Source organism: Erythrobacter sp. WG (assembly GCF_026586795.1).
Taxonomy (GTDB): Bacteria; Pseudomonadota; Alphaproteobacteria; order Sphingomonadales; family Sphingomonadaceae; genus Erythrobacter.
This window is the reverse complement of sequence record NZ_JAPFGY010000028.1, coordinates 1-47,821: the sequence shown is the minus strand read 5'-3', so window position 1 is coordinate 47,821 and position 47,821 is coordinate 1. Positions and strand designations below refer to the sequence as shown.

The following is a 47,821-nucleotide window of genomic DNA, read 5'->3' as shown; positions in this document are numbered from 1 at the left end:
ATCGTCCAACTCGGCCGAAACAACCAAGGACAACGATCCATCACCAACATCACTCAAACCAAAAATATCGCGTGAGAGGCCGCCGATCGCGGCCGAGACAGGGCCGATGACATTGGTGTGACAAGCCAGCTTACGTCATTTACACCGCTTGCCCGAGCGAACACATGGGCGCCGTTCAGCCGCGAGCCTTTGCGCGGCGGCAGGCGGAACAGGATAGTATGAGCACGTCACCGACCGGGAACCAGCCCCTCGCGGCCATTGCGGGCGCCACCGCGCTCGCCGAGCTCGGCCCCGACGAGAGCCCCTATTTCAACCGCGAGCTCAGTTGGCTCCAGTTCAACCAGCGCGTCCTCGCCGAGGCCTGCAACGCGGCCTATCCCCTTCTCGAGCGCGTCAGGTTCCTCTCGATCTCGGGAAGCAATCTCGACGAGTTCATGATGATCCGCGTCGCCGGGCTCGTCGGCCAGGTGCAGCGCGGGCTGGAGACGCCCTCGATCGACGGGCGCAGCCCGCAGCAGCAGCTCGCCGCGATCCGCGAGAAGCTCGCCGACCTCGCCCAGCGCCAGCAGGCGATCTGGCGATCCTTGCGCGAGGGGCTCGCGGCGGCCGATATCCACGTCGCCGACGAGGAGCGCGTGAGTCCCGCCGCGCACAAGTGGCTGAAGGCCTACTTCCTCAACGAGATCCTGCCGGTCATCACCCCGCAGGCTCTCGACCCGGCGCATCCCTTCCCCTTCGTCCAGAACGGCGGGATCGGCATCCTCTTTACCCTCACGCGGGACGCGACCCGCGAGCAGCTGATCGAGATGGTGCTCATCCCCGGCGCGCTGCCGCGCTTCGTGCGCGTGCCCGATGACGTGACCGGGGAGAGCGGCGCGCTCTACATCTCGATGGGGCGGCTCATCCAGCGCTATGCCGAGGTGCTGTTCCCCGGTTTCACGATCGAGGGCGACGGGATGTTCCGGGTGCTTCGCGACAGCGACATCGAGATCGAGGAGGAGGCCGAGGACCTGGTGCGCACCTTCCGCAGCGCGCTCCAGCGGCGGCGGCGTGGGCAGGTCATCCAGCTCGAGATCGAGGAGGACTTCGACCCTGACGGGGAAAGCCTGCTGCTCGACCAGCTCGGCGTCAACGAGGCGGCGGTCATCAAGACCGACGGGGTGATCGGCATCGACGGGCTTGCCGAGATCGTCCGCGAGGATCGGCCTGACCTCAAGTTCGACGCCTATTCCCCGCGCTTTCCCGAACGCATCCGCGAGCATGACGGCGACGCCTTTTCGGCGATCCGCGAGAAGGACATCATCGTCCACCACCCTTACGAGAGTTTCGAGGTGGTGGTCGATTTCATCCGTCAGGCCGCCGCCGATCCGGATGTCGTGGCGATCAAGCAGACGCTTTATCGCGCCGGCAGCCAGTCCGCGGTGGTCGGCGCGCTGATCGAGGCGGCCGAGGCCGGCAAGTCGGTCACGGCCGTGGTGGAACTGAAGGCCCGCTTCGACGAGGAGCAGAACCTGCAATGGGCGAGCAAGCTCGAACGCGCGGGCGTGCAGGTGATCTACGGCTTCACCGACTGGAAGACCCACGCCAAAGTCGCAATGGTGGTGCGGCGCGAGGGGAACTCCTTCCGCACCTATTGCCACTTCGGCACGGGCAACTATCACCCCGTCACCGCGCGCATCTACACCGACTTGAGCTTCTTCACCGCCGACCCCAAGCTGGGGCGCGATGCGGCCAAGATGTTCAACTTCGTCACCGGCTATGTCGAGCCCCATGCACTGGAGCGCATCCATATAGCGCCCATCGACCTGCGCGAGGAAATCTACGCCCGGATCGATGCCGAGATCGCCCATGCGCAGGGCGGCAAGCCGGCCGCGATCTGGATGAAGTGCAACCAGCTCACCGACGAAGGCGTGATCGACCGGCTCTATGCGGCAAGCCAGGCCGGGGTGCAGATCGAACTGGTGGTGCGCGGCATCTGCTGCCTCAGGCCGGGTATCGCGGGGCTTTCCGAGAACATCCGCGTCAAATCGGTGATCGGCCGCTTCCTTGAGCACAGCCGCATCTATGCCTTCGCCAACGGTCATGCCATGCCCGGACCGCATAGCGCGGTGTTCATCGCGTCCGCCGACATGATGAGCCGCAACCTCGACCGCCGGGTCGAGGCGCTTATCCCGATCCTCAACCGCACGGTGCACGACCAGGTGCTCCAGCAGGTGCTGCTCGCCAATATGCTGGACACCGAGCAGAGCTGGTGGCTGCACCCCGACGGCAGCTATTCGCGCATCGAGGCCGAGGAGGGCGCCAGGCCCTTCAACTGCCACCGCTACTTCATGACCAACCCCTCGCTGTCCGGGCGCGGCGGGGCGCTCGAGGCAGGTGCGGTGCCCAAGCTCAGCTTGCGTCGAGGGGCGGTCGCATGATCTGGCGAAGGCGGCGCGAGGGCCGCGATCCGGCGCTCGGCGGCGGCGCGGGAGAGCGCGCGATCATCGACATCGGGTCGAACACCGTGCGCCTCGTCGTCTATTGCGGCGCGCCGCGTGCGCCGGGGGTGCTGCTGAACGAGAAGGTCACCGCCAAGCTGGGCCGCGAGATCGCGACCACCGGTCGCCTGGCCGACGAGGCGATGGCGATGGCGCTGCGCGGCCTCAAGCGGTTTGCCCTGCTGCTCGAGGATCTCGGGATCAGGGACGTCGAGACCGTCGCGACGGCGGCGGTGCGCGATGCCGCGAACGGGGCGGAATTCGCCGCCGAACTGCGTGCCGTCGGTCTCAAGCCGCGGGTGATTTCCGGCGAGGAGGAAGCGCTGCTCAGCGCCCATGGCGTGATCGGCGCCTTTCCCGACGCGCGCGGTATCGTCGCCGATCTCGGCGGGGGGAGCCTCGAACTGGTGCGCGTCGCCAAAGGCGCCACCGAGGGGGCGAGCACCTTGCCGCTCGGCACGCTGCGTCTGCCCGAGCACCGCAAGCGTGACCGGGCGGAGATGAAGAAGTCGCTCGACAAGGCGATCCGCAAGGCGGGGTGGGACCTCGCGGGCCGCGCCCCGCAAACCAACGGCACGCTTTACCTCGTGGGCGGCACATGGCGGGCGATGGCGGTCTATGCCATGACCGCGCGCGGCTATCCGCTCAGCGATCCGCACGGCTTCTGCCTCGATGCCGCCGCCGCGCAGGTCCTCGCCGCCAACCTCGCCGCCAGCACCAGCGATGCGCTCAAGGGGCGCGAGCGCATCTCGACCATGCGCGCGGAAAAGCTGCCGGACGCCGCGGTGCTGCTTCAGGCGCTGCTCGCCCGGCTCGCCCCGCAGGAGGTGGTATTCTCGTCATGGGGCCTGCGCGAGGGGCTGCTCTACGACCGCCTGCCGGAGCACACGCGGATGCAGGACCCGCTGCTTGCCGGGGTAGCAGGCTTCGCCGCCGAGCGCGGGGCGCAGGCTACGCTCGCGACCCGGATGGCCGCCTGGACGCTCGATGCCGCACCCGCGCGCGAGCATGGCTCGGAACGATTGCGCATGGCCGCAACCATGCTGGCGCTCGCCTCGATGCAGATCGAGCCGAACATCCGCCTGCCGCAGGCGATCAACTGGGCGCTGCACAAGCGCTGGATCGGGATCGACGGGAAGGGACGGGCGATGCTGGCCGCCGCGATCGCCGCCAACGGCAACCAGCTGACGCTTCCTCCCGAACTGCGGGCGCTCGCCAGCGACGAGGCGCTGGAGGAAGCGGTGCGCTGGGGCCTCGCGCTGCGCCTCGCGCGCCGCCTTGGCGGCCAGTCGCGCCGCTCGCTCGAGGCGAGCCGGCTGACGGTGAAGGAGGGCACGCTGGTGCTCGAACTTGCGCAAAGTCACGAGGCGCTGTTCGGCCAGCCGACCGAGAAGGACCTGAAGCTGCTCGCCGGACGCATGGCCGTGCCCTGGCGTGTCGACGTGGTGGCGGAGATCGCGCTGTAGGTCTGCGCCAACCGCAGTGCTTGGCAGATAGGTCTAGGCCCGGACCGCTTCGCTGCTCGCGAAGGGCGAGAAGTCGGTATCGATGTCGAACAGGTCGACGCCCTCGGCGGCCTTCAGCTTGTTCACCACCACGTAGGTCACCGGGGTCAGCACCGCCTCCCACGTGACCTTGAGCGTCCAGTTGGTGACCATCACCGTCAGCACCGCGTCAGTCGTCCAGATGCCGTAGAAGGCGACCGGGTAGAAGATCAGGCTGTCGACGCCCTGACCGACCACGGTCGAGCCGATGGTGCGGGTCCACAGGGCGCGGCCCTTGGTCCAGACCTTCATCTTGGCCATGACGAAGGAATTGACGAATTCTCCCGCCCAGAAGGCGGTGATCGAGGCAACGACGATGCGCCAGGTGCTGCCGAACACGCTCTCGTAGGTGCTCTGGCAGATCGCGCCGCCGGAAATGGCGGCGTCGGCGGCGGAGGTGACCGGGCGGGGCCCGCCGAAGCCGCTCGCCGCGCACTCCCAGCCGGGAAAGGGGGGCAGGGCGGTGACGACGAAAGACATGAAGGCGAGGAACACCATCGCCGCCGTCCCCACCCAGATCACCCGCCGCGCGCGGGCAAAGCCGTAGATTTCGGTCAGCACGTCGCCGATCACGTAGCCCAGCGGGAAGAATAGGATGCCGGCGCCGTAGATGAAGGTGCCATCGGGCGCAGGCCACAGGCCCTCGGGCCAGAACGGCACATCCACATAGGTGAGCTTGGCCGCACCGATGATGTTCGAGAGCAGCAGGATCGCGACGAAGGCGGCCATCACCAGATCGTAGAAGCGGAAGACGACCGGAGGGCGCGAGGTGGCGACGATCCCGTCGCCCGGATCGCGATCGAAAGCGGCGGCGGGATCGGCGGGCTCTTGCGGCGACGCGGCGTTTTCCATCGCCGGAACGGTTAGCGCGTTTCCCTTGCCGCGCAAAGCGCGCTATTGGCGGCCCGTGCCGTTCGGCGCGCGCGCCCGTAGCTCATCTGGATAGAGCGCGAGACTTCTAATCTTGAGGCAGCAGGTTCGAGTCCTGCCGGGCGCGCCACGGCCTTTTCCGAACCTCGGCCCGGCGCTTCATCGGCCTAAGGTACAATAGGCAGACGGGGACGATCCGCGCACACTTCATCCACGTCGACCGATGGGCGAGAGGAGAAGTGTCATGCTCGAACAGGCTCTGAGCAATTTCCAAGGCAAGTCCCTGATCAAGGGCAAGTACGAGAACTTCATCGGCGGCAAGTGGGTGGCCCCGGTCAAGGGCCAGTATTTCGACAACATCTCGCCGGTGAACGGCAAGCGCGTGTGCCAGGTGGCGCGCGGCAGCGCCGAGGATATCGAGCTCGCCCTCGATGCCGCGCACAAGGCGCGCGCCGCCTGGGGCCGCACCTCGACCACCGAGCGCTCCAATATTCTGGGTCGCATCGCCCAGCGGATCGAAGACAACCTCGATCTGCTCGCGCTCGTCGAGACCATCGATAACGGCAAGCCGATCCGCGAGACCACCGCCGCGGACCTGCCGCTCGCCGTCGATCACTTCCGCTATTTCGCTGGCGTGCTGCGCGCGCAGGAAGGTGGCATCTCCGAGATCGACCACGACACCATCGCCTACCACTTCCACGAACCGCTCGGCGTGGTCGGGCAGATCATCCCCTGGAACTTCCCGCTGCTGATGGCGGTGTGGAAGCTCGCCCCGGCGCTCGCCGCCGGCAACTGCGTGGTGCTGAAGCCCGCCGAGCAGACCCCGATGAGCATCATGGTGCTGATGGAGGTCATCGCCGACCTGCTGCCCGAGGGCGTGGTCAACGTCGTCAACGGCTTCGGCATCGAGGCCGGCAAGCCGCTCGCCACCAGCCCGCGCATCGCCAAGATCGCCTTCACCGGCGAGACCACCACGGGCCGGCTGATCATGCAGTATGCCTCGGAGAACCTCATCCCCTGCACGCTCGAACTGGGCGGCAAGAGCCCCAACATCTTCTTCGCCGACGTGATGCGCGAGGATGACGACTTCCTCGACAAGGCGCTGGAAGGCTTCGCCATGTTCGCGCTCAACCAGGGCGAGGTCTGCACCTGCCCGAGCCGCGCGCTGATCCACGAATCGATCTACGACCGCTTCATGGAGAAGGCGCTGGCCCGCGTGAACGCGATCAAGATGGGTAGCCCGCTTGATGCCGCGACCATGATCGGCGCGCAGGCCTCCAACGACCAGCTCGAGAAGATCCTCAGCTATATCGAGATCGGCAAGGGCGAGGGCGCGAAGGTGCTGACCGGCGGCCACCGCCACATCCAGGAGGGCGAGCTTGCCGAGGGCTATTACGTCCAGCCGACCGTGCTCGAAGGCCATAACCGGATGCGGATCTTCCAGGAGGAGATCTTTGGTCCGGTGCTGTCGGTGACCACCTTCAAGGACGATGCGGAAGCCCTCAGCATCGCCAACGACACGCTCTACGGTCTCGGCGCCGGGGTGTGGAGCCGCGACGTCAACACCTGCTACCGCTTCGGCCGCGCGATCGAGGCGGGCAGGGTGTGGACCAACTGCTACCACGCCTACCCGGCCCACGCGGCCTTCGGCGGCTACAAGCAGTCGGGCGTGGGTCGCGAAAACCACAAGATGATGCTGGAGCATTACCAGCAGACCAAGAACCTGCTCGTCAGCTACAGCCCCAAGGCGCTGGGCTTCTTCTGAGCTTAACGACCGGAACCGCCTCCCGCTCAACCTCTCCCAAGGGGTCGGTTCCGGTGTCCCACGGGGCGGATGGCGAAGGCGCCGTCCGCCCCGCTTTGTCGAACGAGGGAGAGACTTATGCCCGACCAGACCCCGCCGCCGCGCGTCCTTGCGTCCCCGGAGGCTGAAGCCTGGATCTTGCGGCTCGCTGCCCTCCACGGCCCGCTGATGTTCCACCAGTCCGGCGGATGCTGCGACGGCTCGGCCCCGATGTGCTTCGCGCGCGGCGAGTTCAAGGTCGGCGGACAGGACGTGCTGCTCGGCCATGTCGCGGGCGACACCCCGGTGTGGATCGGCGCACGCCAGTTCGCATATTGGGAGCACACCGAGATCACCATCGACGTCGTGCCCGGGCGCGGATCGGGAATGAGCCTCGAGGCTCCCGAAGGGGTGCGGTTCGTCACCCGCAGCAGGGTCTTCACCGATGCCGAGGCAGAGCGGCTCGCCGCCGCCGGCGCGCCCGTGAGCGGAGCCTGAAAATGCTTGCCGCTCGGGCGAAAAAGCAACATTATGCCCCCGGGGCGAAGGCACTGCCTTCGGGAGAAAAACGGGAGAGGCCATTGCACGCACCGCGCCCATCGGCGGCCGGCGGTCTTGTCGTTGCAAGCTCGCACGCCGCCTGCCCGACCGATGCCGTTGCCGAGATCGCGCGGTCAATTGACGGGCGCGTCCTTGCTGGCGGCATTCTGTTCTGCTCCAGCAGCTACCCGCGCGAAGCGCTCGCGGCGGCGATAGCGCAGCACCTCTCCGGTTTCCCGCTGGCAGGATGCACCAGCGCGGGCGAGATCACCGGGCGCGGCTACGATGCCGACAGTCTTTTGTTCATGGGCTTTCCCGCGGACAGCTTCACCTTCCGCGTCCTGCACCTGTCGTCCATCGACGGGCTCGACCGGGACGATGCGCGCCGCCAGATCCGTCACCTTGCGGCCAATGTGCGGCACGAAGCCCGCTGTCTCGGAGAGAATGGCAGCCAGGTCGCCCTGTTCTTCGTCGATGGGCTGTCGCACCGCGAGGAGCTCCTCACCATGACGGTGCAGGATGCGCTCGGCGACATCCCGCTGATCGGCGGATCGAGCGGCGACGGACTGCTGTTCAGCGAAACCGGCGTGCTGTGCAACGGCGCCTTCCGCAGCGATACCGCGGCGATCGTGATGCTCGCCAGTTCGCGGCCGATGCAGGTCTATTCCGAATGCTTCTACGAGCCCGGCCCGCAGCGCATGGTGGTGACCGCCGCCGATCCCGAACGCCGGATCGTCCACGAGATCAACGCTGCGCCGGCTGCCGACGAATATCGCAGGCTCGCCGGCGCGCCCGGCGCGGTGCTCGACACCGCCTTTTTTGCCGCCCACCCGCCGATGGTGCGCGCCGGGGGCAACTATCACGTCCGCGCGATCCAGACCGCCAATCCCGACGGCAGCCTCACCTTCTACGGTGCGGTCGACCGGGGCATCGTGCTCACGGTGGGTGAGCCGGTCGACCGTGTGGCCCGCCTCAAGCAATTCTTCGCCAAGCTCCATGCCGAGGTCGGCGAGATCGACCATGTGCTCGGCTTCGATTGCGTGCTCAACCGGATCGATGCCGAACAGCGGCAGCTCGCTGGCGAGGTTTGCGCGATCTACGGTGCCAACCGCCTCGCGGGCTTCAACACCTATGGCGAACAGTTCCGCGCCGCGCATCTCAACCAGACGCTCAGCTGCCTGGCGATCGGCCGCTGATGGCCACCGCCGTCGATCCCGTACAGGGGCGAGCCGAAGCGGAGGAGATCGCCGCGCTCAGGGACAAGGTGCGCAGGCTCGAGGCGATCAACGCCGCGCTGATGGACCGTGTCGAGCGCTCGAGCGATCTGGCGGGCGGGGCCTTCTCGATGTTCGAGAACGCCATCGCGCTGGAAGCCATGGTGCGCGACCGCACCGGCGAGCTCGAGGAGGCGATGGTCAAGCTCGCCTCGATCAACGCCCAGATCGAAGCCGCGCACATGGATGCCGACGCGGCCCGCGCGCGGCTGCGCGATGCAATTGATTCGCTCAGCGACGGGTTCGCGCTGTTCGATGCCGAGGACCGGCTGGTGATGTGCAACGCCGCCTTCCTCGATTTCTGGCCCGAGTTCCGCGAGATCGTCGCCGAGCGGCCGCGCTTCGACGAGCTGGTCGACCTATTGGCCGGTCACGGCAGCACCATCGGCTCGCTCGTCGCCCCTGAACGCTGGAAACAGGAGCGCCTCGCGCGGCACCGCGATGCCGGCGTCCACGTCCAGCTGCTCGCCGACGGGCGCTGGCTCCAGATCAGCGAGCTGCGCACCAGCGAGGGGGGCACGGTCGGCATCTATACCGACATCACCAGCGTCAAGGCGGAGGATGCCCGCCAGCGTGCGCGGGAACTCGCCGAACGCAACCTCGCGCTGCAATCGACGCTCGATACCCTCTCGGAAGGCGCGTGCCTGTTCGGCCCCAACCAGCAGCTGCAAGCCTGGAACGACGAATTCGCGACCATGCTGCGAGTCAACCGCGAAACGCTGGCGAACATCGGCACCCACGCCGATTTCGTGCGCCACTGCATCGAGCGCTGCGCTCTCGACCGTCCGCAGGCGGTGGAGTGGCGCGAGGGCCGGGGCCCCCGGATCAGCACCGAGTGCATGATGGGCAGCCGCAACTTCGTGATCCGCTCGGTCACGCTGGCGACCGGCGGGATGGCCTTCGCCTTCGACGACGTGACCGACCGCATCCGTTTTCAGCGCTCGATGCGCGAGGTCGCCGAGACGCTCGAACGCGCGGTCAAGGAGCGCACCGCCGAGCTTATCGAGGTCAACCGTCAACTGGCCGAGGCCAAGGACGAGGCCGAGCTTGCCAACCTCTCCAAGACCCGCTTCCTCGCCGCTGCCAGCCACGACCTGCTCCAACCCCTCAACGCCGCGAGGCTGTTCGTCTCGGCGCTCGATCAGGAGCGGTTGGCCGACAGCACCCGGCGCCTGGTGGGGCAGGCGGGGATCGCGCTCGATTCGGTCGAGGACCTGCTCGAAAGCCTGTTCGAGATCTCGCGGCTCGATGCCGGCGCGGTCCAGCCGGAGATCCGCGCCATCGACCTCGACCGGATGCTTTCGGCGCTGCGGGTCGAGTTCGCCCCGGTGGCGGCAACGCGCGGGCTGGCTTTCGATGTCGCCGAGACCGGGCAATTCGTCGCCAGCGACGTGGGGATGCTGCGACGGGTGCTCCAGAACCTCGTTTCCAACGCCATCCGCTATACCGCCGCCGGGCGCGTTGCCTTGACGTCGCGGCGACAAGGGCAGCAGGTGACGATCATGGTTGCCGACACCGGTCCCGGCATCCCGCACGAATTGCAGGGCAGCGTGTTCGAGGAGTTCCGACGGCTGGAGGCGACCCGCAAGATCCCGGGGCACGGCCTCGGCCTTGCGATCGTGCGGCGGTCGTGTCTCAAGCTCGGGCACGGGATCGCGCTGCATTCGGTCGTGGGGGAGGGGTCGACCTTTTCGATCACGCTCGATGCGGCTCAGCCCGTGGCGGCGCTGCGGCCCGATCCAGCTGGCCATGCCACGGAACGGCAGGCGGCCGCCGCAGGGGCGATTCTTGTGATCGACAACGACGAATCCATCCTCGCCGGGATGCGCGCGCTGCTGGAGAACTGGGGCTACCGCACGATCACCGCGGTTGGCCCCGATCATCCCGAGGCAGAGGCTGCCGCGCGCGAGGGCCTCGCACTGATGCTGGCGGATTATCACCTCGAGGATGGCCTCACCGGCGATGCGGCCGTCGCCCGCATCCGCGCGCTGCACCGGGGCAGCCTGCCCGCAGCCATCGTCACCGCCGACCGCAGCGAGGAAGTCCGCGCGCGCCTCGCCGCGCTAGACCTTGCGGTGCTGACCAAGCCGGTCAAGCCCGCGCAGCTGCGCGCGCTGCTGCGGCAGATGGCGGCCGTGTCCTGACCGGACGCTAACCCTGAAAACCGACCTGGTTGGCTAGGATCACCGCCTGGGTGCGGCTGAACACATTCAATTTGCACAGGATCGCCGAGACGTGGGCCTTGACGGTGGTCATCGATATATCGAGCTCGTGGGCGATCTGCTTGTTGAGCCGCCCGGCGACGAGTTGGCCGAGCACCACGCGCTGCTGGGGGGTGAGGCTGTCGATCAGCTTGCGGATCTTGTCCGAGGCTTCGGCGTCCGGATCGACCTGCAGCTCCTCGGGCACGTAGATCTCGCCCGCCATGACCTGCTGGATCGCATCGAGAATGGTCGCCCTGTCGAGCGTCTTGGGCAGGAACCCGGCCGCGCCAGCCGCCAGCGCGTCGCGCACCGTCACCCGGTCATAGGAGCCCGACACCATCACCACCGGCAGGCTCGGAAAATCGACCCTGAGCTGTTCGAGCGCGGAGAAGCGCTGCGCATCGGGCATATTGAGATCGAGCAGGACAAGGTCGGGATCGGGCATCGCTTCGAGCCGTTCGAGCGCCTCGGTGAAGCTGGCGGCCTCGGCGATGTCGCAATCGGGAAAGCTTGAGAGCAGGATGGCGCGAAGACCATCGCGGATCAGGCCATGATCATCGACGATCAGCACGCGTTCGAGCGATTGAACCTCGGTCATCATCTCCCCCCTTGTGATGCGGGATTGCAGGCGCGGCAAGGCGATGTTGAGGCTGTCACGGCGAAGCGCCGCCCTGACGCGCACGCTCGCGCGCTTCGGTTTCCCACACGGGTTCGCCCGTCTGCCAGTGAATCGGGCAGCCCTTGCAGTCCTTCATCCAGGCGTCCTGAAACACCGCAAAGCGCAGCCGCACGCCCTGCATTTCGGCACCTTCGAGATTGGTTTCATAAAGCTTTGCTTCGAGCAGATCAGCATTGACGATCCGTGCCTTGAGGAAGCTGGCCCCTTTCAGCAAGGCCTTCTCGAAGGTCGCCGCGTCGATGTCGGTGCCGTCGAATTTCGCCTTCCCGGCGCGGACAAAGGACAGGTCGGTACCGTGCAGCCGCGCCCCGGTCAGATCGGCGCCGTTCATGAACACGGTGAACAGGTTCGCGCCATCAAGGATCGCGCCTTGCAGGTTTGCGCCATTGAGATTGGCATGGCGCAAATCGGCGCGGGCAAGGTTGGCGCCTGCCAGATTGGCACCGGCCAGATTCGCATTCCTCAGATCAACGAAGCTGAGATCAACGCCTGGGCATTTCGCGTCAGGGGCGATGGTGCAGCCATTTTCGACCCATGGTGAAGGGCGTTCTTCAGTGTTGACGATTACCTGTTGTGCAGCCGCGGTGGACGTCAGCAGCAGGGCAGCGATCGCAAGGGCTGCCGCCCGGCCATGCGAGGCATTGGATTTTTTCGGCATGGTCTCTCTCCTTCCCAAAGCCGGACCGCTGCCCGGGCACGCCGGCCCGGGCAGCGGCAGGACAGGGCGATCAGGTATTTGGCAGTTCAAACACCCAGAAGCTGCCGCCCTGGCTGACCGTCTTGGTCAGATCGGCCATGTCGCCGCCCCACAGCGGCACCGCGCCGCCATACCCCGAAGTGATGCCGATATATTGGCGACCGTCCATTTCCCAGGTGATCGGCACCCCGACCACCCCCGATCCGGTCTGGAACTTGTAGAGCTCCTTGCCGGTGGTGGCATCGAACAGCTTCACATAGCCATCAGAGGTGCCCTGGACGACGATGTTGCCCGCGGTCGTCAGGTTCCCGCCCCACAGCGGCAGCGGCTCCTTGGCTTCCCAGCGGATCTTGCCAGTGGCCGGATCCATCGCCCGCAGCACGCCCACATGGGTATCGAACTGACGTTTGATGCGGAAACCCTGCCCCAGATAGGCCGAACCCTTCTGGTAGGTGATGTTTTCCGTCCAGTAGCTTTCCGACCAGTCGTTCGAGGGGATGTAGAACAGCTTGGTCTGAGGGTTGTAGCTCATCGGCATCCAGTTGGTGCCGCCCAGGAAGTTGGGAGTCACGTCGATGGCCTTGCCCTGCTTTTCACCCGGAGCCGGCGGCGGCGGGCGCTGGCCTTCGACTTCCTTCGGCCGCCCCTTGGCAACATCCCAGCCGGTCGCCCAGGTGATCCCGGGCACGAAGGGATCGATACTGATCGCGCCGCCCACCTGCTTGCTGATCTTGCCATCGCGCTTGGTCAGCTTGTCGAGATCGGTGACGAAGAAGAACCCGTTGCGATCGGCATGGGCACCGGCGCGGATGGTCTTGCCGTCCTTTTCCAGATCGAACAGCACGATCGGGTTGTTGCCCGAAAAATCCCATGCATCATTGGGCGTGTGCTGGAAGAAGCCCACCGGCTCGCCCGTCGAAGGCTCGATATAGATCTGGCCGGAGGTATAGAGGCTGTCGCCCGGCGAACGCTTCCAGGTGTTCCACGGCGCGGGGTTGCCGGTGCCGATCACGATGGTGTTGGTCTTGGCATCATACGTCGCCGATTGCCAAGGCGCGCCGCCGCCGTGATTCCATGCCTCGACCTTCTTGCCGTCGGGCTCGTTGGGCCAGCTCGGGGCCTTGGGATCGCCGGTGAAGGTATGCGGCTTGCCGTTAAGGCGGCCCTGATGGCCTTCGACCATCGGGCGCATCCAGATTTCTTCGCCGGTATCGGGATCGCGGGCGTAGAGTTCGCCGACCACGCCGAATTCGTCGCCCGACGAGCCGTGGATCAGCATCACCTTGCCGGTCTTGGCGTCCTTCACGATCGTCGGCGCGCCGGTCATGGTGTAGCCGGCGGTGTGATCCTGGAACTTCTTGCGCCACACGACCTTGCCGGTCTTGCGGTCGAGCGCGGTCATCCCGGCATCGAGCGTGCCGAAGAAAATCTTGTCGCCATAAATCGCAGCACCCCGGTTGACCACGTCGCAGCACGGGCGAATATCATCGGGCAGGCGCGCGCTGTAGGACCACAGCTTCTTGCCGGTGCGCGCATCGATCGCGAAGACGCGGCTGTAGGAGGCGGTGACATAGATCACCCCGTCATAGATCAGCGCCTGCGATTCCTGGCCGCGCTGGCGTTCGTCGCCGAAGGAGAACACCCACTTGGGCACCACCTTGTGCGCATTGCCGGAATTGATCTGGTCAAGCGTGCTGAACCGCTGGGCCCTCACGCCCAGGCCATACATCAGCACGTTGTCGTTTGTGTTCTCGTCGGCGAGAATGTCTTCCCAGGTGACGCCCGGAAGCTTGAAATCATGCTCTGCAGCCGTTTGCGCCTGGGCCGGAATGCCGGTCGCCAACGCTGCGCCTGACAGCATGAGAATTGCGATTGCACCTTTCATACGATCCTCCTCTGCCGCGGACCCCCACTTGTCGCCGGACACGTCTCCGGCACCGTTATTGCTCCACTGGCGAAGCGATGGTGCCGATGGCGGGGCGAGGCCGAAATTGGACTATGGTGCAACGCGCAGAAGCGGCTCCGCGTCTGGAGACAAGTCGCTGATCATGCACGACTGATCCCGGCGCAAGGTCGTGCACCGGGATCATCGGACTTCTGGCAGATGCGTGCCGAAAACCAGCGACGCAAGATCGCCGGTGCGGGCCTATTCCTCGGTGTATTTGGTCTCGAGAAAGGCGCGAATGGCCCAGCCCGCCTTCTGGCCGAGGACATCGCCGAGCGGCGGCATCAGCACCCGGCCATCATGGCTGGAACCCTTGCGATAACGCTCGACGAACCAGGCATCACCGGACTCGCCCGGTTCAAGATAGCGCAGATCGGGCGCGATCCCGCCCGAGATCGCATCGAGCCCATGGCAGCGCGCACAGTTCTGATTATAGGCCGACGTGCCGATCTCGATCGCGCGGGCATTGCCGCTGTAGGGATTCTTCTGCAGCCATTCCTCGCCGATGTCGGGCAGGTCGGAAGTATCGACCGCCTGCGGCACCATATCGCCATGCGCCATGATCTGCGGCCCGCAGGTCAGGGCCAGCATCGCAATGGCCCCGCCCAGCAGGATGCGTCCGGTGGTGGTGGTGTTCATGTCCTCAACCCCTTGGCTTGACGGGTGCCGCCATGATGTGGGCAGCGACGCTTTGGTTGCGACGAGTGTAGGCTCATCGGGCCGAAACCCCATTGCACTTTGGTACAAGCGTCAGGCCGATCAGGAATTTTCGACCGGGCGGGCGCACCCGGCCATGGCGCAGGCCGAGGAAGTCGCCGCGCAAGCCAGCGACGATCCGCGCGCGGCGATCATCGTCACCGCGCCCGGCGGCGATAACGGCCTTGATGATGCGCTGATCCTCGAACGGCGCGACCCTCAGCCTTGCTGCGGGCGATGCCATCGGCGGCTTCAGCTGGTTCGGCGCGGTGCAGTACCGCGAGGAGGACGGGTGGCGCGACTTCAGTCCCTCCAATCTCCTCAATGGCTTCGTCGACCTGGGCTTCGACGGCGCCCGCGGCGGGGTGCACGTCAAGTTCGTCGGCGCGGACACCGATCTCACCGGCAACGGTGTCGCCCCGTCGAACTGCTCGCCAAGCGGCGCCGCTCGTTATTCACCTGGCCGGACAACCAGCGCAACAGGTATGGCCGGGTGAGCCTCCACCCGTGGCTGGCGATCGGCGATGCCGTGCGTTTCGAGGCGATGCTCTACCGCCAGCGCCGCAAGGCCGCGCTGGTCAACGGCGGCGCTGCCGACATCGAGGAATGCGAGGACGATCCTGCGCTCGCCGGCCTGCTGTGCCTCGAGACGGTCGGCCCCGAGGACGAGGAGATCCGCACGCCCCTTACCGACGGGCGCGGCAACCGTATCGCCGACCGGCTGGGCGGCGGCGCCTGCGGGGTGTTCAATCGCGGCACCATCGCGTCGCGCTCCGAGGGATTCCTGGTGCAGGTCATCACCGAGCAGGGCCTTGGCACCCGGAGCAACCGGCTGGTGCTGGGGGTCAGCTACGATTCGAGCGAGAACGACTTTGCCGCCTCGACCGAACGCGGCGCGCTCAGCGGCGACCACAGCTTCAGCCGGCTCAATCCGGGCGTCGAGCTCGACTGGGCGGTGACGCCGGACTTCACCCTGCGCGCGGGGTATGCGGAATCCAACCGCGTCCCGACCGAGGCGGCGCTGTCCTGCGCGGACGAGAATGCGCCGTGCAGCCTCACCAACTTCTTCATCGCCGACCCGCCGCTCGAACAGGTCGTCGCGCGGACCTTCGAGCTCGGCGCCTCGGGCAGGCATCGGGGCGCGGGCTGGGACATCGACTGGCCGCTCTCGGCCTACCGGGCGAGCAACAGCAACGACATCCAGTTCGTCGCGGCGAGCACCCGCGGGCGCGGCTTCTTCGAGAACATCGGCAAGACCCGGCGGCAGGGGATCGAGGCGAGCCTGCGCGCCCGGCGCGGCGGATGGCAGGTGGGGGCGAGCTATGCCTTCATCGATGCGACCTTCCGCACGCCGCTGGTGCTCGGCAGCCCGCCTAACCCCGAGGCGGGTGCGGCCGGGAGGATCGCCGTCGCCCGCGGCGACCGGCTGTCGGGCCTGCCGCGTCACAGCGCGACGCTCACCGCCGACTACGAGGGCCGGATCGGCGGGCGCGCCTTTGCGCTGGGCGGGGACTTGATCGCGCGCTCAGGCCAGTTTCTCGTCGGGGACGGGTTCAACCGCGTCCCGAAGGTGCCGGGCTACGCGGTGTTCAACCTGCGCGGACGGATCGAGCTGTTGCGCGGCGTCTCGCTGTTCGGCGAGCTGCGCAACGTCTTCGACCGCAAGTTCGCCACCTTCGGCACCTTCACCGAGGTCGAGGAGATCGACCTTGCCGAAGCCCCCAGCGCTTCGGACCCGCGCGCGCTCGCGCCCGGCGCGCCGCGGCGCGTGACGGTGGGGATCAGCGCGCGGTTCTAGGCGGCGGCTTCGTCCGAAGGTGCAATGTCGCGGCGCCCCGGCACCTGTCACCCTTGCGGCAGATCGATACGAATCACGACAGGGAGGATAACATGGCTCTGCGCTCGATTTCCGCCGGCGGTGCGCTGCTGGCACTGGCTCTGACGGCTTGCTCGGGTGGTCAGCCCGATGCGGGGGGCGCCCCCGCCTCGACCCAAACGGAGGCGGCGCCAGCTCCCGTAGAGACCGCCGCGCCCGAGGCGCTGCCGAGCGCCGAGGCCACGCCGGAGGCAGCGCCCACGGCCGTTCCAAGCGCCGCTGTCGAGGCCGCCGCGAAGACCGCGGCCGCCCCGATCCCTGCAACCGTCCCTGCCAAGCCGGCGGCGCCCGAAGTGGTCAAGGTCGCGGCCGTGACCGCCGCGCCGCCCGCCGCCTTCGGCCGCTGCGCGGTCTGTCACACGGCCGACAAGGGCGGCGAGGACAAGATCGGGCCCAATCTCTACGGCGTCTACGGCAAGGCGGCGGGCAAAGGCAGCTACGCCTTCTCGGAGGAGTTCAAGAGCGCCGGTCTCGTCCTCAACGAAGCGACACTCCACAAGTGGCTGGAGAACCCGCGCGCGCTGGTGCCGGGCAATCGCATGAGCTTCCCCGGCATCAAGGACCCGGCCAAGCGCCAGGAGATCATCGACTACCTCAAGCAGCAAAGCTGAGAGGCTGTGGCGCGCGCGGCGGGGCGGCCGTTCCGCTGGCCGCGCTTCGCCGCAAGCGCTCTTTCTCAGACGGTGCGGTAGATTGTCGGCTGAATGTCGGTGAAGTTCGCGACATCCGCCATCACCGCTGCCGTCGTTTCGCTGGCGAGCGCCGCATCGATCGCGGCGCTGTCACGGAAGCTGAGCACCACCATCGCGGCCGCAGGCTGATCGGCGTCGGCAGGCCAGAGGATTTGCGCGCCGGTGAGGCCTGCTGCCTGCCAGCTTTGTTCGACCAGCGGGATGTGGACGTCGCGGTAGTACTCCGCGTCGAAGCGCGCGCCTTCGCGGCGGGGGTAGCTCACCACCAGATTGGCCATCTCATTTCTCCTCCTGCCCATGAACCTTGGCGTGCGGCACGGCGACCGGCACCGCCGCCACCAGCGCGCCGCCCGCCGCCTGCCAGCCATCGGTCCCTTCGGCGAGCCAGCGCACATTGCCCACCCCTTGCAAGCCGAGGCGGCGCGCGGCGTTCCAGCTCATCCAGCAATCGATCCGGCAGAACACCACCACCGGCTTGCCCGGCGCGGCGCGGCGGGCGGCGTGGATCGCGCGCTTGAGCGCGTGCCACAGGTCCGCATCGACCGGCGCGCGCCCGGTTTCGGGGTGCCACAGCGCGCCGGGAATGGTGAGGTGTGCCTCAGCCAGGGTCCATGTGCCGCTGTCGGGATCGCGCACACCGCCATCGGCAGGCGTGACATCCACGAAGACCGCATCCGTGCCCGCGCGCAAGGCCATCGCGGCGGCAAGACTGATGGGCTCGGCGGGCGCCGGATCGGCGCGCACCGGGCTGCGGTAGCGGGCGGTCCGGTAGCCGGCGGCGTCGAACAGCCCGGGCTCTGCGGGGCTCGCCGAAGCGGGCGGCGCGGCGGCCATGCCGGCCAGCGCTGCCGCCGCAGCGAGCATGATCCGGGCCCTGCGCATCCGCTTCGTCTCCTTCCAAGGTCCTATATCTGCCGGCCGCGGCGGCGGAATATATTGTCCCTTGGTATGATGCGCCTGTTTCCCAGCCTCGCCGCGAGCGCGGCCCCCGCCGTCGGACCGCTGCCGGCCGACCCGCTCGGCTCGCCGATGTGGACCTATCACGCGGGCAAGCTCTTCGCGGGCGCGCCGGTGGTGTTCGATCCGGCGGTCCGGGTGGACCTGCCGATGCTTGCCGAAAACCAGCACGTCCTGCCGGTGACGATCGACGCGCGCGCGCTCAGCGCAGTGCGGCGGATGGTGCTGTTCGCGGACCTCAACCCCATCCCCATCGCAGTCGAGTACGAACCGCTCGCCGCTCACGCCTATCTCGCGACCCGGATCAAGCTCGACCAGCGCACGCCGGTTCGCGGTGCGGTGCTGACCGCCGACGGCGTGTGGCACGTCGCGGGGGGCTGGGTCGATGCGGCTGGCGGGGGCTGCTCGGCCCCGCCGGTCAGCCGGGTGCGCGGCGACTGGGCCGATCACCTGGGCGAACTGCGCGGGGCGGCCTGGCCGCAAGGGGACGCGACGCGGGTGCGGATCGCGATCCGCCACCCAATGGATACCGGGCTCGTTGAGAACATCCCGGCCTACAACATCGAGGAGGTGACGTTCGCCGCCGAGGACGGCACGCCGCTTGCCCGCATGACGGTCCACGGATCGGTGAGCGAGGACCCGGTTTTCACCGTGCTTCTCTCCCCCGCTGGCAGAGGCCCGGTCGCAGTCAATGCGCGCGACACCGGGGGGGTGGTCGTCACCGGCGCGGTGGCGCCGAGGAGCGGCGCTGCCCTGGCTGCGGCGGTGCGGCGATGATCGCGCGGCGCGGCTTTCTCGTGGGTGCCCTCGCGCTGCCTTTCGCCCAAGGGTTCGCGGCGCGGGCCGAGCAGTTCGCCGGGCGCTATGCGCCCGAGGCCACCCCGATCGGCGATGGCATCTGGATGGTGCGCGGCGCCGACGAGGCGCTGGGCTTCGCCAACGGCGGGGCGATCGCCAACAGCGTCATCATGGCGAGCGACGCGGGCGCGATCCTCGTGGACAGCGGGCCCTCGCTGCGCTTCGGGGAGGCGCTGGGGCGGCTCGCGCTGCGACTTACCGGCAAGCCCGTGCGGAGGGTCTACATCACCCATCTTCACCCCGACCACAGCTTCGGCAGCGGTGCCTTCCCGGAGGCTGAGGTTGTGTCGCTGCCGGGCACGCACCGCGAGCTCGAGCGCGACGGCGCGGGCTTCTCAACCGCGATGTACCGGATGCTGAGCGGCTGGATGGCGGGGACCGAGCTTGTCCTGCCGCAAGGCACGGTGAACGACGGCGAAGCGCAATTCGGCGGACGGGCGCTGCGGCTGCTGGCGCTTGGCGGCCACAGCGAGGCAGATCTCGCTATCCTCGATTCTGCGTCGGGCACGCTGATCGCGGGCGACCTCGTGTTTCATGACCGCGCGCCCGCCACGCCCCACGCGCGCCCCGCCGAATGGCTCGCCGCGCTCGACCGGCTGGGGGCGATCGGGCACCGCCAGCTGGTGCCCGGGCACGGGCCGCTCGATACGGGCGGCACCGCCATCGCCCAGACGCGCAGCTGGCTGACCTGGCTCGGCGCCGCGCTGGACGAGGCGGTGGCGGGCGGGCTCGACATGACCGAGGCGGCAAGCCTGCCGATCCCATCCCATCTCGCCGGAATGGCAGCGGCCCGTTACGAGCTGACCCGTTCGGTGTCGCACTTCTACCCCGGGCTCGAGGCCGCGCTGTTCCCCCGCATCGACGCCTGAGATCCGCGCCGCCTTTCGCGCCGCGCAGCCATCCTAAGACCAAAGGACGAGAACCAAAGTCCAATTTCGGGCGACCCCCCGTGGGCGCAGCATGGCCGGGCCGCAACGGACGGCACGAGAACAAAGATCGAGGGGGAAGGACATGAGACCCAGATTCCTGCTGCACGCAGCCGTGGCGGCGCTGGCCATCGGCGGCGGCGCAACGCCCGCTTTCGCGCAGGCGACCGCGACCCAGCAGCTGCTCCAGCGCCTGCACGAAAAGGGCATCCTCACCGACGAGGAATATGCCCAGATCATGGCCGAGACCAAGGTCGCCCCGGCCCCCGCCGCCTCGCCCCAGGCCGCCGCGCAGGACAGCGCCGCCGGCGCGCTCGACATGAGCAGGCTGGTCAAGATCACGCCCGGCGGGATCGGCATGGAGGTTGGCCCTGCGACGATCAAGTTCTCCGGCTCCATCAACGCCTTCTACGTCAACGAGAACCCCCAGACGCCGGGTCCGCGCACGGCGGTCGGCGGCGGGATCGCCAGTGTCGGGACCGACAGCTCGAACGCGGTGCGCAACGGCCTGCTGCCGGGTTTTCTGCTGATCGACGTCACCACCAAGCAGGCCGGGCTCGACATCGGCGCGCATTTCGGGATGTATCCGGGGATCAACTCGGCCAACTGGGGGGCGCTCGGCGCCAACAATGGCGGGCAGCCGACGGCACTGGCAACGACGGGGATCGACTTCCGCCAGGTCTACATCACGATCGGGGGCAAGTTCGGTACGGTGAAAATGGGCCGCGACATCGGCCTGTTCAGCTCCGAGGCGATCCTCAACGACATCACTCTGCTCGCGGTCGGCCCCTCGGGTGGCAACGTGGCGCCCGCCAACACCAGCCTCGGGCGGATCGGATCGGGCTACATCTACACCGATTTCCAGCCGCAGATCACCTACACCACGCCCAGCTTCGGCGGCTTCCAGGCCTCGGCGGGCATCTTCCAGCCGCTGCGCTCGCTCACCGCGCCGGCGCAGAACAACACCTCGCCCGGCTTCCAGGGCAAGCTGACCTTCGACCACGGCTTCGGCGAGGACGTGAAGCTGCGCCTATGGGCTTCGGGCATCACGCAGCGGCACGAGACCGTGGGTGCGGGCACGGCCGGGCTGGTCTCCTACACCGGGCGCGGCTTCGATCTCGGCGGCAAGCTCGCTGTCGGGCCGATCACGGCGGTGGCCAACTGGTACACCGCCAAGGGGCTCGGCACGACCGTGCTGAACCTCCTCGACACCGACGCGCGCGGCAACCCGCGCAGCAGCAACGGCTTCTACGCGCAGGTCCTTGCCACCTTCGGCAAATTCTCGGTGGGGGGCAGTTACGGCGAGAGCAGGCTCGGCCTGACCGCGCTCGAGCGCGCGGCGGGCAATACGCTGGTGCGCAAGAATTCGAGCTATGTCGGGCAGATCCGCTACGGCCTCACCGACTGGGTGACGCTGCTCGGCGAATACACCCACGCCAAGAGCACCGCGCACGGCGGGAACGAGGCCGAAAGCGACAGCATCGCCGCCGGCGCGATCCTTTTCTTTTGATCGCGGGCCGGGTATCGATGCCGGGCGGCCGGTGTCCGGCGGCGGCTGCGGCCGCTGCGGAGGCCGGCCGCTTCCGCAAATGACACGATGGGATGGCCCGCGATGCACATGAGGACTGCGCTTCTGTCATCGGCTGCGAGCCTGCACCTCCATGCTTGAGGCGGCGGCGCGCTACAACCGCGTCGCGCGGCTCCTGCACTGGAGCATTGCCGCGCTGGTGATCGCGAACCTTGGCTCGGGACTGCTGCACGAACCGCTGGAGGGCGTCGTCCGCCTGATCCCGGTTCACAAGGCGATCGGCCTGACGGTGCTGGTGCTGACGCTTGTGCGGATCGCTTGGCGGCTGACTTGGACGGCGCCGCCCCATCCGGCATCGATGACGCGCCGTGAAGCCGCTGCGGCGAAGGCGGTGCACGGCGTGTTCTATCTGCTGATGCTCGCCATGCCGCTCAGCGGGTGGATCATGGCTTCGGCTGGCAAGTACCCGCTCACCTGGTTCGGCCTGTTCGACTGGCCCAAGCTCCCCGTCAGCCGCGAGGGCGCCGCCTACGCGGCGGCGGGTCCGGCGCACGAGTGGCTCGGCTGGCTGTTCCTCGCGCTGGCCGTGATCCATGTGGCGGCAGCGCTGCGCCACCACTTCATCCTCAGGGACGATGTGCTGCGCCGCATGGCGTGATCGCGGCCGCCCCGGCCGTGCTTCAAAAACGCGCCGCGAAGCCGATGAAGGGCGCGATCGGATCGGCAGCGCGGGTCACGCCCACATTGATCCCGGCATCGAGCTGCCAGTTCTCGGCGATGCGGAAGGTCAAACCGGTATCGAGCGTGACCACATCGCCGCCGTCCGGGCCGCCGCGGCTGAATTCCCATGCCACTTCGGCGTAGCTCCCCAGTCTTTCGGTCCACGCGAAACCGAGCGAGGCCACCGCCAGCACCGAGGCATCGAAGCGATCGCGCGCGTCCTCGCGCGTGAAGTTGGCGCCCGCGTTCATCCCCAGTGCAAAGCCGCCGCCCAGTTCCAGCGCGACCGGGACGATCAGACCGAAGCTGACCTCGCGCTCGCTCACGCCATTGTCGGCATCGGTCGGTAGCGTGACGTAAGGCAGGAGCCCGAGCGCGGTGTCTCCGGGCTGCGAGGGACCGTCATTGCCCCACAGGTTGTACTTCGCGCGGATCGTGACGCTGCCGATGCCGCGCGCCGGGGCGCCACCGCGGCGCGGATCGACGATGCCGTAGGGCTGCCAGACGAGATCGAGCTCGAGCCGGTCGGTCAGCCCGATCCGCAGGTTGCTTGTGGCGAATTCGTAGCTGTCCGTCGCCACCCCTGCCGGATCGCGGCGTGAGCGGGTGTAGCCGATGAGGGTGGTCTCGATCTGAATGTGGCCGGGATCGACGGTATAGGGACTTTCGGCGATATCGGGCCGATCCGTCGTGAGGTCGCGCAGGCGGTCGCCCCCCTTGTCGGCCATCGCGTCCTCGCCGGCGATCCCGGCCTCGGCCTCGCCCTCGGTCCGGGCCCCAGGCGGCCCGGAAGCGGCATCCTCGCCGGCAAAGGCAGGAGTGGCGGCAAGCAGCGAGGCCGATGCGGCCATGATCGTGGCAGGAAGCCGCAGGCGCTGCATCGGGGTGTCCTTATGCAGGACCGCAAGGGATGGCCCTGCGCCAGAAAAGCGCCGGAAGGCAAGTCAGGCCTCCCGGCGCAAGGTGCGGGTCATGCCGGAGGGGGCAGTGCATGACCCTCGGGACCGGATGGTGTTCGGCGTCAGTTGATGCGGTAGACCACCGGGCAGTTGACGATGAAGCCCACCGCGCGGAACTCGCCGCCGTCGAGGCTCTTGAGGTAGCCGCGGGTCGACATCTCGGCCGCCTGGAGAGCGCTGGTGATGCGGTAGCGGTAGCCCTTCTGGATCGCCTCCTCGGTCCACACCGCCGGGAACAGGCGCCACATCGGCGAATAGTCGAGGTTGATGGTCGGGATGCCGCCGAGCACGTTCAATGGCCCGCCTTCACCCGACAGCGCGCTGGCGAGGCCCTGGCGATGGGGGTTGTCCTTGCCGGTCGGGCCGTTCACCACCACCACGATCCGCTCGGCGCTCTCGCCAGGCGAGGCGTCTTCCAGCGCGAAGGGCAAGTCCTTCATCGCCGGGGTGTAGGTCGCGTTCTCGAGGCTCGCGACCAGCGGATCGTTGGCTTCGGTCGAAAGGTAGAAGATCGGTTTGTCGAAGGTGAAGCCCAAGGTCAGCTTGATCGTCACCGTCCCGTCGCGCGGGCAGATCGCCGCGACCTTGTCGTGGACCTTGCTGTAGTCGACCTTGCCGCCGCACATGGCGTTTAATTCTGCCTCGCTCGCCTGGCTGACGACCGGGGCATTGTAGAGCAGCGCCTTGGCCGAATTGTCGACATAGACGAGCGGGGTGTAGTCGGCATCGCCCACCGAACCGGGCTGGAACGCCTTGGGCGGGAAGGGCGCGTTGGCGGGTCCGGGCGTGACGCCCAGCACCGGCTTGAAGTCGACGCTGCCGCTGGCGAAGGTGAAGGTGCCGTCCTGCTCGATCCGGGCGCGGCGGGTGCCCTTGCCGGTCAGCGCGAAGGCGAGCTTGGGCGAATAGGCGAGGCCTTGCAGCTCGGCGATGTTCTGGTCGGTCGCGTCGGTGAGGATGAACCACACCGGCGTCCCGTTGGGCAGCTTGCCGCGCCGCAACGGGAGGGTCGCAGTGCCCTTCTCCATGTCGATATGGGCCGACTTCATCAGCAGCACCGGCCCCAGAAGCTTGGGATCGACCTCGGAAGGGGAGGGCTGCGCGACGATGGTCCGCAGGTCGTTGTGGATCGACGCCGGGGCCTCGCGGATCTCGTCGAGGGGCTTGCCTTCCTTGCCGCGCACAACGACATCGGCACTGGCGAGGGACGGTATGGCGAGCGCCAGCATTGCTCCTGCCGCCAAGAACCGGTTTCTTACTCCGCGCATCTTCTGCTCCTTGTGATCCGGCAGGGAAGGGCGCCTGCCGAGCGCCGCAAGGTCTCTGATGCGCCGCTCGGCGCGCGCCATCTTTCGCAATGCTTCACGTTTTTCGGTTTCTCGCCGTCGTCGACAATTGACAGGGCCAGGCGTCAGGCGCACGGCACCGGCGCGCAAGAATTCGAAAGCCCGGCATTGCGCACAAGGCGTAGGCGAGGCGCAGAAAGGATCCCCGGAGATGCCGTGGCTGAGGTGGATCGAGTGGTTCTCAGGCAAGCCCAAGGGTCTGCTCGCGCCGAACATGGCGATCACGCTCGTCACCTTGCGCATCGCGCCGGCGGCAGGGCAGGACGAGGTCAGCTTCTATCGCAGCGCCGAATACGAAGCTTTGCTCGAATGGGCGAAGATGGGCCGCTTCGTTCTCGCGCTGGCAAGCACCGACCGTGACGAGCTTACCTTGCTGTGCATACAGAGCCCGGAGGAAATGCACCGCGAGATCGCCGGCCTGCCGCTGGTCGCCGCTGGACTTGCGACCTTCGACATCCGCCCCGCGATGTCGTTGCGGATGGATGAAGCGGACTATAGCGTCCTTCAGTAACCGGGCAGCATAGATCCCGGCCGCGTCCCTGCCGACCTGGAATGACGTTTGCGGAATCTTGCGCTTTTCTGGCAGCGCGATGGCCCGCGCCTGTTAAAGTCTCGCGAGATTTCGTACCATCTTCCCTGTCGATCTGTCCGGTCAGCGTGCCGGGCAGGTGCTGTGAGGCGCGACGATGACACAGGCTGAAGCACCGAGCTTTCATGTGGGAGCTGAGCGGGTCCCCGCGTTCTTCCGGAACATCCACTGGTCGGCACAGCCCGAAGTGACCTTCTTCGACACCGGCTCGCTTCCCGTCATTGCCATGCGCCACCATCGCACCGCCACCACCGGGACCGTCGAGCTTGTCTGCGATGCGCCGCAGGAGGAGGACTGGGACGCGCTGCTCGTCAACCGCAGCGGCACCGGAACCACCGAGATCGACTTCTGCGGCAGGCATCACCGCAATGCGCTCCACCGCGACCTGTGCCGCTTCCTGCCGGCGGGCGCCGACAGCCGGATGCTGTTCGACGGGCAGGTCGGGTCCTTCGTCATCTACTTCCGCCCGGGGGTGATCGCCTCGCTGCTGGAGAGCGAGGGCAAGGGCGCCGATGCGCTCGCCCCGATCGTCGGCCGGCACCTGCCGCGCGTCGCCCATCTGCTCGGCCTGATCGAGGCCGAACTGCGCTGTCCGAGCCTTGGTTCGAGGCTGATGATCGATGGCCTGCTGCGCGCCATCGCCGGGCTGCTGGTGTCGGGCGATGCCGTGTCCCGCGATGACGCGCCGGAGCGCATCTACCTCTCGCCCGCGAAGCTGAAGCGGGTGATCGAATTTATCGAGGCCAATCTCCACGAGAGCATCGGGCTTGATGATCTCGCGCAGGCGGCGGGGCTTTCGCCCAACCACTTCCTGCGCGTGTTCAAGCTGGCCACGGGGGAGACCCCCTACCACTTCCTGCGTGCCCGCCGTCTCGAACGGGCACGGCGTCTGCTGGCCGAGGGGCCGATGCCGCTCGCCGAGCTGGCGCTCGAATGCGGCTTTGCCAACCAGGCCCATTTCACCGCCGCCTTCAGCCGCGAGATCGGCATTTCGCCAGGCCGCTACCGCCGCGCCGTGCGGGCCTGAGCACTGCCCGCAGGCCCCGCGCCGAGACGGTGCGGGTTTGCCGCAAAGCCTTCGGATTTCTGACAAGATCGCGCCGCCCCTTTGGTCGCATGGATAGCCTTGCATCCATCATTCAAGGAGCCTCGATCCATGTCGCAGACCACCCCCCGCAGCATCGCTCTGCTGGCCGCCTCGCTCGTCGCCTGCAACGTCGCGCCGGCATCGGCGCACGAGGCCGAGAACGCCGAGGCTGCGGCCCCGCCGCGCTCCGAGATCGTCCTGACCAAGCCTGCTGCTGCTGCTGCTGCTGCGTCTGCCGCCACCGCCGCTCCGACAGCGGTCGCGGCGGCGGCGGCGGCGGCGGCGGCAGCGCAGGCGGATGGCGGGGAGGGCGGGTGGACCCCGCTGGGCTCCGAACCCTTCGGCACCGAGCTCTTCGCCAAGTGGGTGCCGGTGCCGAACGGTGCGAGCGGCGCCCCGCGGCAAGGATGGCTCGGCACGGCCGACGGCTTCTTCACCCGCGAGGTGCACCTCGCCTATACCTATGTCGATGCCGACGGGCCCGACTTCCACCAGGGCCTTGCGCGGTTTCACTATCCCTTCACGCGGCGGCTGTGGGCCGGGCTCGAGGTCCCCTTCTACCAGGAACGGGCCGGGCGTTCGAATTTTGGCGACGTCACGCTGAACACCCAGCTGATGCTGGTCGAGAAGCGCAACGTCTCATTGAACGCCGGGGTCGGCTGGCGCCTGCCGACCGGATCGGCGCGGCTCGGCAATTCGGTGTTCGCCGCGCAGCCGCAATTGAACCTCTTCACCGACATCGGCAGCGGCTTTTCGTTCCGCGGACGGGTCGCCTATGATTTCCCCGACAGCGGCGTGCCCGAAAGCTTCATCCTCAACGGCGCGATCGGCCAGACCGTGACCGATCACGACCGGGCACCGCTGGGCGACCTCACCTGGTATGTCGCGAGCACATATCGGGCGTTCTCCAACGGGCCGGACTTCGTCTCGGTCACCCCCGGCGTGCGCACGCATCTTGGCGGCAACCTGTTCCTGCTGGCGGGCATCGAGATCCCGCTGACCGATTCCCGCCGCTCGTTCCGGGAAGGCTTCACGGTGCAGCTGGTGAAGGGCTTCTAGCGCAGCATCTCGCGATAGGCGCTCGGGGCGATGCCGGTGACCTGCCGGAACCGGCTCGAGAACTGCGCGTGAGTGGCGAAACCGGTGGCCGCGGCGATGCCCGAAATCGGCACGTCGCGGCTTTCGAGCATCTCGCAGGCGCGCGCGATGCGCTGGCGCAGCAGGTAGGCATAGGGCGGCAGCCCGGTCGCGGCGCGAAAGCCCCGGGCGAAGTGGAAGCGGCTGTAGCCGGCGATCCGCGCGAGCTCGTCGAGGGTCAGCGCGCTATCGAGATGGGCCGCGATGTAGTCGCGCACCCGGCGCACGCTGGCAGCGGTGATCAGCATCCGTTCCTCGCCTATGGGCGCGGCCGCCTGGCGCTCGAACAGCCGGAACAGCACCGCCTCGAGCGCGGCCTCCTGCTGCATCAGGCCGGCATTGTCGGCCGCGCCGGCATGGACCAGCGCGCTGAGCAATTGGCCGATCAGCGGGTCGAAAGCGCCGACCTCCTCCTGCAGCTCGATGCGCGCAGGGTCCCGCTCGAAGTTGGCCCCGATGGTCTCGGCGAACCAGCGCGGCTCGAGATAGATGTGCCCGAAGGCGATCGGTCCCTCGGTGCGCCAGGAATAGGACTGCCCGGCCTCGATCGTGGAATAGCCGCGATGGCGCACCTCCCTGACCAGCGTGCCGCTCCCGCCGGTGCGGGTCACCCGCTTGTCGCCGCCGAGGTGCACGACCAGGTAGTGATGATCGAGCGGCGGTTGCTCCATCCGCCGCGCGCTGCTTTCCCAGCGCTGCACGATCGCTCCGCCCACCGCGCGCGGCTCGCTGGCGCGGGTGCGCGGCGACGTTGCCCAGTCGCGCCAGGCAAGCGGGTGCTGCCGATCGGGAAATGCCGAAAGACCGGACATGTGCATGGTGCGAGGCATATAGCGAAAAGAATTCCTCACAAGCTGTAACCTTCGCCGCCAAGGCGCGACGAATTGCAGCGCTCAGGGAAGACGTTCGGCCCGATATCGGAGCCGGGTAACCTTGCCCGGTGCCGGAGCGAAACACCGGCTGCATACCGGAGAAAGAGACCCGCCATGACCCGCACCCGAACTTTCATCGTGCTTATCGGCGGCCTTGCCGCGCTCGCCGGGGGCGCTTTCGCGCTGCCTCACACCGCCAGCCCGGCCCCGCAGAAGCCGCTGATCGCCGCCAGCGCCGCGCCGGTGCTGCTCGAGCTGTTCACCAGTCAGGGCTGCTCCTCCTGCCCGCCCGCCGATGCCCTGGCCGAGACGCTGGCTGGCGAGCCCGGGCTGGTGGTGATCACCCGCCCCGTGACCTACTGGGACCGCCTCGGCTGGAAGGACACCCTCGGCCGGGAGAGCAACACGGTCTTGCAGCAGAACTACGCGCGCCGTGGGCTGGGCGGGACCAACGGGGTCTATACGCCGCAGCTGGTGGTTGACGGGCGCATCGGCGTGGTCGGTTCGCGCGGTGATGACATCGCCGATGCCGTCCGCCGGGCCGGCGGGGATCGCGGGGCGAGCATCGCGGTCGCGAAGAACGGCGCAGGGGGCTACGCGATCGACCTGTCCGGCAAGCCCGCAGGCGCGGCCGAGCTCGTGCTCATCGCGGTGAAGCGCCACATCGAGGTCGCGATCGGCAGCGGCGAGAACGGCGGCCGGAAGGTCGGCTATGCCAACGTGCTGCGCGCCGAGACCCGGCTTGCCGATTGGACGGGCGGCCCGGCCAAGGTCGCGATCGGCCCGGAACGGCTCGCCGTCGCAGGGGCAGATCGCTACGCGCTGGTGCTGCGCGCGCCGGGCGGCGGGACAGTGCTGGCGGCGCGCTGGCTCTCCTAGGGCGGCGCCTGCCGGGGCTTGTGCCGCAGCCCCTCCCGGTGCCAGAGCGTCAGCCTTCCTCGGACCGAGCGGAGGCGGTGGTGCTGCACCAGGAACTTGTCGCGATCTTCCACGCCGGCCTCGTCGCCGCCAGCGCACAGGCGGCGCTGTCCGGCAGGTTGCCGTCGGCGGCGCCCCGGGGCCGCACCATTGTGCTCGGTTGCGGCAAGGCGGCCGCGGCGATGGCCGAAGTCGCCGCCACCGAATTGCCGGGCGAGGTCACCGGCTGCATCGTCACCCGCAAGGGCCACAGGGCGCGGGCGCCCACCGGCGGGATCGCGGTGATCGAAGCGAGCCACCCGGTCCCCGACGCCGCGAGCCTTGCCGCCGGCCGGCGCCTGCGCGCGCTGGCCGCCACCGCCCGCGCGGGCGACCGGGTGGTGTTCCTGATCTCGGGCGGGGGCTCGGCGCTGCTGGTCGATCCGATCCCCGGCCTGTCGCTGGCCGAGAAGGCGCGGATCACCGATCACCTCGTCCGCTCGGGCGCCGCGATCGCCGACATCAACTGCGTCCGCCGCCACCTCAGCCAGGTCAAGGGCGGGCGGCTTGCGGCTGCCGCGCGGGCGGCGGCGGGCGATATGCACAGCTTCGTCATGTCCGACGTGGTGGGCGATGATCCGGCCACTGTCGCCTCCGGGCCGAGCATCGCCAGCCCCTTCGAACCGGAGCGTGCCATCGCCATCCTCTTGGCCAGCGGCTGGCGGGTGGAGGATAGCCTTGCCGGCCTGATCCGCGCCGCTGTCCCGCCTCCGGTCCCGCCCCATCCGGTGCACCTCGTCGCCACGGCGCGCACGATGCTCGATGCGGCGAGCAAGGCGGCCTCCTTGCGGGGCTGGCGCGTGGTGCGGATCGGCGACGATCTGACGGGCGATGCCGCCGCCACCGGGCGCGACCATGCCGCGCTTGCGCTGCGGCACCTCGCGGCGGGCGGGCCCTGCCTCCTTGTTTCGGGCGGAGAGCTGACCGTCGCGGTCAGGGCGAAGGGCGGGCGGGGCGGGCCGAACCTCGAGTATCTCGCCGGGCTGATGGCCGCGCTTCCCGAGGGCGTGCCGATCGCGGCGCTCGCCTGCGACAGCGACGGGATCGACGGGACCGAGGACAATGCCGGGGGCTGGTTCGACGCCGCCCATCGTGCGCCCGCGCAGGAATGCGAGGGGGCGCTGGCGGCCAACCGCACCCATGACCTGTTCGCCCGTCGGGGCACGCTCGTCGTCACCGGGCCGACCCGCACGAATGTCAATGATATGAGGCTGATAGCCGTGAGAGGCAGCCCTTCGGCCTAGCCGCGCGAGACGGTCTCGAGCAGTTCGGCGGTCACCGGATAGCCCGCATCGGCAAGGATCGTCAGCCACGGCTTGCCCCCCTCCTCGACCACCCGCGGGGTGATCGTGCGCACCGGGATCGCCTCGGCCTGGGCGCGGGCTTCGGCGTGGCTGGCGAACAGGGCGAGGCGTTCGAGGTTGCGTCGGGTGGGGAAGATCAGCTTGATCTCGCCGCGCGCCGCCGCCTCCAGCGCGCCCTGCGCCGTCGTCCAGAAAAGCCGCGTGTTTTCAGATTGATCGATCGAAACCTCGACCGCTCCCGTGCCGAGATCGGCGAGGTAGAAGCGGGTGTCGTAGACCCTCGCGATGTTCTCGTTCTTGGGAAACCAGCGAGCGAACGGCGTGATCTGGGCAAGGTCGAGCCGCCAGCCGAAGGCGTCGAGCACCGGGGCAAGGGCGCCGGTTTCGGCCAGCATCGCGCGGGCGGCGGCGGCCTTCTCGCCCGTGATGTCGCCTGCCAGACCGAGCGCGAGGCCCGTCTCCTCGAGCGTTTCTCGCACCGCCGCGATCTGGTGCGCGGCCTCGTCGGGGGCGAGGCCGTGTTGGGCCGCGACCTTTTCGCCGAGGGAAAAATCCGCCGGATCCACCCGTCCGCCGGGAAACACCGCCATGCCGCCCGCGAAGGTCATCGCCTTGGAGCGGACCGTCATCAGCACTTCGGGGGCCCCGCCACCCTTGGCGTTGCGGAAGATGATGATGGTGGCGGCGGGGATGCCCTCAGGAGCGGAATCGCTGGTCATTGCGGCAAAGGATGGCCTTGCGGCAGGCGCTTGCCAAGGGGCTTGCCGCCCGGCTCGCCCGGACAGTGTCGGGATGCTTTACAACCCGCTCGCAGAGCCACACGAAGCGAACCGGAAAAAGCGCGGAATTCCGGCAATTCCCGAGTTTGGCACGCGCCCTGCATATCCGGAAGCGGTCCCAATGGTCTTCATCGAGAGGCGCCGCCCCCCTGGTCTCCGGACGGCGCCTCCCCGATCCGATAAAGCGCTCCGCACTGGTCCTGCGGAGCGCTTTTTTCGTTGGGGCTGCCGAAGAAGCCATGTTTCACGTGAAACATGGCCGCAAAGGTCGGCAAGCCGGGGTCTGGGACGGGCTAGAGGGGGTCTGGCGACGGGCAAGGCGCAACTTTGCGGCGGCTGGCAGGCCCTTGGCAGGGGTCTGGCAGGGGTTCACCAACCGCCATCGGTCCGCCAGCGGCGCGCAACGGGATTGCGCCCCTGCGACAGGATCTTAAGCGATGCTTTCCGGTAGGGTGTCCAACAGCCGAACCCGGCCGCCACGCGCCGAAACGCGCGCCCCGGTGCGAGGGGTTGCCGGATCAGGCCGCCTTGGCGGCGCCGCTTTCCTCGAGCAGCTGCTGCAATTCGCCCGCCTCGAACATCTCCATCATGATGTCGCTGCCGCCGACGAATTCGCCCTTCACGTAAAGCTGCGGGATGGTCGGCCAGTCGGAGAAGTTCTTGATGCCCTGGCGGATCTCCATGTCCTGGAGCACGTCGACGCTTTCGTAGGCGACCCCGCAATGATCGAGGATCGCGACCGCACGGCTCGAAAAGCCGCATTGCGGGAAGAGCGGCGTGCCCTTCATGAACAGCACCACGTCGTTGGTGCTGACGAGATCGGAAATGCGGGTATTGACGTCGGACATGATGGCCTGGGCCTCTCGGCAAGGGGTTGATGCAAAATCAGGTGGGGACCGCGGTGGTCACTTGCAAGGCGTGCAGCACGCCGCCCATCCGCCCGCCCAGCGCATTGTAGACGAGCTTGTGCTGCGCCACGCGGCTGAGGCCGGCAAATTGCGGAGCGGTGACCTTGGCGGCCCAGTGATCGTCGTCCCCGGCAAGATCGGTGAGTTCCACCACCGCGCCGGGCAGGGCGGCCAGGATGGCATCCTCGATCTCGCGGGCACTCATCGGCATGGGGCTTACACCCCGCCCAAGAGCTGGCGGCGCGCCTCGACCGCCATTTCGGACAGCTTGGCGCGGATGTCGGCTTCGCTGACATCGATCTGCGCGGCGGTGAGATCGCCGAGCACCTTCCGCACCACGTCCTCGTCGCCCGCTTCCTCGAAATCGGCCTGGACCACCGCCTTCCTGTAGGAATCGGTTTCCTCGGGCGTCAGCTTCATCAGCCCCGCGGCCCATTCGCCGAGCAGCCGGTTGCGGCGGGCAAGGATACGGAAGGCGGTTTCCTCCTCGAGCGCGAAGTGGGCCTCCTCGGCGCGCTCGCGGTCCCTGAAATCGGTCATGGTCGTTGTGTCCCTCCGGTGACGATCAAGCCGGAGCGATAAAGCGGCAGCGGCGCGGCTTCAAGCGCGAAGCCGCGCGGCTTGGCCATCAATCCATCGTGACGACGAGCTTGCCGACCGCCTCGCGCGCCTCGAGCTTGGCGATGGCATCGCCCGCGCGCTCGAGCGGGAAGGTTTCCGATACCAGCGGGTCGATCTTGCCCGCGGCCATGAGGTCGAAGAGCTCGGCGACCTGCGCGTGGAAGCCCTTGGGGTCGCGCGCGGTGAAGGCGCCCCAGAAGACGCCGCAGATGTCGCAGGATTTGAGGAGGGTGAGGTTCAATGGCATCTTGGCGATCCCCGCCGGGAAGCCGACCACCAGAAAGCGCCCCTCCCAGGCGATGGCGCGCAGCGCAGGCTCGGAATATTGCCCGCCGACGATGTCGTAGACGATGTTGGCGCCTTCGGGGCCGCAGGCCTTCTTGAAGGCGTCCGCAAGGGCTTTTGAGGCATCCTTGTCCATCGCCTCGCGGGGGTAGATCACCACCTCGTCCGCCCCGGCCTTCTTCGCGACCTCGCCCTTCGCCTCGGACGAAACGGCCGCGACGACGCGCGCGCCGAAGGCCTTGGCAAGCTCGACCGCCGAGAGGCCCACGCCGCCCGCCGCGCCGAGCACCAGCACGGTGTCGCCCGCCTTGATATGGCCGCGGTCCTTGAGGCCGTGGATCGTGGTGCCGTAGGTCATCAGCAGGCTGGCCGCCTTCTCGAACGGCACGCCGTCGGGCACCTTGAACATCCGCCCGGCAGCGACGACGACCTTTTCCGCAAGGCCGCCATTGCCGATCCCGGCCATCACCCGGTCACCCACGGCAAAGCCCTCGACCCCTTCGCCCACCGCCTCGATCACGCCCGAAATCTCGCCGCCGGGCGAGAAGGGGCGCTGGGGCTTGAACTGGTACATGTCGCGGATGATGAGCCCGTCGGGATAGTTGATCGCGCAGGCCTTGACCGCGACCAGCACCTCGCCGTTGCCCGGGGTGGGGGTGTCGATCTCGTCGAGCGTCAGGGTCTCGGGCCCGCCGGTCTGGTGGGTGCGGATGGCTTTCATGGTGGTCCTCCCTGTATTTGTGATGTGTCAGGCGGCGGTGCCGCGCATCAGCCACGGCCGGGCGGCGGTGCGCTGTGCCTCGAAGGCGGCGATCGCCTCGCCCCGCGCCATGGTCAGCCCCACCTCGTCGAGGCCGTTCAGCAGGCAGTGCCGGCGGAACGGGTCAAGGGTGAAAGCGAAACGGTCCTGATAGGGGGTGGTGACGGTCTGCGCTTCGAGATCGACGCTGATCTCCAGACCCTCGCGCGCCGCGTCCAGCAGCCGGTCGACCGCATCCTGCGGCAGCACCACGGGCAGGATTCCGTTCTTGACCGCGTTGCCCGAGAAGATGTCCGAGAAGGAGGGCGCGATCACCACGCGGATGCCGAGATCGGCAAGCGCCCAGGCGGCGTGCTCGCGGCTCGATCCGCAGCCGAAATTGTCGCCTGCGATGAGGATCGGGGCGCCGGCGTAGGCGGGATCGTCGAAGACATTGCCGGGTTCGGCGCGGATCGTCTCGAAGGCGCCTTGGCCCAGCCCCTCGCGGCTGATCGTCTTCAGCCAGCGGGCGGGGATGATGATGTCGGTGTCGACATTCTTGAGGCCGAGCGGGATGGCGCGGCCTTGGGCGCGGGTGAGGGGCTGCATGGCTTGCGCGCCCTCAATCGGTCTGCGGCGGCTCGCCCGAGGGGATCGGGCCGGGCTGGGTCGGCTCGTTGGGCTTCTTCTTGGTGAAGCGCCGTCCCGCGTAGAGCAGGGCCGCCGCCACTGCCGCCGATCCGATGGCTGCCGCGCCCAGCGCGGTCTTGTTGCCGTTGCTTTTTCTCTTCTCGCTCATGCGACTCCCATGCGCCTGCCGCGCGGGCGTTTCAAGTGCGCGCGGTCAGACCAATTCGCGCACGTCGGCGAGCCGCCCGGTCACCGCCGCCGCCGCCGCCATCGCGGGCGAGACGAGGTGGGTGCGCGCGCCCGGACCCTGCCGCCCGACGAAGTTGCGGTTGGAGGTCGAGGCGCAGCGCTCGCCCGGCGGCACCTTGTCGGGGTTCATGCCGAGGCAGGCCGAACACCCCGGCTCGCGCCATTCGAAGCCCGCTTCCGTGAAGATGCGGTCGAGGCCCTCTTCCTCCGCTTGCGCCTTCACCAGGCCCGATCCGGGGACGACGATCGCCCACCTGACGTTGTCGGCCTTGCGCCGGCCCTTGAGCACGGCGGCGGCGGCGCGCAGGTCCTCGATGCGGCTGTTGGTGCAGCTGCCGATGAAGACGTTCTCGATCGCGACCTCGGTCATCGGGGTGCCGGGGGTGAGGCCCATGTAGTCGAGCGACTTCTTCGCCGCGACGCGCTTGCTCTCGTCGGCGAAGTCCTCGGGGTGCGGCACGCGGCCGCCGATGGGGACGACGTCCTCGGGGCTGGTGCCCCAGGTGACGCTGGGTTCGACATCGGCAGCGTCGATCACCACCGATTTCGCGAAGACCGCGCCTTCATCCGTGCGCAGCGTGCGCCAGTATGCCACGGCCGCGTCCCACTCCGCGCCCTGCGGGGCCATCGGGCGGCCCCTGAGATAGGCGAAGGTCACATCGTCCGGCGCGATCAGCCCGGCGCGCGCGCCCGCCTCGATGCTCATGTTGCAAACCGTCAGGCGCTCCTCGACGCTCATCGCCTCGAACACCGCGCCGCGATACTCGATGACGTAGCCCGTGCCCCCCGCCGCGCCGATCCGGCCGATGATGTGGAGGATCAGGTCCTTCGCGGAAACCCCCGGCCCGAGCGCGCCCTCGACCCGCACCTCCATCGGCTTCGACTGCTGGAGCAGCAGCGTCTGGGTCGCGAGCACGTGCTCGACCTCGCTCGTCCCGATGCCGAAGGCGAGCGCCCCGAGGCCTCCGTGGCAGGCGGTGTGCGAATCCCCGCAGACGATGGTCGTGCCGGGGAGCGAGAAGCCCTGTTCGGGTCCGACGACATGGACGATCCCCTGCTCCTTCGCGGTCGCGGGGATGTAGCGGATGCCGAAGGCGGGCGCGTTCGCTTCCAGCGCGGCGAGCTGGGCGGCGCTTTCCGGGTCGGCGATGGGAATGGGCAGTCCGCGCGAATCCAAACGGGGGGTCGTCGGCAGGTTGTGGTCGGGCACCGCCAGCGTCAGCTCGGGCCGCCGCACCGTGCGGCCGGCTATCCGCAGCGCCTCGAAGGCCTGCGGGCTCGTCACCTCGTGGACGAGATGGCGGTCGATATAGACGAGCGCCGTCCCGTCCTCGCGGGTCTCGACCACGTGGGCGTCCCAGATCTTCTCGTAGAGGGTGCGGGGGCGGCTTGCCATGCTCGGGTCCATCACTTCGGGGCGCAAGGTGCGGCCCAAGTGTCACGATTGCCGAGCCGTGGCAAGCTTGCGACAATTTCCTCACGCGGCTTAATGGATTTCGTCACATTCTTGCGCTAGCTTACACCCATGTCAGCAAACGCGAGCCTCCTCGACCCCACGCCCGCCGCCCGCCCCGCGGCCTTCCTCCACCCGATCAAGGTGGAGCCTGCCGACATCGACTTCATGGGCCACGTCAACAATGCGCGCTACCTCAATTGGGTGCAGGACGCGGTGCTCGCCCACTGGAACAAGCTCGCGCCTGCCGAGGATGTCGCGTCGAAAGCATGGGTCGCGCTCAAGCACGAGATCACCTATCGCAAGCCCGCCTTTCTCGAGGACGACGTGATCGCCCAGACCGTGCTCGAGCGCTTCAACGGCGCGCGCGCCTTCTACTCGACGCTCATCAAGCGCGGCGAGGAGGTGCTCGCCGAGGTGCAGTCCTCGTGGTGCTGCATCGACGCCGCCACCCTGCGGCCGGCGCGCATCGGCGAACACCTGCGCGAGTTCTTCTTCCCCAAGGGGGAGTGAAGGGCGAGGGCGCCTTCGCCCGACAGCCGCTGCAAACGGCCAGCCGCCTTGCGTCCTTCGCCTTGGCCGCGATCCGCCTTGTGCGTATCCCGGCGGGTGCTATCCTCCGGCGTCGCTTCCGGGGGGAGGGTCACATGCTGCGGTTCTGGCACTCGCTTCTGTTCATCATCGGCACGTTGCTCTGCACGGCGGCAGCGGCGCAAGAGGCGCAGGGGCCTCAGGTCGCCGCGCTGGCGATCGACCGCAGCAAGGGCTTCATCTTCGGCTGGGCCTACGACCAGCCCAGCCGCGAAGCCGCCGAGGCGCGCGCGCTGAAGGAGGTCGCCGACCGGGGCGGCAAGGGCTCGGTCGTGATGGTCTGGAGCGGCTCCGGCTGCGGCGCCTATCGCACGCTCGATGCCGCAGAGGGCAATGCCTATGGCTGGGGCCTCGCCGCCACCCGCGAGGCGGCCGATGCCATCGCCCTGGAGGAGATCGCCAAGCGCACCACCAAGGTCGCCTTCAGTAACGTGTGGGCCTGCAATTCCGACAAGACGCAGCCCTTCGAGCCGATCTTCGTCGACCGCAACCTGCCCTCGGTCGTGATCGGCCAGCAGGAATGGCTCGCGACCAACCTCAACATCGACCGCTTCCGCAACGGCGATCCGATCCCGCATTTCACTGACATCGCGAAATTCTTTGCCGAGGGCAATGCAGGCCGTCCGGCGTCATTCTGCTATCCAAGTCAGCCCTGCGAGGTGACCGGTCGCTATTATAACTACTTTGCCGTCATCGACTCCCGAGGGCTGGCCCCGGCTGGCTGGAGGGTTCCTGAGTGGAATGACTTTGCCAAGCTCATCGATTTTCTGGGCGGTCCTTCGTCTGCGGGAAATCGGCTGCGTGCGCCCGTAAGCTGGCCAGAGTGGTCGAAGCCTGTGGGCAACGCTTCAGGGTTCAATGCCAAAGCTGTTCACAGCGCGACGTGGATTTCGGACGTCGAAGACCAGTTCGCCAAAGGCATAGTGGAGCGAGCGGTATTCTGGACACTCACGCCCCACCGCAAGCGCGACTATGTCATTGCTTTGCGCGTTGCCAGCTACGGTATCGGAGATGAAACGCAAGAGGATAGCGGGGATCTGATCTCTGGGCTATCGGTCCGCCTGCTACGCGTCCCGCTCGATGCCGGCGCGATTGATCGGGGCGCGGCTGGCTATCCCGCACCGAAGCCCGTTTCGCCCGCTGCGCCTGGGTCGGCTGCGGGGGGGCCTGGGCCGAGGCCGAAATCCGCAACGCCCGTGCCGAAAACATCCCTTACACCCGCGACGTCGCTAACCCCGTCCCCCGCAGAGCAGGGCGCCGCCACCGATCAGGCCGAGGTGGAGCGCCTCAACGCCGCGGCCCGCGCCGAAGCGGACAGGCAGCTCCGGGAGGTGGAGGCGATGAAGGCCAAGGCCAAGGCCGATCAGGAGGCCTTCGAAAAAGCCAGCGCGGCCCACCGCGCGGCGGTCGCGAAGGCCGAGGCCGAGGCTGCGGCCTATGCCAGGGCAAAGGCCGCCGCAGACGCGCAGGCCGCCGAATATGCCCGCGAGAAGGCGGCCTACGATGAGGCGATGCGGCGATATCGGGAGGGCACTAAGCCCAAGTAGGCTCGATCTCCTGCGCCGCCGGATGATTCAGCAGATCGCCGAAACTCATCGGCCGCTCCTTCAGCGTCGGGTGCGGCGAATAGCCGGAATGCCACATCTTCTCCGTGACCGGCCCGCGCGCGAGGCTCATGCTGAACAGGCGGCGGGGGGCGGGCGAGCGGTTGTCGGGGCCGGCGTGGAGCATATCGCTCTGGTAGAGGATCACCGTGCCCTTCTTCGGCGCGGTCTGGACGAGGCGGAAGCGGTGCCGCAGTTCGGCGCGATGGCGCCATAGCCGCCACAATGTGGGCGGGGTCAGCATCGCGAGGCTGAACAGCGGGTTCTTGCCGATCAGGAAGCGCAGCAGGTTGGGCTGGTGCTCGTCCCACTTGGTCGAGAACACCCGGTCGCGCAGCTCGCCGGGGCCGAGCGGTGCCTCGGTGCTCCCCCGCATCGCCCACAGCTTGGCGAGGTTGTGCCGCAGGATGCGCCAGTTCCAGGCGATGCTGGCGAGGTCCATCAGCGCGAGGGTCCCGGGATCGTGCGGGCGCCCCGCGATGCCGCTTGGCTGCGTGCCGGGGACGAACACCGTCCCCCCTTGCGCATCTGACACGTCCTCGAGCGCGGCGAACAGGCTGATAACGCCGGGCGGATCGCGGTGGATATACTGGTGCGAGGAGCCGAAATAGCTGGTCAGCGTCGTCACCTCGAGCAGCGGGTGCTCGCGCCCGCAATAGGCCGACAGCACATCCTCGAGCCGCCGGGCGAGGGTGGCGGCGAAGGCGGTGACTTCGGGGCTTGCGGGCAGCGCGCAGAAGTCGCGGCGGCGGTGGCGGTTGTCGGTCTGGCTGGCGAAGGCGCAGCGGCTGCGTTCGGGATCGTCGAGCGCCGCGCGCACCAGCGCGAGGCCCGCGTCGGCCTCCGCGTGCGACAAGAGCCCGGTGAGGATCACGAAGCCGTGCGTCGCCATCATCGCCCGCGCCGCGCGCGCGCAAGGCTCGGTCAGCCGCCCCTGCGCATCGCGCACGGCGGCCACCTCGAAGGCGGCGGTGTCGCTGGAAATCGGAAGGTCGCTCATGCCATCGCCCCGCGCTCCTGCCATCCGGGCCGCCCTGCTTTCGCCTCGCGGGCGGGGGGAGGGAAGAGGCCGGTGCGGCGGCGTTTCAATGGCGCACAAGTTTGTGGATCGGGTTAACGCGGTGCGGGCGGGCCCGCGCGGCAGGCGCGAGCGCCGCGCCGACCGAGGGCAGCGCGGCGCTCAAGATCGACCTGTTCTGACGCCTCAGCGGCGCTTGAGCGCGGTGCTCATCACGCCTGCCGCCCCTGCCGCCAGCGCCGCCCCGGCGAGGGAGGCGATGGGGTTCGAGCGGATGAAGGTGTAGAGGCTGGTCTGGCGCATCGACTGGTCGCCATAGACACGCCCCTCGCTCCCGCCGCTGCTGAAGCCCGCCGCATCGCTGCGATTGGGCTCGCCCTTGCGCAGCGCGGTGGCAAAGAAGGCGCGCGCGAAGACCTGATCGGCGAGGTCCGGCACAAGCCGCGCGAAGAGCGTCATCGCCCGGCCCGCGCCGCCGACGATCATGTCGCGGGTCGGATGCACCGCCGCGCGCAGGATCGCCTCGGCGACGAGATCGGGCGAATAGACCGGAGGCGGGACCTTGGCGGCCTCGTCCATCTGGTTCAAGGCGTGGGACGCAAACGGCGTGTTGATCCCCGAGGGCTGGATCAGCGTCACCGAGACCGGCGCCTTGTCGTGGATCAGTTCGAGCCGCAGCGAATCGATGTAGCCCTTCACCGCGTACTTGCTCGCCGTGTAGGAGGACAGCACCGGGGCGGGCATCTGCGAGGAGATCGATCCGGTCGTGATCAGCGCCCCGCCGCGCGCCTTGAGGTGGGGGAGCGCCTCGGTGGCGCAGTGGACGACGCCCCAGTAGTTCGTCTCGAACACCTGGCGGTGATCCTCGTCGGAGAGCTCCTCGAGCTTGGCATAGACGCCGACCCCGGCGTTGCTCACCCAGGTGTCGAAGCCGCCGTGGCGGGCGATCACTTCTTCGACCGCGGCGGCCACGTCCTCGCGGCTGCCGACATCGGCCTGGATTGTGTCGCAGCGCCCGCCCTCGGCACGGATGCCTTGCGCGGCGGTCTCGAGCCCTTCGGCGCTGCGGGCGATGATGACGACATTGGCGCCGCGCGCGGCGGCGATGCGGGCGGTGGCAAGGCCGATCCCCGAGGATCCGCCGGTGATGACGATGGTCTGCTGGTCAAGCGGCTTCAATTGCATGGCGCATGGTCTCCTGCGTGTTTTCCCGTAGACCGCCGATCATCGCCGCTGGGGCCGCCATGGCCCTAACCTCGATCAGCGCACCGCCGCATGACACCCGCGCGGCCCCGCCCCGGCCACCGACCATCGCACCCCGCGGGCTGCGCAAGGAGGATCATGAACACAGATGATTTGCCACGCGCCGCCGCTCGCCTATAGCATCCGCATGACCCGCGCCTGCGTATCCTCCGCGCAATGAACGCCCGCTTCGCCTTGCCCGACCGGCGGCTCCAGCGTGTCGCCGGCCTTGCCCTCGCGCTGGCAATCGCCGGGAGCTGGCTGGCGATCCATGCCTGGGGGATGTTCGTGTTCGAACTGACCTGGGAGAACTGGCCGGTCGCGGTGGTGATGGCGGCGGTGCAGTGCTGGCTTTCGGTGGGGGTGTTCATCGTCTGTCACGATGCGATGCACGGCAGCCTCGTGCCCGGGCACCGGCGCGTCAACGGCGCGATCGGCGCGGTGCTGCTGGCGCTCTACGCGGGCTTCGGATGGCGGCAGCTGAGGAATGCGCATTTCGATCACCACCGCTTGGCCGGGCGTCCGGGCGACCCCGACTTCGACGAGCACCACCCGGCCGATTTCTGGCGCTGGTATGCGACCTTCTTCCGCCGCTATTTCGGCTGGCGCTCGATCCTCTTCGTCCACACCGTGGTGGGCATCTACTGGCTGGTGCTGGACGTGCCGATGGCGCAGATCGTGCTGCTCTACGGCCTGCCGGCGCTCGGCTCCTCGCTCCAGCTGTTCTATTTCGGCACCTTCCGCCCGCACCGGCACCTTGCCGAAGCGGCCGCGGCGGACCGTTTTTCCGATCTCCACAACACCCGCAGCGAGGATTTCGGTACCCTCACGAGCCTCGCCACCTGCTTCCATTTCGGCTATCACCTCGAACATCACCGCCGCCCCGACGTGCCGTGGTGGGCCCTGCCCGCCGCGCGCCGCGCCGGGGTGGGGCGGATCGACAGACTGACTGAAAAGGCCTCGTAAATGAGCTGGCTCGAAGCCGCTGCCGTCACCTTTGCCGCGCTGTTCGGCATGGAGATCTTCGCCTGGGTGGCGCACAAGTATATCATGCACGGCTGGGGGTGGGACTGGCACCGCGACCATCACGAGCCGCACGACAATGTGCTCGAGAAGAACGACCTGTTCGCCGTCGTGTTCGGCACGATCAACGCCGCGCTCTACATCATCGGCTCTTTGTGGGTCGAATGGCTGTGGTGGGTGGCGGTGGGCATCACGCTCTATGGAGTGATCTACACGCTGGTCCACGACGGGCTCGTCCACCAGCGCTACTGGAAGTGGGTGCCGCGCAAGGGCTACGCCAAGCGGCTGGTGCAGGCGCACAAGCTCCACCACGCGACGATCGGCAAGGAGGGCGGGGTGAGCTTCGGCTTCGTCTTCGCCCGCGATCCGGCGAAACTCAAGGCCGAGCTGAAGCGGCAGAAGGAAGCGGGCGTCGCGGTGGTGCGCGATTCCGTCGGCGCCGGGAGCGACGCCTACGAGGTGGTGGGGCGCAACCTTTAGGTCGGAGACCGCTCTAGCCGAACTGCGTCAGGCTGAGATTGTTGCCGTCCGGATCGAAGAACCACGCGATCTTCGTGCCCGAGCCGGGGTCGGTCCAGATGCCCCGCGCGTCCTGACCGAAGCCCTCGTAGACCGCGCAAGGAACGCCCTTTTCCGCAAGCGCGTCGACCGCCGCAGCAATGTCCGCAACCTGCCAGCCGAGCACCGTGTGGGGGCCCGCCTGATGGCCCTCGACACTGGTCAGCCGCATCAGCGTGCCGGCAAGGTCATAGCTCACCGCATAGGGATCGTCCCCCGTCTCGGTGAGGCCCAGCGTGTAGGTATAGAAGCCGCGCGCCCGGGCGATGTCGGACGTGAGCACGAAGCAGACGGGTTTCGCTTGTCCCAGCATGGCCTGTTTCCCCTCCCGCGCAGCGACTCGTCGCCGCTGCGCTCCCGCCGGGAGAATACGCCCGTTCGGGGCGATCGCCAAAAGCGGCTCAGGCAGCCGCGAGGCGGGCGGCGTGTTCCTTCACCAGCGCGATCATGTTGGGCACGCCTTGCGTGCGATTGCTGGAGAGCTGGTTTTTCAGGTCGAAGGGGGCGAGCGCGGCCATGACGTCCATCTGCGCGACCTCGGCGGCGGGCCGGTCCTGCACCGCGGCGATGACGAGGGCGACGATCCCCTTGGTGATCGCGGCGTTGCTGTCGGCGAGGAAGTGAAGCCGCGCGGGATCGCTCCCGGCCGGGTAGACCCACACGGCGGCCGAACAGCCGCGCACCAGCGTCGCGTCGGTCTTGAGCGCATCGGGCATCGGCTCGAGGGTGCGGCCCAGCTCGATCAGGAGGCCGTAGCGTTCGTCGCCTTCGAGGAATTCGTACTCGTCGAGGATGTCGGAAAGGGTGCGCAAGACAGACTCCGTTCGCCCCGAGCTTGTCGAAGGGCCGTTCTGTTGTTTCGGCGCTGCCCTAGAAGAAAAGACGGTGCTTCGACAAGCTCAGCACGAACGGGGTTGGCGTGCCCTCAGCCCCCGATCCCACCGGGCCGGGTGAGCACGTAATAGGCGACGTAGAACCAGCCGAAGAAGCCCTGGATCGCCGCCCACACCACCGACTTGTGGAGGCTCCAGCTGATCGCCACGGCAATCGCGCTGCCGAGGCCGATGCCGGCCTGGGTGGCGGTGTTGCGCACCGCGCTCACAATTCGACCCCGCTCGCGATCGCCTCGAGCTTGCGGATGCGCTCCTTGAGGTCGGCGAGTTCGATGCGCGCGGTGCCGAGGCCCGAGCCTTCGTCCTGCGGGGCGCGGACGGCGGCGCGGTCGAGCTCCTGGCGCTTCAGCTCCAGCCAGCCCGCCCAGGCACGCAGCAGCGCGGCGGCGACCAGCGCGAGGCCGATCAGGCTCCCGGCGGTCAGCACGAGGATGGGATCGATAAGCAGCGTGGTCATTCGCTCTGTTCCCTCTTCAACGCGGGGGTGTCCCGCAGGGCTTCGATCTCGGCGGCGATCCGCGCCTGTTCGCGCGCGTCGCCGGAATGGGCGTCGGTGGCGATGCGTTCGAGCACCCTGACGCGGTCCTTCAATTCGGCGAGCTCGCGGCGCGCCGCCTCCAGTTCGGCCGCGGTCCGGGCATCGCCGCGCGGCACAGCCTGCTGGTTGCCGTCCTCGTCCTCGATGATCCCGGCCTTGGCACGGGCGATCTGGACGACGCCCCAGATGAGGATCGCGACCAGCGCGACGATGGCCCAGCTGCTCATTGCGCGGCCGCCTCGGCCGTCCGGCCGCTCATGCCGATCACGATCGCCAGCGAAATCAGGGTGATCGCGATGATCGCGGCTTCGGGCATCAGGCCTCTCCCCGGTCCTTCAGATTGGCGAGCGCGCGGTCCCGCAGGGCGTCGATTTCGGCGCCGAGGTGGTAGCCGCCGTCGGTGACGATCCGCTCGACATTGGCGAGCCGGTCCTTCATCGACCCCAGTTCGGCGCGCAGTTCGGCGTTTTCCTGGGTGAGCAGGGTCACGCGGTGCGCGGTCTCCTTGTCCGAGCCGGGCTTCAGCGACTGCCCCCACATCCCTTCGAGCGGGTAGCCGTTCTTGATCTTCATCCGCGTCGTCTGGAACGAGGCGAGGATGCCCATGGCGCCAAGCCCGAAGCCGGCGGCAATCGCGTAGCCGATATAGGGGGCGAAGGTCGCGAACTCCATCACGCGCGCTCCTTGCCGATCGCCGGGACGTCGCGCAGCGCCTCGATCTCGGCGCTCAGCGAATAGCCGCGGTCGGTGACGATCTTCTCGAGCACGATCATGCGGTCCTGCATGGCATCGAGCTTGTCATGGAGTTCGCGGTTCTCGGCCTTCAGACGCAGGTTTTCGGCATTGGCGGCCGGTTCGACCTTGCGACCCCAGGAATCCTCGAGCGCGTAGCCATGCTTGGCGCGGATCCAGTTGTTGATGAGCCAGCCCCCGACGGCGACCGCCATGACGAGAATGATGAGGAGGTTCTTCTCGAGCTCCATCACACGCGCTCCTTCTTCTCGAGGCCGAGAGGGACGCCGGCGTCGGCGTCGTCCACCCGGCGGGTGTCGCGCAGCGCCTCGATCTGGGTGGCGATGTCGTAGCCGCGGTCGGTGACGATGCGTTCGAGCACCTGCACCCGGTCCTCGAGCCGCTGGACCTTGCTCGCATACTGCGCGGCCTTCTCGGCGGTCTGCTCGGCGGTGGCCCCGACTTGCATCTCGGCCATCTTCTGCTGGTGCTTCGTCCACAAGGCGACGATCGGGATCATGAGGGCGACGATCGGGATCATCGTTCCCAGAGTTGCAGGATCCATGGCTTCAGTCCCCGTTATTCGAGTTCAGGAGGATTAGCGCAGCCGCTCGATCTCGGCGGTCAGGCGCGGGTTGCTGCTGACGTAGTGGCTCTCGACCGCCGCGAGACGCCGGTCGATGTCGCGGAAGTTGGCGCGAATCTCGCGGGCGGTGCGCTTCGGGCTCTGGCGGACCGACTGCCAGTATTTCTGCTCGCTCGCGTCGCGGTAGAGGTGCGGCGGCTTCTTGTTGAGCACGAAGCCGGCGACGAAATAGGCGAGGATCGGCCAGCCGAGGCCGAGGCATAGCGCCAAGGTGCCGAGCCGGACCCACAGCACGTTGACCCCGGTGTAATCGGCGATACCCGAGCACACCCCCATCAGCTTGGCGTTGTGCTTGTCGCGGTAGAGCGTGGTGCGCGGCGTGTTCATGCGCGGGTTCCCTTCTTCTCGGCGATCAGCTGCTCGAGTTCGCGCAGCTGCTGGTTGTCCTTTTCCTGATCGGCGATCAGGCGGCGGGCCGGGGTGAAACCCGGATCGTCGGCGGCGACCAGCCGCTCGACCGTGTCCATCCGCTCGTCCAGCCGCCGGGCGAGGTTGTAGAGCTCCTCGAGCAGCACCTCGTCATCGCTGGTGATGGTGGGGGCCGTCTTCCACTTGGTGATGTAGTGCAGGATCACCCAGGGCGCGCCGATGAACAGCGCCAGAGCGGCAATGACTTCTCCTCCATCCATGTCTTACTTCCCCTCGCTGTCGCCGGCCTTGCCGAGCGCCTTTTTCATGGCCTGCAATTCGTCGTCGATCGCGTCCGAACCGGCGAGCGCCGCGATTTCATCGGCGAGCGACGGCGGGCCTTCCTCGGCAATGCGCAGCGCGTCGGCGCGGCCTTCGGCATAATCGACCCGGCGTTCGAGCTGGTCGAAGCGGGCGAGCGCCTCGTCGGTGCGCTCGGTGCTCATCAGCGTGCGCAGCTTGACGCGGTTCTCGGCGCTTTCGAGGCGGGCTGCGATCGCGGTCTGGCGGCTGCGCGCCTCGCGCAGGCGGTGCTGGAGCTTGGCGATGTCCTCCTCGTAGGCGCGCAGCGCATCGTCGAGCACGGCGATTTCCGCCTTGAGCTGGTCGGCCATGTCGGCGGCCTTCTTCTTCTCGACGAGCGCGGCGCGGGCGAGATCCTCGCGGTCCTTCGACAGCGCGAGCTGCGCCTTCTCCGCCCAGTCGGCCTGAAGCCGGTCGAGCTTCACGCAGTGGCGGTGCATCTCCTTCTGGTCGGCGATGGTGCGCGCGGCCGAGGCGCGGACTTCGACCAGGGTTTCCTCCATCTCGAGGATGATCATGCGGATCATCTTGGCGGGGTCATCCGCCTTGTCGAGCATATCGTTGAAGTTCGAAGCGAAAATGTCGAGAGTTCGGCTGAAAATGCCCATGAAGGCTACTCCATCGAGAAACGAGCCGGAGCGTTCGCGCCCGGCGACTCGGTCGCCCTGCGGCTCGGCGGCGTTGCCGCGCGACTGTGCCGGGTCCGGGCGGCGGCGCAAGGCCTCGATTTCCTCGTCGAGGCGCGACAGCCGTCCGGCGGACAGCAGGCGGGTGGGTTGGGCCGGAGCGTCGCTGCTCTGAGGCGCGCGGGGGGGCGCGGCGCCATCGGCAGCATCGGCGGGGGGGACATGACGCTCCGGCCCGAGGGGATCGAAGGGATCGCCCATCAAGCGATCTCGACCAGCGCGCCGGCGGTGCCGACGGGGTGGGCGATGGGGGCGGCGGCGGCCGCACCCGGCTGGATCTGCGAGGACAGGAGCACCATCATCGTCATCGCGGCGATGCTGGCGATGGCGGCGTGTCCGACTTTCGAGCTCCAGAAGCTGGCTTTGGCGGCAGTGCGGTCGATCATGGTGGGCCTCCCGGTGAAGATGTTTCGGTCTTGCCGGGTGTTTTGCATCAGCCGTGCCAAATGCGCAGAATGGCCGATTTGCGCCATTTTTCCCGCTATGCACGGTGCGGACCTTGGGGTATATTGCCAAGCATTGGGCATTTTCACTAGTGTTTGGACATGAAGCTCGAAAGCCAGTTCATCGGCCAGTCGGGGGCCTTCCTGGATGCGGTCGAGCGCGCCAGCCGCGCGGCGGCGATGAACCGCCCGGTGCTGGTGATCGGCGAGCGCGGGACGGGCAAGGAGCTGATCGCCGAGCGCCTCCACCGCCTCTCCACGCGCTGGGACGAGCCGCTCGTCACCATGAACTGCGCGGCGCTCCCCGAGACGCTGATCGAGGCCGAGCTGTTCGGTCACGAGGCGGGCGCCTTCACCGGCGCCACCAAGAGCCGCGCGGGCCGCTTCGAAGAGGCCGACCGGGGCACCCTGTTCCTCGACGAATTGGGCACCCTCAGCATGGGCGCGCAGGAGCGGCTGCTGCGCGCGGTCGAATATGGCGAGGTCACCCGCATCGGTGCCTCGCGCCCGATCCGCGTCGACGTGCGGATCGTCGCGGCTACCAACGACGACCTGCCCGCGCTGGCCGCATCGGGCGAGTTCCGCGCGGACCTCCTCGACCGGCTGAGCTTCGAGGTCATCACCCTGCCGCCCTTGCGGGTGCGCGAGGGCGATATCGGCGTGCTCGCCGAATATTTCGGCCGCCGCATGGCCGCCGAGCTCGAATGGGACCGCTGGCCGGGCTTCGCGCCCCACGTCATGGAGGCGCTCGAGGATCATCCCTGGCCCGGCAACGTGCGCGAATTGCGCAACGTCATCGAACGCGCGGTCTATCGCTGGGCGGCGCCCGATGTGCCGATCGCGCACGTCCAGTTCGATCCCTTCGAAAGCCCGTGGCGCCCGCGCCCGCCCGAGCACCGCCGCAGCAGCGCCGCCGGCGCCCCGGCAAGGGCAGCCGTGGGCGAGGCGGCGC

55 protein-coding genes, 1 tRNA gene and 1 pseudogene are annotated in these 47,821 nt (G+C 68.1%); 24 read left to right on the top strand and 33 right to left on the bottom strand.

Annotation, left to right across the window (positions count from 1 at the left end; genetic code table 11):
- The first annotated feature begins 218 nt into the window (after positions 1–218).
- Together OPU67_RS13455 and OPU67_RS13450 are read left to right on the top strand one after the other, a co-directional pair.
- Positions 219–2,420 (top strand): RNA degradosome polyphosphate kinase, encoded by a 2,202-nt coding sequence (locus OPU67_RS13455; RefSeq protein WP_267620442.1) that lies wholly within the window; start codon positions 219–221, stop codon positions 2,418–2,420.
- Positions 2,417–3,946, top strand: a complete 1,530-nt coding sequence (locus OPU67_RS13450; RefSeq protein WP_267620440.1) for a Ppx/GppA family phosphatase — start codon at positions 2,417–2,419, stop codon at positions 3,944–3,946. The genes OPU67_RS13455 and OPU67_RS13450 overlap by 4 nt, the downstream gene beginning before the upstream one ends.
- Positions 3,947–3,979: 33 nt before the next feature.
- On the opposite strand, the gene OPU67_RS13445 is transcribed toward OPU67_RS13450, so the two are convergent.
- Positions 3,980–4,876: a queuosine precursor transporter gene (locus OPU67_RS13445; RefSeq protein WP_267620438.1), complete on the bottom strand. Its 897-nt coding sequence runs from the start codon at positions 4,874–4,876 to the stop codon at positions 3,980–3,982.
- 71 nt (positions 4,877–4,947) lie between these two features.
- On the opposite strand from OPU67_RS13445, the gene OPU67_RS13440 reads away from it, so the two are divergent.
- The 5 genes from OPU67_RS13440 (at position 4,948) to OPU67_RS13420 (ending at position 10,635) form a co-directional block, all read left to right on the top strand.
- Positions 4,948–5,024: transfer RNA gene (locus OPU67_RS13440), tRNA-Arg, on the top strand.
- A 114-nt stretch (positions 5,025–5,138) separates the two neighbouring features.
- Entirely contained in the window at positions 5,139–6,659 is a 1,521-nt protein-coding gene (adh, locus tag OPU67_RS13435; protein ID WP_267620436.1) for an aldehyde dehydrogenase, read from the top strand.
- Between the two features lie 117 nt (positions 6,660–6,776).
- Complete coding sequence (locus OPU67_RS13430; RefSeq protein ID WP_267620434.1) at positions 6,777–7,175, top strand: DUF779 domain-containing protein; 399 nt, start codon at positions 6,777–6,779, stop codon at positions 7,173–7,175.
- Positions 7,176–7,258: 83 nt separating this feature from the next.
- Positions 7,259–8,413, top strand: coding sequence for an FIST N-terminal domain-containing protein (locus tag OPU67_RS13425; RefSeq protein ID WP_267620432.1), 1,155 nt, complete (start codon positions 7,259–7,261; stop codon positions 8,411–8,413).
- Positions 8,413–10,635: an ATP-binding protein gene (locus OPU67_RS13420; RefSeq protein ID WP_267620430.1), complete on the top strand. Its 2,223-nt coding sequence runs from the start codon at positions 8,413–8,415 to the stop codon at positions 10,633–10,635. The genes OPU67_RS13425 and OPU67_RS13420 overlap by 1 nt, the downstream gene beginning before the upstream one ends.
- Before the next feature lie 7 nt (positions 10,636–10,642).
- Here OPU67_RS13420 and OPU67_RS13415 read toward each other — a convergent pair whose 3' ends face one another.
- The 5 genes from OPU67_RS13415 to OPU67_RS13395 form a co-directional block, all read right to left on the bottom strand.
- Positions 10,643–11,296: a response regulator gene (locus OPU67_RS13415; RefSeq protein WP_267620428.1), complete on the bottom strand. Its 654-nt coding sequence runs from the start codon at positions 11,294–11,296 to the stop codon at positions 10,643–10,645.
- A gap of 52 nt (positions 11,297–11,348) precedes the next feature.
- Entirely contained in the window at positions 11,349–12,032 is a 684-nt protein-coding gene (locus tag OPU67_RS13410; protein ID WP_267620426.1) for a pentapeptide repeat-containing protein, read from the bottom strand.
- A 70-nt stretch (positions 12,033–12,102) separates the two neighbouring features.
- Positions 12,103–13,956, bottom strand: a complete 1,854-nt coding sequence (locus OPU67_RS13405; RefSeq protein ID WP_267620424.1) for a PQQ-dependent methanol/ethanol family dehydrogenase — start codon at positions 13,954–13,956, stop codon at positions 12,103–12,105.
- A 261-nt stretch (positions 13,957–14,217) separates the two neighbouring features.
- Positions 14,218–14,655, bottom strand: coding sequence for a cytochrome c-550 PedF (gene pedF / locus OPU67_RS13400; protein WP_420709015.1), 438 nt, complete (start codon positions 14,653–14,655; stop codon positions 14,218–14,220).
- 73 nt (positions 14,656–14,728) lie between these two features.
- Positions 14,729–14,956 (bottom strand): hypothetical protein, encoded by a 228-nt coding sequence (locus OPU67_RS13395; protein WP_267620422.1) that lies wholly within the window; start codon positions 14,954–14,956, stop codon positions 14,729–14,731.
- 25 nt (positions 14,957–14,981) lie between these two features.
- On the opposite strand from OPU67_RS13395, the gene OPU67_RS16390 reads away from it, so the two are divergent.
- From OPU67_RS16390 to OPU67_RS13385, 3 genes and pseudogenes are all read left to right on the top strand, one after another.
- The gene (locus OPU67_RS16390) at positions 14,982–15,209 is read left to right on the top strand and encodes a hypothetical protein (protein WP_420709016.1); all 228 of its coding nucleotides are present in this window, start codon (positions 14,982–14,984) and stop codon (positions 15,207–15,209) included.
- Positions 15,137–16,510: pseudogene (locus tag OPU67_RS13390) on the top strand (TonB-dependent receptor domain-containing protein); the annotation flags it as partial. The gene OPU67_RS16390 and the pseudogene OPU67_RS13390, both read left to right, overlap by 73 nt.
- Before the next feature lie 92 nt (positions 16,511–16,602).
- Positions 16,603–17,199: a c-type cytochrome gene (locus OPU67_RS13385; RefSeq protein ID WP_267620420.1), complete on the top strand. Its 597-nt coding sequence runs from the start codon at positions 16,603–16,605 to the stop codon at positions 17,197–17,199.
- 65 nt (positions 17,200–17,264) lie between these two features.
- Here OPU67_RS13385 and OPU67_RS13380 read toward each other — a convergent pair whose 3' ends face one another.
- Both OPU67_RS13380 and OPU67_RS13375 read right to left on the bottom strand, forming a co-directional pair.
- Positions 17,265–17,558 (bottom strand): EthD family reductase, encoded by a 294-nt coding sequence (locus OPU67_RS13380; RefSeq protein ID WP_267620418.1) that lies wholly within the window; start codon positions 17,556–17,558, stop codon positions 17,265–17,267.
- 1 nt (position 17,559) lies between these two features.
- Positions 17,560–18,162: a rhodanese-like domain-containing protein gene (locus OPU67_RS13375; protein WP_267620416.1), complete on the bottom strand. Its 603-nt coding sequence runs from the start codon at positions 18,160–18,162 to the stop codon at positions 17,560–17,562.
- Between the two features lie 66 nt (positions 18,163–18,228).
- On the opposite strand from OPU67_RS13375, the gene OPU67_RS13370 reads away from it, so the two are divergent.
- From OPU67_RS13370 to OPU67_RS13355, 4 genes are all read left to right on the top strand, one after another.
- Positions 18,229–19,014 carry a quinoprotein dehydrogenase-associated SoxYZ-like carrier gene (locus OPU67_RS13370; protein WP_267620414.1) on the top strand — a complete coding sequence of 262 codons (786 nt, stop codon included), beginning with the start codon at positions 18,229–18,231 and terminating at the stop codon, positions 19,012–19,014.
- Complete coding sequence (locus OPU67_RS13365) at positions 19,011–19,964, top strand: quinoprotein relay system zinc metallohydrolase 1 (RefSeq protein WP_267620411.1); 954 nt, start codon at positions 19,011–19,013, stop codon at positions 19,962–19,964. The genes OPU67_RS13370 and OPU67_RS13365 overlap by 4 nt, the downstream gene beginning before the upstream one ends.
- Positions 19,965–20,106: 142 nt before the next feature.
- Positions 20,107–21,531 carry a porin gene (locus OPU67_RS13360; RefSeq protein ID WP_267620409.1) on the top strand — a complete coding sequence of 475 codons (1,425 nt, stop codon included), beginning with the start codon at positions 20,107–20,109 and terminating at the stop codon, positions 21,529–21,531.
- Positions 21,532–21,682: 151 nt separating this feature from the next.
- Positions 21,683–22,207, top strand: a complete 525-nt coding sequence (locus tag OPU67_RS13355; protein WP_267620408.1) for a cytochrome b — start codon at positions 21,683–21,685, stop codon at positions 22,205–22,207.
- 22 nt (positions 22,208–22,229) lie between these two features.
- Here OPU67_RS13355 and OPU67_RS13350 read toward each other — a convergent pair whose 3' ends face one another.
- Together OPU67_RS13350 and OPU67_RS13345 are read right to left on the bottom strand one after the other, a co-directional pair.
- Positions 22,230–23,150 carry a transporter gene (locus OPU67_RS13350; RefSeq protein WP_267620405.1) on the bottom strand — a complete coding sequence of 307 codons (921 nt, stop codon included), beginning with the start codon at positions 23,148–23,150 and terminating at the stop codon, positions 22,230–22,232.
- Between the two features lie 140 nt (positions 23,151–23,290).
- Entirely contained in the window at positions 23,291–24,496 is a 1,206-nt protein-coding gene (locus OPU67_RS13345; protein ID WP_267620403.1) for a hypothetical protein, read from the bottom strand.
- Positions 24,497–24,725: 229 nt separating this feature from the next.
- On the opposite strand from OPU67_RS13345, the gene OPU67_RS13340 reads away from it, so the two are divergent.
- The 3 genes from OPU67_RS13340 to OPU67_RS13330 all read left to right on the top strand — a co-directional run bounded on the left by OPU67_RS13340 (position 24,726) and on the right by OPU67_RS13330 (position 27,309).
- Positions 24,726–25,085: a hypothetical protein gene (locus tag OPU67_RS13340; protein ID WP_267620401.1), complete on the top strand. Its 360-nt coding sequence runs from the start codon at positions 24,726–24,728 to the stop codon at positions 25,083–25,085.
- Between the two features lie 175 nt (positions 25,086–25,260).
- Positions 25,261–26,190, top strand: coding sequence for a helix-turn-helix domain-containing protein (locus OPU67_RS13335; RefSeq protein ID WP_267620399.1), 930 nt, complete (start codon positions 25,261–25,263; stop codon positions 26,188–26,190).
- A gap of 129 nt (positions 26,191–26,319) precedes the next feature.
- The gene (locus tag OPU67_RS13330; protein WP_267620397.1) at positions 26,320–27,309 is read left to right on the top strand and encodes a transporter; all 990 of its coding nucleotides are present in this window, start codon (positions 26,320–26,322) and stop codon (positions 27,307–27,309) included.
- Here OPU67_RS13330 and OPU67_RS13325 read toward each other — a convergent pair.
- On the bottom strand, positions 27,306–28,205 hold the full coding sequence (locus tag OPU67_RS13325; RefSeq protein WP_267620395.1) for an AraC family transcriptional regulator: 900 nt from the start codon (positions 28,203–28,205) through the stop codon (positions 27,306–27,308). The genes OPU67_RS13330 and OPU67_RS13325 overlap by 4 nt on opposite strands.
- Positions 28,206–28,373: 168 nt before the next feature.
- Between OPU67_RS13325 and OPU67_RS13320 the strand changes: the two genes are divergently transcribed.
- Both OPU67_RS13320 and OPU67_RS13315 read left to right on the top strand, forming a co-directional pair.
- Positions 28,374–29,138 (top strand): DUF1223 domain-containing protein, encoded by a 765-nt coding sequence (locus OPU67_RS13320; RefSeq protein ID WP_267620393.1) that lies wholly within the window; start codon positions 28,374–28,376, stop codon positions 29,136–29,138.
- Positions 29,139–29,218: 80 nt separating this feature from the next.
- A complete protein-coding gene (locus OPU67_RS13315; RefSeq protein ID WP_267620391.1) occupies positions 29,219–30,460 on the top strand; it encodes a glycerate kinase type-2 family protein in 1,242 nt (413 codons plus the stop codon).
- On the opposite strand, the gene OPU67_RS13310 is transcribed toward OPU67_RS13315, so the two are convergent.
- From OPU67_RS13310 to leuC, 8 genes are all read right to left on the bottom strand, one after another.
- Positions 30,457–31,239, bottom strand: coding sequence for an NUDIX hydrolase (locus OPU67_RS13310; RefSeq protein WP_267620389.1), 783 nt, complete (start codon positions 31,237–31,239; stop codon positions 30,457–30,459). The genes OPU67_RS13315 and OPU67_RS13310 overlap by 4 nt on opposite strands.
- A 578-nt stretch (positions 31,240–31,817) precedes the next feature.
- Positions 31,818–32,147 carry a Grx4 family monothiol glutaredoxin gene (gene grxD, locus OPU67_RS13305; RefSeq protein ID WP_267620387.1) on the bottom strand — a complete coding sequence of 110 codons (330 nt, stop codon included), beginning with the start codon at positions 32,145–32,147 and terminating at the stop codon, positions 31,818–31,820.
- 37 nt (positions 32,148–32,184) lie between these two features.
- Entirely contained in the window at positions 32,185–32,418 is a 234-nt protein-coding gene (locus tag OPU67_RS13300) for a BolA family transcriptional regulator (protein ID WP_267620385.1), read from the bottom strand.
- Positions 32,419–32,423: 5 nt separating this feature from the next.
- Positions 32,424–32,747, bottom strand: a complete 324-nt coding sequence (locus OPU67_RS13295) for a DUF1476 domain-containing protein (protein WP_267620382.1) — start codon at positions 32,745–32,747, stop codon at positions 32,424–32,426.
- 88 nt (positions 32,748–32,835) lie between these two features.
- Positions 32,836–33,834 (bottom strand): NADPH:quinone oxidoreductase family protein, encoded by a 999-nt coding sequence (locus tag OPU67_RS13290; RefSeq protein WP_267620380.1) that lies wholly within the window; start codon positions 33,832–33,834, stop codon positions 32,836–32,838.
- Between the two features lie 27 nt (positions 33,835–33,861).
- Positions 33,862–34,461 carry a 3-isopropylmalate dehydratase small subunit gene (gene leuD, locus OPU67_RS13285; RefSeq protein WP_267620378.1) on the bottom strand — a complete coding sequence of 200 codons (600 nt, stop codon included), beginning with the start codon at positions 34,459–34,461 and terminating at the stop codon, positions 33,862–33,864.
- 13 nt (positions 34,462–34,474) lie between these two features.
- The gene (locus tag OPU67_RS13280; protein WP_267620376.1) at positions 34,475–34,651 is read right to left on the bottom strand and encodes an isopropylmalate isomerase; all 177 of its coding nucleotides are present in this window, start codon (positions 34,649–34,651) and stop codon (positions 34,475–34,477) included.
- A gap of 45 nt (positions 34,652–34,696) precedes the next feature.
- On the bottom strand, positions 34,697–36,127 hold the full coding sequence (gene leuC, locus OPU67_RS13275; RefSeq protein ID WP_267620374.1) for a 3-isopropylmalate dehydratase large subunit: 1,431 nt from the start codon (positions 36,125–36,127) through the stop codon (positions 34,697–34,699).
- A 129-nt stretch (positions 36,128–36,256) separates the two neighbouring features.
- Between leuC and OPU67_RS13270 the strand changes: the two genes are divergently transcribed.
- Together OPU67_RS13270 and OPU67_RS13265 are read left to right on the top strand one after the other, a co-directional pair.
- Positions 36,257–36,697 carry an acyl-CoA thioesterase gene (locus OPU67_RS13270; RefSeq protein ID WP_267620372.1) on the top strand — a complete coding sequence of 147 codons (441 nt, stop codon included), beginning with the start codon at positions 36,257–36,259 and terminating at the stop codon, positions 36,695–36,697.
- A gap of 134 nt (positions 36,698–36,831) precedes the next feature.
- The gene (locus OPU67_RS13265) at positions 36,832–38,322 is read left to right on the top strand and encodes an FISUMP domain-containing protein (RefSeq protein ID WP_267620370.1); all 1,491 of its coding nucleotides are present in this window, start codon (positions 36,832–36,834) and stop codon (positions 38,320–38,322) included.
- On the opposite strand, the gene OPU67_RS13260 is transcribed toward OPU67_RS13265, so the two are convergent.
- Positions 38,309–39,379: a phytanoyl-CoA dioxygenase family protein gene (locus OPU67_RS13260; protein ID WP_267620368.1), complete on the bottom strand. Its 1,071-nt coding sequence runs from the start codon at positions 39,377–39,379 to the stop codon at positions 38,309–38,311. The genes OPU67_RS13265 and OPU67_RS13260 overlap by 14 nt on opposite strands.
- A 204-nt stretch (positions 39,380–39,583) precedes the next feature.
- Complete coding sequence (locus OPU67_RS13255; RefSeq protein ID WP_267620366.1) at positions 39,584–40,582, bottom strand: SDR family oxidoreductase; 999 nt, start codon at positions 40,580–40,582, stop codon at positions 39,584–39,586.
- A 234-nt stretch (positions 40,583–40,816) separates the two neighbouring features.
- Here OPU67_RS13255 and OPU67_RS13250 point away from each other — a divergent pair, with 234 nt between their 5' ends.
- Positions 40,817–41,605, top strand: a complete 789-nt coding sequence (locus OPU67_RS13250) for a fatty acid desaturase (RefSeq protein ID WP_267620364.1) — start codon at positions 40,817–40,819, stop codon at positions 41,603–41,605.
- Positions 41,606–42,142: a sterol desaturase family protein gene (locus tag OPU67_RS13245; RefSeq protein WP_267620362.1), complete on the top strand. Its 537-nt coding sequence runs from the start codon at positions 41,606–41,608 to the stop codon at positions 42,140–42,142.
- 13 nt (positions 42,143–42,155) lie between these two features.
- Here OPU67_RS13245 and OPU67_RS13240 read toward each other — a convergent pair whose 3' ends face one another.
- The 12 genes from OPU67_RS13240 to OPU67_RS13185 all read right to left on the bottom strand — a co-directional run bounded on the left by OPU67_RS13240 (position 42,156) and on the right by OPU67_RS13185 (position 46,812).
- Positions 42,156–42,533, bottom strand: a complete 378-nt coding sequence (locus OPU67_RS13240; RefSeq protein ID WP_267620360.1) for a VOC family protein — start codon at positions 42,531–42,533, stop codon at positions 42,156–42,158.
- A gap of 88 nt (positions 42,534–42,621) precedes the next feature.
- Entirely contained in the window at positions 42,622–43,032 is a 411-nt protein-coding gene (locus OPU67_RS13235) for a SufE family protein (protein WP_267620358.1), read from the bottom strand.
- Positions 43,033–43,145: 113 nt separating this feature from the next.
- Positions 43,146–43,313 (bottom strand): hypothetical protein, encoded by a 168-nt coding sequence (locus OPU67_RS13230; protein ID WP_267620449.1) that lies wholly within the window; start codon positions 43,311–43,313, stop codon positions 43,146–43,148.
- A gap of 5 nt (positions 43,314–43,318) precedes the next feature.
- Entirely contained in the window at positions 43,319–43,570 is a 252-nt protein-coding gene (locus OPU67_RS13225; protein WP_267620356.1) for a hypothetical protein, read from the bottom strand.
- Positions 43,567–43,878 carry a hypothetical protein gene (locus tag OPU67_RS13220; protein WP_267620354.1) on the bottom strand — a complete coding sequence of 104 codons (312 nt, stop codon included), beginning with the start codon at positions 43,876–43,878 and terminating at the stop codon, positions 43,567–43,569. The genes OPU67_RS13225 and OPU67_RS13220 overlap by 4 nt, the downstream gene beginning before the upstream one ends.
- Before the next feature lie 88 nt (positions 43,879–43,966).
- Entirely contained in the window at positions 43,967–44,323 is a 357-nt protein-coding gene (locus tag OPU67_RS13215; RefSeq protein ID WP_267620352.1) for a hypothetical protein, read from the bottom strand.
- On the bottom strand, positions 44,323–44,634 hold the full coding sequence (locus OPU67_RS13210; RefSeq protein ID WP_267620350.1) for a hypothetical protein: 312 nt from the start codon (positions 44,632–44,634) through the stop codon (positions 44,323–44,325). The genes OPU67_RS13215 and OPU67_RS13210 overlap by 1 nt, the downstream gene beginning before the upstream one ends.
- Positions 44,634–44,948 carry a hypothetical protein gene (locus tag OPU67_RS13205; RefSeq protein ID WP_267620348.1) on the bottom strand — a complete coding sequence of 105 codons (315 nt, stop codon included), beginning with the start codon at positions 44,946–44,948 and terminating at the stop codon, positions 44,634–44,636. The genes OPU67_RS13210 and OPU67_RS13205 overlap by 1 nt, the downstream gene beginning before the upstream one ends.
- A gap of 33 nt (positions 44,949–44,981) precedes the next feature.
- Entirely contained in the window at positions 44,982–45,356 is a 375-nt protein-coding gene (gene pspC / locus OPU67_RS13200; protein WP_267620346.1) for an envelope stress response membrane protein PspC, read from the bottom strand.
- A complete protein-coding gene (gene pspB, locus OPU67_RS13195) occupies positions 45,353–45,658 on the bottom strand; it encodes an envelope stress response membrane protein PspB (protein ID WP_267620344.1) in 306 nt (101 codons plus the stop codon). Before pspB ends, pspC begins: the two co-directional genes overlap by 4 nt.
- A gap of 3 nt (positions 45,659–45,661) precedes the next feature.
- Positions 45,662–46,627, bottom strand: a complete 966-nt coding sequence (pspA, locus tag OPU67_RS13190; RefSeq protein WP_420709013.1) for a phage shock protein PspA — start codon at positions 46,625–46,627, stop codon at positions 45,662–45,664.
- Entirely contained in the window at positions 46,627–46,812 is a 186-nt protein-coding gene (locus OPU67_RS13185) for a hypothetical protein (protein WP_267620342.1), read from the bottom strand. Before OPU67_RS13185 ends, pspA begins: the two co-directional genes overlap by 1 nt.
- A 159-nt stretch (positions 46,813–46,971) precedes the next feature.
- Here OPU67_RS13185 and OPU67_RS13180 point away from each other — a divergent pair.
- Positions 46,972–47,821, top strand: an 850-nt coding sequence (locus OPU67_RS13180) for a sigma 54-interacting transcriptional regulator (protein ID WP_267620340.1), incomplete at its 3' end; no start/stop codon positions are given.

Coding starts and splice junctions, on each gene's coding strand:
- OPU67_RS13365 (WP_267620411.1), top strand. CDS start 19,011: ATGATCGCGCGGCGCGGCTTTCTCGTGGGTGCCCTCGCGCTGCCTTTC.
- OPU67_RS13420 (WP_267620430.1), top strand. CDS start 8,413: ATGGCCACCGCCGTCGATCCCGTACAGGGGCGAGCCGAAGCGGAGGAG.
- OPU67_RS13410 (WP_267620426.1), bottom strand. CDS start 12,032: ATGCCGAAAAAATCCAATGCCTCGCATGGCCGGGCGGCAGCCCTTGCG.
- OPU67_RS13405 (WP_267620424.1), bottom strand. CDS start 13,956: ATGAAAGGTGCAATCGCAATTCTCATGCTGTCAGGCGCAGCGTTGGCG.
- OPU67_RS13295 (WP_267620382.1), bottom strand. CDS start 32,747: ATGACCGATTTCAGGGACCGCGAGCGCGCCGAGGAGGCCCACTTCGCG.
- OPU67_RS13380 (WP_267620418.1), bottom strand. CDS start 17,558: ATGGCCAATCTGGTGGTGAGCTACCCCCGCCGCGAAGGCGCGCGCTTC.
- OPU67_RS13330 (WP_267620397.1), top strand. CDS start 26,320: ATGTCGCAGACCACCCCCCGCAGCATCGCTCTGCTGGCCGCCTCGCTC.
- OPU67_RS13260 (WP_267620368.1), bottom strand. CDS start 39,379: ATGAGCGACCTTCCGATTTCCAGCGACACCGCCGCCTTCGAGGTGGCC.
- OPU67_RS13345 (WP_267620403.1), bottom strand. CDS start 24,496: ATGCGCGGAGTAAGAAACCGGTTCTTGGCGGCAGGAGCAATGCTGGCG.
- leuC (WP_267620374.1), bottom strand. CDS start 36,127: ATGGCAAGCCGCCCCCGCACCCTCTACGAGAAGATCTGGGACGCCCAC.
- OPU67_RS13215 (WP_267620352.1), bottom strand. CDS start 44,323: ATGGAGTTCGCGACCTTCGCCCCCTATATCGGCTACGCGATTGCCGCC.
- OPU67_RS13395 (WP_267620422.1), bottom strand. CDS start 14,956: ATGGCATCGCCCGCAGCAAGGCTGAGGGTCGCGCCGTTCGAGGATCAG.
- OPU67_RS13375 (WP_267620416.1), bottom strand. CDS start 18,162: ATGCGCAGGGCCCGGATCATGCTCGCTGCGGCGGCAGCGCTGGCCGGC.
- OPU67_RS13350 (WP_267620405.1), bottom strand. CDS start 23,150: ATGCAGCGCCTGCGGCTTCCTGCCACGATCATGGCCGCATCGGCCTCG.
- OPU67_RS13370 (WP_267620414.1), top strand. CDS start 18,229: ATGATGCGCCTGTTTCCCAGCCTCGCCGCGAGCGCGGCCCCCGCCGTC.
- grxD (WP_267620387.1), bottom strand. CDS start 32,147: ATGTCCGACGTCAATACCCGCATTTCCGATCTCGTCAGCACCAACGAC.
- OPU67_RS13210 (WP_267620350.1), bottom strand. CDS start 44,634: ATGGAGCTCGAGAAGAACCTCCTCATCATTCTCGTCATGGCGGTCGCC.
- OPU67_RS13450 (WP_267620440.1), top strand. CDS start 2,417: ATGATCTGGCGAAGGCGGCGCGAGGGCCGCGATCCGGCGCTCGGCGGC.
- OPU67_RS13220 (WP_267620354.1), bottom strand. CDS start 43,878: ATGAGCAGCTGGGCCATCGTCGCGCTGGTCGCGATCCTCATCTGGGGC.
- OPU67_RS13205 (WP_267620348.1), bottom strand. CDS start 44,948: ATGGATCCTGCAACTCTGGGAACGATGATCCCGATCGTCGCCCTCATG.
- adh (WP_267620436.1), top strand. CDS start 5,139: ATGCTCGAACAGGCTCTGAGCAATTTCCAAGGCAAGTCCCTGATCAAG.
- pspB (WP_267620344.1), bottom strand. CDS start 45,658: ATGGATGGAGGAGAAGTCATTGCCGCTCTGGCGCTGTTCATCGGCGCG.
- OPU67_RS13265 (WP_267620370.1), top strand. CDS start 36,832: ATGCTGCGGTTCTGGCACTCGCTTCTGTTCATCATCGGCACGTTGCTC.
- pspC (WP_267620346.1), bottom strand. CDS start 45,356: ATGAACACGCCGCGCACCACGCTCTACCGCGACAAGCACAACGCCAAG.
- OPU67_RS13340 (WP_267620401.1), top strand. CDS start 24,726: ATGCCGTGGCTGAGGTGGATCGAGTGGTTCTCAGGCAAGCCCAAGGGT.
- OPU67_RS13310 (WP_267620389.1), bottom strand. CDS start 31,239: ATGACCAGCGATTCCGCTCCTGAGGGCATCCCCGCCGCCACCATCATC.
- OPU67_RS13320 (WP_267620393.1), top strand. CDS start 28,374: ATGACCCGCACCCGAACTTTCATCGTGCTTATCGGCGGCCTTGCCGCG.
- OPU67_RS13325 (WP_267620395.1), bottom strand. CDS start 28,205: ATGCACATGTCCGGTCTTTCGGCATTTCCCGATCGGCAGCACCCGCTT.
- OPU67_RS13415 (WP_267620428.1), bottom strand. CDS start 11,296: ATGATGACCGAGGTTCAATCGCTCGAACGCGTGCTGATCGTCGATGAT.
- OPU67_RS13385 (WP_267620420.1), top strand. CDS start 16,603: ATGGCTCTGCGCTCGATTTCCGCCGGCGGTGCGCTGCTGGCACTGGCT.
- OPU67_RS13335 (WP_267620399.1), top strand. CDS start 25,261: ATGACACAGGCTGAAGCACCGAGCTTTCATGTGGGAGCTGAGCGGGTC.
- OPU67_RS13445 (WP_267620438.1), bottom strand. CDS start 4,876: ATGGAAAACGCCGCGTCGCCGCAAGAGCCCGCCGATCCCGCCGCCGCT.
- OPU67_RS13360 (WP_267620409.1), top strand. CDS start 20,107: ATGAGACCCAGATTCCTGCTGCACGCAGCCGTGGCGGCGCTGGCCATC.
- OPU67_RS13250 (WP_267620364.1), top strand. CDS start 40,817: ATGAACGCCCGCTTCGCCTTGCCCGACCGGCGGCTCCAGCGTGTCGCC.
- OPU67_RS13290 (WP_267620380.1), bottom strand. CDS start 33,834: ATGAAAGCCATCCGCACCCACCAGACCGGCGGGCCCGAGACCCTGACG.
- pspA (WP_420709013.1), bottom strand. CDS start 46,627: ATGGGCGATCCCTTCGATCCCCTCGGGCCGGAGCGTCATGTCCCCCCC.
- OPU67_RS13280 (WP_267620376.1), bottom strand. CDS start 34,651: ATGAGCGAGAAGAGAAAAAGCAACGGCAACAAGACCGCGCTGGGCGCG.
- OPU67_RS13245 (WP_267620362.1), top strand. CDS start 41,606: ATGAGCTGGCTCGAAGCCGCTGCCGTCACCTTTGCCGCGCTGTTCGGC.
- OPU67_RS13255 (WP_267620366.1), bottom strand. CDS start 40,582: ATGCAATTGAAGCCGCTTGACCAGCAGACCATCGTCATCACCGGCGGA.
- OPU67_RS13455 (WP_267620442.1), top strand. CDS start 219: ATGAGCACGTCACCGACCGGGAACCAGCCCCTCGCGGCCATTGCGGGC.
- OPU67_RS13185 (WP_267620342.1), bottom strand. CDS start 46,812: ATGATCGACCGCACTGCCGCCAAAGCCAGCTTCTGGAGCTCGAAAGTC.
- OPU67_RS13225 (WP_267620356.1), bottom strand. CDS start 43,570: ATGACCACGCTGCTTATCGATCCCATCCTCGTGCTGACCGCCGGGAGC.
- OPU67_RS13300 (WP_267620385.1), bottom strand. CDS start 32,418: ATGCCGATGAGTGCCCGCGAGATCGAGGATGCCATCCTGGCCGCCCTG.
- OPU67_RS13270 (WP_267620372.1), top strand. CDS start 36,257: ATGTCAGCAAACGCGAGCCTCCTCGACCCCACGCCCGCCGCCCGCCCC.
- OPU67_RS13430 (WP_267620434.1), top strand. CDS start 6,777: ATGCCCGACCAGACCCCGCCGCCGCGCGTCCTTGCGTCCCCGGAGGCT.
- OPU67_RS13240 (WP_267620360.1), bottom strand. CDS start 42,533: ATGCTGGGACAAGCGAAACCCGTCTGCTTCGTGCTCACGTCCGACATC.
- pedF (WP_420709015.1), bottom strand. CDS start 14,655: ATGAACACCACCACCACCGGACGCATCCTGCTGGGCGGGGCCATTGCG.
- leuD (WP_267620378.1), bottom strand. CDS start 34,461: ATGCAGCCCCTCACCCGCGCCCAAGGCCGCGCCATCCCGCTCGGCCTC.
- OPU67_RS13355 (WP_267620408.1), top strand. CDS start 21,683: ATGCTTGAGGCGGCGGCGCGCTACAACCGCGTCGCGCGGCTCCTGCAC.